The 51,162-nt window shown below is 68.2% G+C and carries 44 protein-coding genes (1 of these 44 only partly in view); 32 read left to right on the plus strand and 12 right to left on the minus strand.

All coding sequences use genetic code 11. The annotated features are described in order from the left end of the window. Positions 1 to 220 carry the start of an LCP family protein gene (locus ABT304_RS11975; RefSeq protein WP_350715388.1) on the minus strand. 1,103 nt of this gene lie to the left of the window's left edge, so the window shows 220 of its 1,323 coding nt (coding positions 1-220); it begins with the start codon at positions 218 to 220; its stop codon lies beyond the left edge, outside the window. Between the two features lie 113 nt (positions 221 to 333). Between ABT304_RS11975 and ABT304_RS11980 the strand changes: the two genes are divergently transcribed. The 8 genes from ABT304_RS11980 to ABT304_RS12015 all read left to right on the plus strand — a co-directional run bounded on the left by ABT304_RS11980 (position 334) and on the right by ABT304_RS12015 (position 10,911). Continuing rightward, complete coding sequence (locus ABT304_RS11980) at positions 334 to 1,836, plus strand: LCP family protein (protein ID WP_350715390.1); 1,503 nt, start codon at positions 334 to 336, stop codon at positions 1,834 to 1,836. A gap of 74 nt (positions 1,837 to 1,910) precedes the next feature. Then, complete coding sequence (locus tag ABT304_RS11985; protein ID WP_350715391.1) at positions 1,911 to 2,846, plus strand: glycosyltransferase family 2 protein; 936 nt, start codon at positions 1,911 to 1,913, stop codon at positions 2,844 to 2,846. Continuing rightward, a complete protein-coding gene (locus ABT304_RS11990; RefSeq protein WP_350715393.1) occupies positions 2,843 to 3,745 on the plus strand; it encodes a glycosyltransferase in 903 nt (300 codons plus the stop codon). The genes ABT304_RS11985 and ABT304_RS11990 overlap by 4 nt, the downstream gene beginning before the upstream one ends. 37 nt (positions 3,746 to 3,782) lie before the next feature. Next, complete coding sequence (glf, locus tag ABT304_RS11995; protein WP_350715395.1) at positions 3,783 to 4,976, plus strand: UDP-galactopyranose mutase; 1,194 nt, start codon at positions 3,783 to 3,785, stop codon at positions 4,974 to 4,976. Further along, positions 4,973 to 6,988, plus strand: coding sequence for a glycosyltransferase (locus tag ABT304_RS12000; protein ID WP_350715397.1), 2,016 nt, complete (start codon positions 4,973 to 4,975; stop codon positions 6,986 to 6,988). The genes glf and ABT304_RS12000 overlap by 4 nt, the downstream gene beginning before the upstream one ends. Continuing rightward, on the plus strand, positions 6,972 to 7,871 hold the full coding sequence (locus ABT304_RS12005; protein ID WP_160027269.1) for an ABC transporter permease: 900 nt from the start codon (positions 6,972 to 6,974) through the stop codon (positions 7,869 to 7,871). The genes ABT304_RS12000 and ABT304_RS12005 overlap by 17 nt, the downstream gene beginning before the upstream one ends. Then, positions 7,868 to 8,665, plus strand: coding sequence for an ABC transporter ATP-binding protein (locus tag ABT304_RS12010; protein WP_160027271.1), 798 nt, complete (start codon positions 7,868 to 7,870; stop codon positions 8,663 to 8,665). The genes ABT304_RS12005 and ABT304_RS12010 overlap by 4 nt, the downstream gene beginning before the upstream one ends. Positions 8,666 to 8,790: 125 nt before the next feature. Beyond that, positions 8,791 to 10,911: an N-acetylmuramoyl-L-alanine amidase gene (locus ABT304_RS12015; protein ID WP_350715399.1), complete on the plus strand. Its 2,121-nt coding sequence runs from the start codon at positions 8,791 to 8,793 to the stop codon at positions 10,909 to 10,911. A 569-nt stretch (positions 10,912 to 11,480) separates the two neighbouring features. Here the strand turns inward: ABT304_RS12015 and ABT304_RS12020 are convergent. After that, the gene (locus ABT304_RS12020; protein ID WP_350715401.1) at positions 11,481 to 12,191 is read right to left on the minus strand and encodes a TIGR03089 family protein; all 711 of its coding nucleotides are present in this window, start codon (positions 12,189 to 12,191) and stop codon (positions 11,481 to 11,483) included. A gap of 106 nt (positions 12,192 to 12,297) precedes the next feature. Here ABT304_RS12020 and ABT304_RS12025 point away from each other — a divergent pair, with 106 nt between their 5' ends. Next, the gene (locus ABT304_RS12025; protein ID WP_350715402.1) at positions 12,298 to 13,374 is read left to right on the plus strand and encodes a mannose-1-phosphate guanylyltransferase; all 1,077 of its coding nucleotides are present in this window, start codon (positions 12,298 to 12,300) and stop codon (positions 13,372 to 13,374) included. An 82-nt stretch (positions 13,375 to 13,456) separates the two neighbouring features. Here the strand turns inward: ABT304_RS12025 and ABT304_RS12030 are convergent, their stop codons facing one another. From ABT304_RS12030 to cofD, 3 genes are read right to left on the minus strand one after another with little or no spacing between them, the layout of a single operon-like run. Continuing rightward, positions 13,457 to 14,239 carry a DUF3105 domain-containing protein gene (locus tag ABT304_RS12030; protein ID WP_350715404.1) on the minus strand — a complete coding sequence of 261 codons (783 nt, stop codon included), beginning with the start codon at positions 14,237 to 14,239 and terminating at the stop codon, positions 13,457 to 13,459. A gap of 41 nt (positions 14,240 to 14,280) precedes the next feature. Next, positions 14,281 to 15,258, minus strand: coding sequence for a coenzyme F420-0:L-glutamate ligase (cofE, locus tag ABT304_RS12035; protein WP_350715405.1), 978 nt, complete (start codon positions 15,256 to 15,258; stop codon positions 14,281 to 14,283). After that, positions 15,255 to 16,265 (minus strand): 2-phospho-L-lactate transferase, encoded by a 1,011-nt coding sequence (cofD, locus tag ABT304_RS12040; RefSeq protein ID WP_350715406.1) that lies wholly within the window; start codon positions 16,263 to 16,265, stop codon positions 15,255 to 15,257. Before cofD ends, cofE begins: the two co-directional genes overlap by 4 nt. A 352-nt stretch (positions 16,266 to 16,617) precedes the next feature. Between cofD and ABT304_RS12045 the strand changes: the two genes are divergently transcribed. From ABT304_RS12045 to ABT304_RS12055, 3 genes are all read left to right on the plus strand, one after another. After that, positions 16,618 to 16,872 (plus strand): WhiB family transcriptional regulator, encoded by a 255-nt coding sequence (locus ABT304_RS12045; RefSeq protein WP_008361238.1) that lies wholly within the window; start codon positions 16,618 to 16,620, stop codon positions 16,870 to 16,872. A gap of 146 nt (positions 16,873 to 17,018) precedes the next feature. Then, entirely contained in the window at positions 17,019 to 19,925 is a 2,907-nt protein-coding gene (locus ABT304_RS12050; protein WP_350715408.1) for a glycosyltransferase, read from the plus strand. Continuing rightward, positions 19,922 to 21,760 (plus strand): DUF5719 family protein, encoded by a 1,839-nt coding sequence (locus tag ABT304_RS12055; RefSeq protein WP_350715410.1) that lies wholly within the window; start codon positions 19,922 to 19,924, stop codon positions 21,758 to 21,760. The genes ABT304_RS12050 and ABT304_RS12055 overlap by 4 nt, the downstream gene beginning before the upstream one ends. A gap of 635 nt (positions 21,761 to 22,395) precedes the next feature. Here the strand turns inward: ABT304_RS12055 and ABT304_RS12060 are convergent. Then, on the minus strand, positions 22,396 to 22,812 hold the full coding sequence (locus tag ABT304_RS12060; RefSeq protein ID WP_350715412.1) for a metallopeptidase family protein: 417 nt from the start codon (positions 22,810 to 22,812) through the stop codon (positions 22,396 to 22,398). Between the two features lie 49 nt (positions 22,813 to 22,861). On the opposite strand from ABT304_RS12060, the gene ABT304_RS12065 reads away from it, so the two are divergent. The 16 genes from ABT304_RS12065 (at position 22,862) to ABT304_RS12140 (ending at position 38,912) form a co-directional block, all read left to right on the plus strand. Beyond that, positions 22,862 to 23,275, plus strand: a complete 414-nt coding sequence (locus ABT304_RS12065; protein WP_502890327.1) for a DUF3499 domain-containing protein — start codon at positions 22,862 to 22,864, stop codon at positions 23,273 to 23,275. A gap of 19 nt (positions 23,276 to 23,294) precedes the next feature. Continuing rightward, positions 23,295 to 24,683: a phosphomannomutase/phosphoglucomutase gene (locus ABT304_RS12070; RefSeq protein ID WP_350715415.1), complete on the plus strand. Its 1,389-nt coding sequence runs from the start codon at positions 23,295 to 23,297 to the stop codon at positions 24,681 to 24,683. Next, positions 24,680 to 24,880, plus strand: coding sequence for a Trm112 family protein (locus tag ABT304_RS12075; protein ID WP_350715417.1), 201 nt, complete (start codon positions 24,680 to 24,682; stop codon positions 24,878 to 24,880). The genes ABT304_RS12070 and ABT304_RS12075 overlap by 4 nt, the downstream gene beginning before the upstream one ends. Before the next feature lie 7 nt (positions 24,881 to 24,887). Further along, entirely contained in the window at positions 24,888 to 25,919 is a 1,032-nt protein-coding gene (locus tag ABT304_RS12080) for an SIS domain-containing protein (protein ID WP_160027295.1), read from the plus strand. A 175-nt stretch (positions 25,920 to 26,094) separates the two neighbouring features. Further along, the gene (locus tag ABT304_RS12085; protein WP_350715419.1) at positions 26,095 to 26,907 is read left to right on the plus strand and encodes a substrate-binding periplasmic protein; all 813 of its coding nucleotides are present in this window, start codon (positions 26,095 to 26,097) and stop codon (positions 26,905 to 26,907) included. A gap of 264 nt (positions 26,908 to 27,171) precedes the next feature. Beyond that, on the plus strand, positions 27,172 to 27,984 hold the full coding sequence (locus ABT304_RS12090) for a substrate-binding periplasmic protein (RefSeq protein WP_350715421.1): 813 nt from the start codon (positions 27,172 to 27,174) through the stop codon (positions 27,982 to 27,984). Between the two features lie 122 nt (positions 27,985 to 28,106). Beyond that, positions 28,107 to 28,925: an amino acid ABC transporter substrate-binding protein gene (locus ABT304_RS12095; RefSeq protein WP_350715423.1), complete on the plus strand. Its 819-nt coding sequence runs from the start codon at positions 28,107 to 28,109 to the stop codon at positions 28,923 to 28,925. A 27-nt stretch (positions 28,926 to 28,952) separates the two neighbouring features. Next, positions 28,953 to 29,912 carry a DUF808 domain-containing protein gene (locus tag ABT304_RS12100; RefSeq protein ID WP_350715425.1) on the plus strand — a complete coding sequence of 320 codons (960 nt, stop codon included), beginning with the start codon at positions 28,953 to 28,955 and terminating at the stop codon, positions 29,910 to 29,912. Positions 29,913 to 30,084: 172 nt separating this feature from the next. Then, positions 30,085 to 31,524, plus strand: a complete 1,440-nt coding sequence (gene ahcY, locus ABT304_RS12105; protein ID WP_201451226.1) for an adenosylhomocysteinase — start codon at positions 30,085 to 30,087, stop codon at positions 31,522 to 31,524. A gap of 161 nt (positions 31,525 to 31,685) precedes the next feature. Continuing rightward, positions 31,686 to 32,393: an MtrAB system response regulator MtrA gene (gene mtrA, locus ABT304_RS12110; RefSeq protein ID WP_160027305.1), complete on the plus strand. Its 708-nt coding sequence runs from the start codon at positions 31,686 to 31,688 to the stop codon at positions 32,391 to 32,393. Then, positions 32,390 to 34,006 carry an MtrAB system histidine kinase MtrB gene (gene mtrB, locus ABT304_RS12115; protein ID WP_350715427.1) on the plus strand — a complete coding sequence of 539 codons (1,617 nt, stop codon included), beginning with the start codon at positions 32,390 to 32,392 and terminating at the stop codon, positions 34,004 to 34,006. Before mtrA ends, mtrB begins: the two co-directional genes overlap by 4 nt. After that, entirely contained in the window at positions 34,003 to 35,721 is a 1,719-nt protein-coding gene (locus ABT304_RS12120; RefSeq protein ID WP_350715429.1) for an LpqB family beta-propeller domain-containing protein, read from the plus strand. Before mtrB ends, ABT304_RS12120 begins: the two co-directional genes overlap by 4 nt. A gap of 73 nt (positions 35,722 to 35,794) precedes the next feature. Further along, the gene (locus tag ABT304_RS12125; protein WP_350715431.1) at positions 35,795 to 36,499 is read left to right on the plus strand and encodes a ComF family protein; all 705 of its coding nucleotides are present in this window, start codon (positions 35,795 to 35,797) and stop codon (positions 36,497 to 36,499) included. A 406-nt stretch (positions 36,500 to 36,905) separates the two neighbouring features. Beyond that, the gene (gene hpf / locus ABT304_RS12130; RefSeq protein ID WP_350715432.1) at positions 36,906 to 37,547 is read left to right on the plus strand and encodes a ribosome hibernation-promoting factor, HPF/YfiA family; all 642 of its coding nucleotides are present in this window, start codon (positions 36,906 to 36,908) and stop codon (positions 37,545 to 37,547) included. Positions 37,548 to 37,661: 114 nt separating this feature from the next. Further along, positions 37,662 to 38,342 carry a response regulator gene (locus ABT304_RS12135; RefSeq protein WP_045547972.1) on the plus strand — a complete coding sequence of 227 codons (681 nt, stop codon included), beginning with the start codon at positions 37,662 to 37,664 and terminating at the stop codon, positions 38,340 to 38,342. 99 nt (positions 38,343 to 38,441) lie between these two features. Further along, the gene (locus tag ABT304_RS12140) at positions 38,442 to 38,912 is read left to right on the plus strand and encodes a hemerythrin domain-containing protein (RefSeq protein WP_350715434.1); all 471 of its coding nucleotides are present in this window, start codon (positions 38,442 to 38,444) and stop codon (positions 38,910 to 38,912) included. 14 nt (positions 38,913 to 38,926) lie between these two features. On the opposite strand, the gene ABT304_RS12145 is transcribed toward ABT304_RS12140, so the two are convergent. After that, complete coding sequence (locus tag ABT304_RS12145) at positions 38,927 to 39,664, minus strand: hypothetical protein (protein WP_350715435.1); 738 nt, start codon at positions 39,662 to 39,664, stop codon at positions 38,927 to 38,929. 82 nt (positions 39,665 to 39,746) lie between these two features. Between ABT304_RS12145 and ABT304_RS12150 the strand changes: the two genes are divergently transcribed. After that, complete coding sequence (locus ABT304_RS12150) at positions 39,747 to 40,958, plus strand: winged helix-turn-helix domain-containing protein (protein WP_350715437.1); 1,212 nt, start codon at positions 39,747 to 39,749, stop codon at positions 40,956 to 40,958. A 66-nt stretch (positions 40,959 to 41,024) separates the two neighbouring features. Then, the gene (gene secA / locus ABT304_RS12155) at positions 41,025 to 43,925 is read left to right on the plus strand and encodes a preprotein translocase subunit SecA (RefSeq protein ID WP_350715439.1); all 2,901 of its coding nucleotides are present in this window, start codon (positions 41,025 to 41,027) and stop codon (positions 43,923 to 43,925) included. 64 nt (positions 43,926 to 43,989) lie between these two features. Here secA and ABT304_RS12160 read toward each other — a convergent pair whose 3' ends face one another. The 5 genes from ABT304_RS12160 to ABT304_RS12180 form a co-directional block, all read right to left on the minus strand. Next, on the minus strand, positions 43,990 to 44,532 hold the full coding sequence (locus ABT304_RS12160) for an Rv3235 family protein (RefSeq protein WP_350715441.1): 543 nt from the start codon (positions 44,530 to 44,532) through the stop codon (positions 43,990 to 43,992). Between the two features lie 110 nt (positions 44,533 to 44,642). Further along, positions 44,643 to 44,972, minus strand: a complete 330-nt coding sequence (locus tag ABT304_RS12165) for a sec-independent translocase (protein WP_008364136.1) — start codon at positions 44,970 to 44,972, stop codon at positions 44,643 to 44,645. Positions 44,973 to 44,990: 18 nt separating this feature from the next. After that, on the minus strand, positions 44,991 to 46,136 hold the full coding sequence (locus ABT304_RS12170; protein ID WP_160027328.1) for an Mrp/NBP35 family ATP-binding protein: 1,146 nt from the start codon (positions 46,134 to 46,136) through the stop codon (positions 44,991 to 44,993). An 11-nt stretch (positions 46,137 to 46,147) separates the two neighbouring features. After that, positions 46,148 to 46,696, minus strand: a complete 549-nt coding sequence (locus ABT304_RS12175; protein WP_160027330.1) for a DUF1003 domain-containing protein — start codon at positions 46,694 to 46,696, stop codon at positions 46,148 to 46,150. Beyond that, positions 46,689 to 48,017, minus strand: coding sequence for a magnesium transporter MgtE N-terminal domain-containing protein (locus ABT304_RS12180; protein ID WP_350715444.1), 1,329 nt, complete (start codon positions 48,015 to 48,017; stop codon positions 46,689 to 46,691). Before ABT304_RS12180 ends, ABT304_RS12175 begins: the two co-directional genes overlap by 8 nt. A 289-nt stretch (positions 48,018 to 48,306) precedes the next feature. On the opposite strand from ABT304_RS12180, the gene ABT304_RS12185 reads away from it, so the two are divergent. Together ABT304_RS12185 and ABT304_RS12190 are read left to right on the plus strand one after the other, a co-directional pair. Beyond that, positions 48,307 to 49,686 carry an endonuclease/exonuclease/phosphatase family protein gene (locus ABT304_RS12185; protein ID WP_350715446.1) on the plus strand — a complete coding sequence of 460 codons (1,380 nt, stop codon included), beginning with the start codon at positions 48,307 to 48,309 and terminating at the stop codon, positions 49,684 to 49,686. A 123-nt stretch (positions 49,687 to 49,809) separates the two neighbouring features. After that, a complete protein-coding gene (locus tag ABT304_RS12190) occupies positions 49,810 to 51,003 on the plus strand; it encodes an acyl-CoA dehydrogenase family protein (RefSeq protein ID WP_350715448.1) in 1,194 nt (397 codons plus the stop codon). Positions 51,004 to 51,162: the final 159 nt, after the last annotated feature.

Here is a 51,162-nt window from a genome sequence, read left to right on the forward strand (position 1 = left end):
CAGGCGTCGGCGCGATCTGCCCAGGCTGGGGCAGCGGCCGGTCATAGCCGCCACGCGGCGGCGCCGGAGGCGGCGCGCCGCCGGCAGGGCGCCGGACGGTGGGCATGACATTGGTGGGCTCGGGCCCCGAGGGCTGAGCAGGCTGGCCACCACCGTACGCCCAGCCGTACTGCTGCGACCGGGGATCGTTGGGGCTGCCAGGGTTGCGGGGGTTTGGCATGCGCTCAAACGTACCGTGCCAGGCCGCTAAAGTTAGTCGGCGCGTCGCACCACCGTGTTACTCGTGTGACTGGTGATACTGGCGGTGCAAACTCTTCACTCGAGGGACCCCAGATGGCTGAGCAGAACTACCGGCCCCAGCGTACGGCCGCCGAGCGCGCCTCCCGCGTGCGGTTCCGTCGCGCCATGGCGCTGCTGCTCATCACGCTGCTCCTGCCGGGGTCCGCCCAGCTTGTCGCCGGCAACCGCCGCGTCGGCCGGATCGCGATCTGGACCGTCATCGGTCTCGCGATCACCGCCGGGCTCGTCTTCGGGATCTCCCTGCTGTGGCACGGCCTGATCTTCCGGCTGGGCACGACGCCGTGGCTGCTGGGCCTGTTCCGGATCGCGCTCATCGCCGGCGCCATCGCCTGGGCTGGTCTCTTCATCGACGCCTGGCGCCTGGGCCGCCCGCTCGAGCTCGATCTCAAGCAGCGCCGCATCGTGGTCGCGATCAACGGCGCGCTGGCCTTCTCCGTGGCCGCGACCCTGATCTTCGGCGCCCACCTGGTCGGCGTGCACAAGGGCATGGTCGAGGCGATCTTCGCCGGTGCCGAGGCGGCCGAGGCCCACAACGGCCGCTTCAACGTGCTGCTCGCCGGCGCCGACTCCGACGGCGGGAAGACCCGCTGGGGCCTGCGCCCCGACTCGCTCACCGTCGCCTCCATCGACGCCGTGACCGGACGTACGGTGCTCATCGGCCTGCCCCGCAACATGCAGAACTTCACCTTCGACGACGGCTCGCCGATGGACGAGGAGTTCCCGCGCGGCTTCGACTGCGACGGCTGCTACCTCAACGGCGTGAGCACCTGGGCCGGTGAGCACAAGGAGCTCTACAAGGGCGAGAAGGACCCCGGGATGGCCGCCACCGTCGACGCCGTCGAGGGCATCACCGACCTGCAGATCAGCTACTACGCGATCGTCGACCTCAACGGCTTCGAGGAGATCGTGGACGCCATCGGGGGAGTCACCCTGAACGTCCGCCAGCCGATCCCGGTCGGGCTCCCCTCCGACAGCTTCTACACCCACATCCAGCCCGGCACGAAGAAGCTCGACGGCTGGGAGACCCTCTGGTACGCCCGGGCCCGCCACGACTCCGACGACTACTCCCGGATGGCCCGCCAGAAGTGCGTCCTCAACGCGATCCTGCAGCAGACCAGCCCCGCTGACGTCGTACGCCACTACCAGGACGTCGCGAAGGCGACCGGCTCCACCATCACCACCTCGGTCCCACCGAGCGAGATCGAGCGGTTCTCGGCGCTGGCGCTGAAGGCGAAGTCGCAGAAGATCTCGACGCTCTCGCTGGTGCCCCCGCTGGTCAACACCGCCGACCCGGACATGTCCGACATCCACGCCGAGGTGCGCAAGGCGGTGAAGAAGGCCACCCCGAAGAAGGAGGAGGTCTTCGCCTCGCCGGGCACCGGCGACGACGGCGAGACGAAGGCACCTGCGCCGAAGAACAAGACGAAGGCCACCGGCGACTCCGACAAGGGCGGCCCGGTCACCGGCGGCTCCCTGGGCTCGCGCAACAAGGGTTACCAGGCCAACGAGACCGACGACCTCGCCTCAGCGTGTTGAACAACGGGTTAAGCGCAGGTCACAGCGACTCGCTGATTCCCGGGATACCCCGCGGTCGCGGCTAGTCTGGATCCGTGCCAGGGAGCAATCGTGTCGCCGCCGTCGTGGTGACCTTCAACCGTCTCGAGCTGCTGCAGCGACTGCTGGAGCGGCTCGACGTGGTCGACGGCCTCGACGAGGTGATCGTCATCGACAACGCCTCCACCGACGGTACGTCGCAGTGGCTCGCCGAGCTCGACGGCGCCGAGGAGCCGGGTCAGCGCCAGGTGCCGGTGATCGCCCGCACCCTGGAGCGCAACAGCGGCGGCGCCGGCGGCTTCCATGACGGCCTCGAGATGGCGATCGAGCGCGGTGCCGACCTGGTCTGGCTGATGGACGACGACGGCCTGCCCGACACCGACTGCCTCGGGCTGCTGCTCAAGCAGACCGACCTCGACTTCTGGGGACCGCTCGTCGTCGACGAGGGTGACCCCGGCCGCCTGGTGTTCCCGATCAGGCTCCCGGGCCGCTCCAAGGTCGTGCACCAGCTCGCCGACGTCGAGGCAGCCGCCACCGACGGCCTGATCAAGGACATCGTGATCCCGTTCAACGGCGTCCTGGTCACCCGGGACCTGGTGGAGCGGATCGGCTACCCCCGAGCCGAGTACTTCATCTGGGGCGACGACCACGAATACCGACTCCGGGCCGAGAAGGCCGGGGCCCGGATCGCGACCGTCGTCGGCGCTCAGGTACGCCACCCGTCCGTCGGCGATCTCGGCACCCCGATGGCGTGGGGGAGGGCGACGTACAACCACACGCCGAGCGACCTGAAGCACTACTGCATGGCGCGCAACAACCTGCTCAACCTGCGCGACTACCGAGGGTGGCCCTTCGCTTTGGCTTTCGTGGCGAAGACTCTATGGTTCTACCTGCTCACCAAGCCGCAGCCGAAGCGGATCCGGCTCTCTGCGCAGGCGTGGTGGGCTGCCATCCGGGGGGACTTCAGTGGACACGAGAGGTTCCTTCGTTGAGCACCACCCGTGAGACGGTCGCGATCGTCGTCGTCACCTACAACCGCGCCGACATGCTGCGCGGGCTGCTCGACGGGCTCACCAAGCTCGACCAGCCCGCCGACGCGGTGATCGTCGTCAACAACGCCTCCACCGACCACACCGCGCAGGTCCTCGCCGAGGCCGTCACGCCCAACCTGCAGGTCATCGACAGCCCGGAGAACCTCGGTGGCGCCGGTGGCTTCCACCTCGGCACCAAGGCCGCGGTCGAGCAGGGCTGGGACCGCCTCTACCTGATCGACGACGACGTCGTCCCGGCCCACGACTGCCTCGAGGTGCTGCTCGCCCAGGACGAGGACTGCCTCTTCTCGGTGCGTGAGGACAAGAACGGCAAGCTGATCGAGCTGGCCGCGCTGAAGTTCGACCTGCGCAACCCGCTCGCGATCAAGCCCAAGACCGCCTCGGTCATGGACACCTACCCGACCCGCGACGCGCTTCCGGAGCGGGTCGCGGTGGAGAACGTCGCCTTCGAGGGCTTCATGATCCGCCGCACCGTCCTGGAGGAGATCGGGCTTCCCGATCCCACCTACTTCATCTTCTACGACGACGTGGATCTCGCGATCCGCGCCCGCCGCGCCGGCCGCACCATCTGGGCCGTACGCGACGCGGTGCTCGTGCGACGGCTCGACTTCAGCCAGCAGCACGACCTGGCCGGCTGGAAGGGCTTCTACATGTACCGCAACCTCTTCGTCGTCCACTTCCGCTACGGCGAGAACGTCCTCGTACGTCTCAAGCCCTGGCTCATCACGGCGGCTGTGGTTCTCCTCAGCCCGCTGCGAGGCGGCAAGCACGAGGCCGTCAACGTGATCAAGGCCCTGCGCGCCGCGCGGGGCATGCGAACCCTGCCCACCTCCTCCTGACCGACCCCTTACCCACAGAGACCTAGACTGAGCGATCGTGTCCTTCCCTGAAACCACTCCTGACCTCGTCGTCGTCGGCTCCGGCCTCTTCGGCCTCACCATCGCCGAGCGCGCCGCCACCGAGCTGGACAAGAAGGTGCTCATCATCGAGCGCCGTCCGCACATCGGTGGAAACGCCTACTCCGAGTTCGACGAGGAGACCGGCATCGAGGTGCACAAGTACGGCACCCACCTCTTCCACACCTCCAACGAGAAGGTGTGGAACTACGTGCGGAAGTTCACCGACTTCACCGACTACAAGCACAAGGTGTTCGGCAAGTACAAGGGGCAGGTCTACTCCCTGCCGATGAACCTCGCGCTGATCAACCAGTTCTTCGGGAAGTCGCACACCCCCGACGAGGCGCGCGCGCTGATCGCGGAGCAGGCCTCCGAGTTCAACACCGAGGACGCCAAGAACCTCGAGGAGAAGGCGATCTCGCTGATCGGCCGTCCGCTCTACGAGGCCTTCATCAAGGGCTACACCGCCAAGCAGTGGGAGAAGGACCCCAAGGAGCTGTCGCCGGACATCATCACGCGCCTCCCGGTCCGCTACACCTTCGACAACCGCTACTTCAACGACAAGTACGAGGGTCTCCCGGTCGACGGCTACACCGCGTGGCTGGAGCGGATGGCCGACCACCCGAACATCACGGTCATGCTCGACACCGACTTCTTCACCGTGGTCGACGACTACAAGGGCAAGGTCCCGATCGTCTACACCGGACCGGTCGACGAGTACTTCGGCTTCTCCGCCGGCAAGCTGTCCTGGCGCACCGTGGACCTCGAGTCCGAGATCCTCGACGTGGACGACTACCAGGGCACCGGCGTGGTCAACGCCAACGACCCCGAGGTCCCGTTCACCCGCGAGCTGGAGTTCAAGCACCTCCACCCCGAGCGTGCCGACCGCTACAAGCCCGGCAAGACGATCGTGGTGAAGGAGTACAGCCGCTTCGCCCAGGAGGGCGACGAGCCGTACTACCCGATCAACACCGCCGACAACCGCGAGAAGATCCTGGTCTACCGCGACCTGGCCAAGAAGGAGCCGATGGTGCTCTTCGGTGGCCGCCTCGGCACCTACAAGTACCTCGACATGCACATGGCGATCGCGTCCGCGCTCACCATGTTCGAGAACAAGCTCCGTCCCCACTTCGAGGACGGCACCCCGCTCACCTCCGGAGGCGTTGACGAATGAGCGTGACCCGACTGCTCCAGCGGCAGATCCTGCCCCTGGACCGTGACTCCGACGTACTCCCGCTCTACGTCGACAACCAGGCTGCCATCCTCGACGCCGACAAGTACGAGGTCGGCTCCGACAAGACGGCCCAGGCGCTGAACAACGCCCAGATCCGCCAGTCGATCAACGACGGGACCCAGATCCACCCCGACCAGATCGAGTCGCGTACGGCCCTGCGGATCCTGAAGAGCGAGCGGCTCTCGCTCGGCACCTACTTCAACGCGTTCCCAGCCAGCTACTGGCGCCGGCACACCGTGGTCGACAGCGTGAAGCTGACCGTCGCCCTCCAGGGTCGCGGCGCGAGCGTCATCGTCTACAAGTCGATGGCCAACGGCCGCTCGCAGCGCGTCGACGCCGCCGACACCGGCACCAACCCCGAGGGCACCTTCACCTTCGACCTGCCGCTGAAGCCGTTCGTCGACGGCGGCTGGTACTGGTACGACGTGGTCGCCTCCGACGAGGACGCCGTCATCACCTCGGCCGAGTGGACCGCGGAGGTCCCCGACGACCGTGCCGAGCACGGCACCGTCGACATCTGCGTCACCACCATGAACAAGCCCGACTTCTGCGCCAAGCTGCTCGCGCAGATGGGTGAGGACGAGGCGCTGCGCCCCTACCTCGACACCGTCTTCGTGATGGAGCAGGGCACCAAGAAGGTCGCCGACGACGTCGAGTTCCCCGCGGCCGAGAAGGCCCTGGGCGACCTGCTGCACATCATCGAGCAGGGCAACCTGGGTGGCTCCGGCGGCTACGCGCGCGGTCAGCTCGAGTCGCTGCGCAAGGGCACCGCGACGTACGCCCTGATGATGGACGACGACGTCGTCTGCGAGCCCGAGGGCATCATCCGCGCGATCACCTTCGGTGACCTCGCCAAGCGGCCGACCATCGTCGGTGGCCACATGTTCTCGCTCTACGCCAAGTCCCGCCTGCACTCCTACGGCGAGATCGTCCAGCCGTGGCGCTTCTGGTGGCAGTCGGCTCCCGGCGTCTACGGCGACTGGGACTTCGGCGCGCGCAACCTGCGCTCGACCCGCTGGCTGCACAAGCGCGTCGACGTGGACTTCAACGGCTGGTTCATGTGCCTGATCCCACGCAAGGTGATCGAGGAGATCGGGCTCTCGCTGCCGGTCTTCATCAAGTGGGACGACTCCGAGTACGGCCTGCGCGCCAAGGCCGCCGGCTTCCCGACGGTGTCGTTCCCGGGTGCGGCCGTGTGGCACGTCCCGTGGACCGACAAGAACGACGCCCTCGACTGGCAGTCCTACTTCCACCAGCGCAACCGTTTCGTGGCCGCGCTGCTGCACTCGATCTACGACGACGGCGGCCGCATGGTCACCGAGTCGTTCTCCCACCAGATCAAGCACCTGGTCTCGATGCAGTACTCGACGGTCATGCTGCGCCACCAGGCGCTGCTCGACGTGCTCGCCGGCCCCGAGAAGCTCCACGAGACCCTCGCGACCCAGCTTCCCGCCGTACGCGAGATGGTCAAGGACTACCCGGACGCGCAGCTCAAGGCCGACCGTGACGAGTTCCCGCCCGTGCGCCGCCACAAGCCGCCGCGCAAGGGCAAGGAGGACACCGAGGTCCCGACCGGCCGCGAGGTCAAGCTGGCCGCGCTCAAGGCGCCGATCCGGCAGATCATGAAGCCGCGCAAGCTCTCCACGGAGTTCCCCGAGGCCGAGCTCGCCGCGATGGACAACCAGTGGTACCGGATCACCAAGTACGACAGCGCCATCGTGTCGATGAACGACCAGCAGGGCGCTGCCTTCTACCGACGTGACAAGAAGCTCTTCAACCAGATGCTGAAGGACACCATCAAGGTGCACCGCCGGCTCAAGCGCCAGTGGCCGAAGCTGGCCGAGGAGTACCGCTCCAAGCTGAGCGAGTTCACCTCGCCGGAGGCCTGGGAGAAGACCTTCGAGCCGTGGCTGGTCGCTGAGGAGAAGGGGTCCGATGGCAACCGGAGTTGATGAACGCCCCGTACGGATCGTCGACGCGCCGCTGGCACCGCCGGCGGAGAACCTCGGTCTGCTCTCGGTCTTCAAGCGCCGCTACCTCCTCAAGCTGCTCGTGCAGCGGGAGATCAGCGGTCGCTACTCCAACTCGATCCTCGGCGTCTTCTGGTCCTACATCAACCCGCTGACGCAGTTCCTCGTCTACTGGATCTTCATGGGCAAGATCATGGGCGCGGACAAGGGGATGGACAACTACCCGGTCCACCTGTTCGCCGGGCTCGTCATCGTCCACTTCTTCACCGAGACCTTCGGGGCAGGGACGCGGTCCCTGCTCGGCAACAAGGGACTGCTGAAGAAGATGGCGATGCCGAAGGAGATGTTCCCGGTCGCCTCGATGCTGGTCTCGCTCTACCACCTGGTCCCGGCGACGCTGATCCTCATCGTCGTCTGTCTGTTCAGCGGGTGGACGCCGAACTGGGAGACGATTCCCTCGCTCCTGCTCGCGCTCGGCATCGTGATGGCACTGGGCACCGCCCTGGCGCTGGTCTTCAGCCTCGCCAACGTCTTCTTCCGGGACTTCGGCAGCGCGGTCAACATCCTGACCAACTACATCCGGTTCGGCGTACCGATGATGTATCCGTTCTCGATGATCCAGGAAGCGCTCGGCGAGAAGTCCTGGATCTACCTGCTCAACCCGATCTCGGACGCCGTGCTGCTCTTCCAGCAGGCCTTCTGGGTCGGGGTGACACCGAACCCGGAGGCGACCGCCGCCGAGCACCTGCCCGAGAATCTGTGGATGTGGGGTCTGGGTGCGTTCGGTGTCTCGCTGGTCCTGCTGGTGATCGCCCAGCTGATCTTCAGCAAGCATGAGAACAAGATTCCGGAGCGTCTGACATGACCGCCGACTCGATCGTGGTGGACGGAGTCACCAAGAACTTCACGCTCCGCTACCACCGCAGCATCAAGGACATCACCGTCGCCAAGATGAAGGGACGGGCCGTCTCCAACACCTTCAAGGCGCTGGACGACGTCACCTTCACGATCAAGCAGGGCGAGTCGGTCGGCCTGATGGGCCTCAACGGCTCGGGCAAGTCGACCCTGCTGAAGCTGATCAGCGGCGTGATGCGACCCGACCAGGGCGTCGTGAAGACGCGTGGCCAGATCGCGGGCCTGATCGCGACCGGTGCGGGCTTCCACCCGCAGCTCTCAGGCCGGGAGAACATCTTCCTCAACGCCGCGATCTACGGGCTCTCCGCCGAGGAGACCGCCGAGATCTACGACGACGTGGTGAACTTCGCCGAGCTCGGCGACCACCTCAACTCCCCGGTCGGCAACTACTCCTCGGGGCAGTACTCGCGTCTGGGGTTCTCGGTCGCCGTCCACATCGACTCCGACATCTTCCTCGCCGACGAGGTCCTCGCCGTCGGTGACAAGCCCTTCAAGAAGAAGTGCATGGAGAAGATGGAGGAGATCCGCGACAGCGGCCGCACCGTGGTCTACGTCAGCCACGCCGCCGGCTCGGTCAAACGGATGTGCGACCGCGTCATCTGCCTGGAGAAGGGCCGCCTGGTCTTCGACGGCGACGTCGACGAGGGCATCGAGTACCTCCACTACGGTGAGGACGACGCCAAGGGATCGGCCAAGCTCAAGCAGCTCGAGGCTGCGGACAGCGCGCTCGGCGCAGAGGTCTGAGTCTGTTCAGCACGGGGAGAGCCCGCGAGGAATTACAGGTTTGTAGTTCTTTGCGGGCTCTTCCCAACCTCTGTGGCTGATGTGAAAGATGTTCCCTGGTGTTACGAAACCAGGGGGATCCATACGTGCATTCGCAGGCCGGAGAAGAGCAGTCGAGCGACGTCGAGCGCGCTCGGTCGCGCTATGTCGCCTCGACCCAGCAGCTGCTCGTGCTCGGGTTCGTCCTGGCGGCGCTGGTCCCGGCGAGCACCGTCGTCGACCTGAAGGTGGTCCGTCCCGGTGAGGTTCCCGTCTCCGGGAGCCAGGTGGCGGTGCCGTCAGCGGCGCAGGTGCCGTCCGATCCGGTCGACGCCCACCTCGAGGAGATCTCGCTGACCGCACCCTCCGGGCACGGCATGTCCGGACGGATCACCGCTGAGGCCAAGAAGGCCACCTCCGCGGGCGATGCGGTGACCGTCACCAGCCTGCCGCAGCCGGTGGACGGCTTCGGGACCGTCGGACTCACCTGGGCGCCCGGCGCGGTCGTCCCGGAGGAGGCGATCGGGGCTGACGTACGCACGCTGGAGGACGGGACGTGGAGCGACTGGCAGGCGTTGGACGTCCACGTCGACGACCATGCTCCTGACCCGGACTCCGCGGAGGCCGACGGATCGAGGCCGGGCACCATGGAGGCGGTGGTCGGCGAGGTCGACCAGGTCCAGACCCGGCTGCGGCTGACCGGTGCCCAGGTGCCGGCCGACCTCAGGCTGGCCGTGATCACGCCCGGCGAGGCGGTCGCGAGCCGCAGCGAGCCACCCGAGATCGAGACCGGAGCAGATGACGCGCCGGAGCCGGCGGCGGGCGCCCAGGGCACCACGAGTGCCGAGCAGGGGGAGACGGCGACGCTGTCGGCGGCGGCGTACACCGCCAAACCCAGCATCTACAGCCGTCGACAGTGGGGTGCCGACGAGAGCGTGCGCGAGGCCGGCCCGCCCGACTACCACGAGGTCCGCGGTGGCTTCGTGCACCACACCGTCAACACCAACTCCTACACCAGGGACCAGGTGCCGGGGATCATCCGGAGCATCTACGCCTACCACGTGCAGAGCCGAGGCTGGCGCGACATCGGCTACAACTTCCTGATCGACAAGTTCGGCCGGATCTGGGAGGGCCGCTACGGCGGCGTCGACCGCCCCGTCGTCGGTGCGCACACCTCGGGCTACAACAGCTACGCCTTCGCCGCCTCCGCGATCGGCAACTTCGACAACGTCGCACCCCCGACCGCGCTGGTGAACGCCTTCGGGACGCTGTTCGCGTGGAAGCTGTCGCTGCACGGTGTCCGCGGCAACAAGGGCTCCACCCGGATCGGCGACCGCACCTTCTCGTACGCGATCATGGGCCATCGCGACGCCGGCTCCACCGCGTGCCCGGGCCGCTACCTCTACGCCAAGCTGAGCACGATCCGCTCGCAGGCGGGCTCGAAGCAGGCGAGCTGGGCGGCGCGCGAGCTGCAGTCACAGATCAGCGGCCGTGGCTACCCGGACCTGGTCGCCCGGCGGGCCGGCGACCGGCGGATCGTCGTGATCCGCACCGACGGCAACGCCCGCTTCGGTACGCCGCGGGCCACCAACCTGATCGGCGGCACCTCGGCCACCTTGATGAACGCCGGTGACTGGGACCGCGACGGCGACGGCGACATCCTGATCCGCCACACCGACGGCACGATCCGGGTCAACCGCGGCAACGGCACCGAGACGTTCGCCACCGGCGTCATCATCGGACGCGGCTTCGAGTCCGTCACGGTCATCGACGTGGTCAGCGACATCACCGGCGACGGCTGGCCCGACCTCGTGGGCAAGCACTCCACCGGTGAGATCCGGGTCTGGCCCGGGCGCGGCACCAGCGCCCTGGGCGCGTCCTACCGGATGCGCAGCGCGGTGAGCGGCTCGACCCAGGTCGTCGGCGCCGGCCGCTTCTACGCCGACGACGGCTCGCCCGAGGTGGTCGTCAGGACCGCGAGCAAGCTGCTGATCTTCCGCACCAACGGCCCCGGCGGCCTGACCACCTACTCCGACCCCGGGATCGACACCAGCGTCTTCGACTTCATCCTCGCGACCAAGGATCTGCGCGGGGCCTCCACCGGCGGCGACCTGCTGCTGCGTCGCAAGTCCGACGGGATGTGGTTCGCCTATGAGCACAACCAGGGCGGCGGCTGGGACCGCAAGTCCCAGATGGGCGTCGTGCGGGGCTACGACCAGTTCGGATAGCACCGGAGTCCGACAGGCATTCTCGCCGAACTCTCTTGTTGCGAATTGTCGCTATCACGGTAGTTCCGAGGATTTCATGGACAGGGCCAGCGATATGTGCTTATTGTGTTTTGTGGCGAGTTCGCGACAGGGAGAACAAAGCGCACTTCTCTGTCGATGACTGTCTCGAATTTCTAGGGTTTCTCGGGAACTTGGAAAGGAGGCTGCTCATGTCTGATCCCGGCATCATTGACGCGATCATCCAAGCGGTGATCGCCCTTCTGAACAGCCTGTAGCCCGCACATGACGCTGCGTCGCACTGCGGCGGCGCCTTCGATCTGCCACGGCTCCCAGACGGTTCAACCGCCCCATGGAGCCGTGGAGCGCCGCTTCGTCGTACCCGTCGGCGCCCAGTCGGCGTCAGTCCCGGATCGCGAATCCTGGACTGGCGCCGATTCGTTTTCTGCACGATAACGGAAAGCCGAACGGATGTTATCCCGCTGAGGAGCGCGGGATTATCGAGCACTTATGCGTGGGGTGCTACGCGTTGACGCGACATATTGCGACGTCGTACCCCTAATATCGAGACATCATGAAAAGTGATCCGGGAAATGCGTCGCGCGCTCGCTCGAGGCGACGGCCTTCACGCGCTCGTCGGTCGCGTTGGTGACCAGCACCAGCGAGCCGCCGCCGGCGAGCAACGAGGCCAGGAGCTCGGCGCCGGCCGGTGAGGCCGAGGGGACGGTGGAGAGGAGCCGTACGGCCTTCCCCTCGCCTCCGAACAGGTCGGCGTGGCTGGTCTCGACGCCGTCCCACGAGGTGGCCGCGTCGTCCGCGGCCGGCGGGTCCCAGGGGGTGAAGGCGTCCGGCTGTCCCCAGACCTCGATGCCGACGTCGTGCACGCCCTGGGGGAGCGGGTCGGCGAAACGTACGCCGAAGGGCAGCAGCGAGCACGCCAGCGTCGGCCGCTTCGCGGCGTCATCCGCCCAGGCGGGCAGCGTCTCGGGGCCGCAGACGACGGCGTCGGGGCTCTCGGAGTCGGTCACCACGAGTCCGGTGTTCCAGGCGGCGCCGAGGAAGACGGTGGCCAGCCAGTGGGTGGGCAGGTCGATCCGGATGCTGTCCCCGCGCTCGAGCCCGTGCTCGTCGAGGAGCAGGCCGGAGGCCTTGGCCACCCAGTTGGCGTACGTCGTGGTGGACAGCTCCTGGCGCTCGCCGCTCGCTTCGTCATAGAAGGTGACGAACGGACCGCCTGGGTCCGTCCGGAGCGCTTGGGCGAGGGTCTCGGGATAGGTCTGCACATCGAAACCCTAAGGTGTGCGGCATGAGCGAGCGCCAGCGAGCGACCGGCGGGTCCATCATGCCGTCACGTCCGTATTCTTCGACGTGCCCTACGGAGGTGGCGGCATGACGTTCTGGGCAGTGATCCCCGCTGGTGGTGCCGGCACCCGGCTGTGGCCGCTCTCGCGGTCCTCGGAGCCGAAGTTCCTGCGCGACCTCACCGGCCACGGACGTACCCTCCTGCAGGAGACCTACGACCGCCTCGAGCCCGTCTCCGACGGCATCATGGTGGTGACCGGCGCGGTCCACGAGCGGGCCGTGTGCGAGCAGCTGCCCGAGGTGCCGCACGACGCCATCCTGGCCGAGCCGAGCGGGCGCGACTCGATGGCCGCGATCGGCCTGGCTGCAGCCTTCCTGGAGCGGCGCGACCCGGAGGCCGTGATGGGCTCCTTCGCGGCCGACCACGTGATCCGCAACGTCGACAACTTCCACGAAACCGTACGCAGTGCCGCGGCGGTCGCCGCCGACGGCTGGCTGGTCACGATCGGGATCTCGCCGACCTTCGCCTCGACCGCGTTCGGATACATCGCCGAGGGCAAGCCGCTGGTCGGCCACCCGGGGGCCTTCCTGGTCGACGAGTTCGTCGAGAAGCCGTCGGCCGAGGTCGCGGCCGGCTACCTCGCGACCGGCCGCTACCGCTGGAACGCCGGGATGTTCGTCGTCCGTCCCACCGTCCTCCTCGAGCTGCTCGCGGAGTCGGACCCCGGCTTCACCGAGCGGCTGCGGGCCATCGCCGCCGAGCCGTCGCGGCTCGAGGAGCTGTGGGAGACGCTGCCGAAGATCGCGGTCGACCACGCGGTCGCCGAGCCCGCTGCCGCCGCCGGCAAGGTCGCCACGGTGCCCGCCGATCTCGGCTGGGACGACATCGGCGACTTCGACTCGCTCGCGACGCTGCTCCAGGCCGCTGCCACCGCCTCGCCCGAGGGCCCCACGATCCTCGGCGACGCCTCGCTCGTCCACGCCCTCGACTCCACCGGCCTGGTCGTGCCCCACTCCGGCCGCATGATCGCCCTCATCGGCCTCGAGGACATCGTCGTCGTCGACACCGACGACGCCGTCCTGGTCACCACCCGCACCCACGCCCAGCAGGTCAAGAAGATCGTCGCCGCCCTCAAGGACTCAGACCGCACCGACCTGACCTGAAATGCCGAGTCGGCGCATCCGCCCCCTCTCGCTCGCTTCGCTTCGCGAGGCACGGGGGCAGATGCGCCGACTCGGCAGGGCCTCACATGGCCTGGGCCTCGGGGCTGTCGGTGTAGGGGTACTTCTCCATGAAGTCCTTGATCGCCTCGCCGGAGACGCCCTCGCAGTACTGGAAGACGCCCTTCTGGGTGGACGCCTCGGTCGGGTTGGCGGCGTCGGCGTACCAGTGCGTCATGGCGATGTGGGTGCCCGAGGGGAACTCGGTCTTCTTGTCGCCGGCGACCGCCGTCTCCTTGGCGTCGGCAGCGGTCCACGGAGCCGCGATGAACTTGTAGCGGAAGTTGGAGGTGCCGGCGAACTTGTCACCGATCGCCCGGAGCACGTTCAGCTCGTCCTCGGAGACGGTCTCGTCGTACCACACGATCGTGTAGCCGTGCTCGAGGTTGTGCACCAGCGCCTCGAGGTCGGGACGGTCCCCGGGGGTGTAGAACTTGCGCGACATGTCGGCCGGCGCGACGTTGGCCTCGTTCCAGTGCGGACCGAAGGCCGGGGGAGCCGTGGTGTAGGTCTGCTCGGTGCCGGTGGCGATGTGGTTCTGGTTGCCGTCGGCGGCCATCTCGGTCACCTTCTGGCAGCCGGCGGCCTTGGCGCTCTTGCCGATGTCCTGCAGTGCGACGTCGTCGTACTTGCTGGTCTTGAAGAAGTCCGTGATCGGACCCCACGCGGCGGCACCCACGATCACAAGGGCGATGGCGATGCAGACACCGACGATTGCCGCACCACGGACGCGCTCTGCGCGGCCCTGCTTCTTGCGGATGTCGTTGATGACCGCTTTGCGGTCTTTGCTGAGCGACTTGTTGGCCACGGTTCGGCGTACCTCGGGTCTTTTGTCGGGACGCGCAGATTCTAGGTGGTCAGTGGTAGCAGAAGGGAAGTTGCCCCGTGATTATTCTCCTCGCGCTCGCATCGCCAGCCGTGGGCGAAGGCCAGCGCGGCGATCACCGCTGGATCGGCTCCGGCCACCCGAAGCCCGTCCCCGTGCGCGACGGGGGCGGTCCCGGTCACCTCCGCGACGGCCGCGGAGAGCTCCTCGACGCCTGCCGGCGCACCGAACGGAGCCTGGTCCTCGGCGGCACCCTTCAGGGCACGTACGACGGCCTCCCTGGCCCCGAAGCCGAAGAAGTCCGATCCCTCGGGGCGGATGAGCGCGCTCGCCCCCGGCCCGTCGTCACCGGGCTCGCGGACGAGGTCCGCCCGGCCGCGCAGGACCGCGAACGGCCGCGCGCCGAGCTTGCCCTGGGAGATCTCGGCCGCCGAGGCGATCTCGTCGACGACGGCGGGGGCGGTGACGATGAGGTCGTTGCCGTAGGCGTCGACCTGGCCGGCGAAGCTCTCCAGCACCTCGAGGCCGGCGGCACCGATGGCGATGTCGGTCTGCCCGTCGCGCCAGGCGCGTCCGGCGGTGTCGGTGATGATCACCCCGACGTTCGCGCCGGTGCGGTCGCGGAACGTGGCGCGCAGGGCACGCGCGGAGGCGTCGGGGTCCAAGGGGAGCAGCACGATGTAGCCGGCCTCGACGTTGGAGGCGTCGATCCCGGCGGCAGCCATCGTCAGCCCGAGCCGGCTGCGCACGATCTGGGTCGGCCCGCGTCGGGCAACCACCCGTGTCGTCTCGCCGGGGAGCGCATCGTCCCGGTTGCCCTCGCGCACCTGTCCCTCGGCCTTGGAGACGACCTTCGAGGTGACCACGACGATGTCGCCGTCGACGAGCGGGGACTCCAGGGCGTCCAGGAGCAGGGCGGCGAGGTCGTCGCCCTTACGCACCTCGGGTACGCCGTCGGGGGCGGTGACGGTGATGCCCTGCCCGCTCATGGGCGCCGTCATCGGACCAGCTCGACCGCGGCGGCGGCGATGTCGGCGGTCGCGTCCTCCGAGGACATCCACAGCGGTACGGCGGCCGCCTTCAGCCCCGACGCGGTGAGCGAGGGGACCGCGTCGGCGTCGGCGGTGTCGACGAGCCAGCCGTCGAGGACCCCGCCCGAGCCCCGCGTCCCATAATGCAGACCGACTCCGCCGGCGGTGGCGTCGACGCCGATGGCGGCGAGCATCTGCTCCGCCATGCCGCGTACGTGATGTCCGCTGATGATCGGCGAGATCCCCACCACGGGGGCCGAGGTGGCGACCAGGCCCTCCCGGATCCCGGGTACGCCGAGGATCGTCCCGATCGAGACGACCGGGTTGGACGGGGGCACGATCACCAGATCGGACTTCAGCAGCGAGTCCATCACCCCGGGGCCCGGCTTCGACTCGTCCTGCCCCACGAAGATCAGCTTCTCGACGGGAACGCCGGCCCGGAGGCGTACCCAGTATTCCTGGAAGTGAACGACTGAGAGTCCACTGGGTGAATTCTCGTCCTTGATCGCCACGTGGGTCTCGACGCGGTCGTCGGTCATCGGCAGCAGCCGCACGCGGTCGTCCCATACAGGCTTCAGCCAGCGTTCGCACAACGCGGCGGTGACCTGCGACAACGGGAACCCGGCCTCGAGCATCTGGGTGCGTACGAGATGCGTAGCGATATCGCGGTCGCCGAGCCCGAACCAGGTGCCGGGGACCTCGTAGGCCTCGAGCTCCTCCTTGATCGACCACGTCTCGGCCTTGCGGCCCCAGCCGCGCTCATGGTCGAATCCGTTGCCGAGGGTGTACATCACCGTGTCGAGGTCGGGGCAGACCTTGACGCCGTGCATCCACAGATCGTCGGCGGTATTGGCGATCACGGTGACCCGGGCATCTTCCTCAATGCCCGGGACACGGCCGGCAGAGATGCCGTGGAGGAGCCCGGAGATGAACTTCGAACCACCATGGCCGCCGGAGAGAACGGTGATGTCACGCATGGCCCTAGCCTCTCAGACGGGGGCCAGCAACCCTGCTCCAGCCGGTGCGGAAAGCCTGTGTTAGAGCGGCCCTAGCAGATTTGAGGGTTGACTTGTGGCACCGACAGGCATGTAATTTCATCAGTGTGATTCGAAATTGAAACGGGGACCGATAGCGGTGGCGACAGCGCTTGAAAATCTCGGGAAGATTTCAGCGGGCAACTGCATCAAAGTGACGGCCTAGGCCGTAACAAGAGGCAGTACCCGCAAAAACGGGGGGATCGGTTACCTGCCGATGGCGTGAGGTGACTGGCCCAAGATGGGGTCACGGTCCCGAAAACAAGCTGAATAGGGTCGAAAGGTCGGAAAGACGATGAGAGAGCTGTTTCTCCTCGAGCCGGACACCGACGAAGGGGGCTGGCAGGAGCGCGCCCTGTGCGCGCAGACGGATCCGGAGGCGTTCTTCCCTGAAAAGGGTGGATCGACTCGGGAAGCCAAGAAGGTCTGCCAGACCTGCGAGGTGCGCCAGGACTGCCTTGAGTCTGCTCTGGGCAACGACGAGCGCTTCGGAATCTGGGGTGGACTCTCCGAGAGAGAGCGCCGCAAGCTGAAGAAGCGCGCAGTCTGAGGCAATACCCAAGCACGAGCCAGCAAGGCCCGGACCTCACGGTCCGGGCCTGCTGATCTTTTCCGGACAAATACCTGCGGGGGCGTGGCCGATCGCTCGACAGGTCCATTCGGTCTATCACCAGTTGGGCACTAGGGTTGCCGATCGTGCATGCGTCGGTCGCCCTCGTCCTCGTCTCTCATAACGGCGCCGGCTGGCTTCCGACCGTCATCGACGGGATCAGGAACCAGCAGGCTCCGGTGAGCTTTGCCGTCACGATCGACACCGGCTCGACCGACAGGTCCGTCGAGATCCTGGAGGAGACCTTCGCCCAGGTGGTCAAGCTCCCGGCGTCGACGACGTTCGCGGACGCGGCCAACGAGGCGCTCGCCATCCTCCACCAGGCGGCCCAGCCGCCGGAGTGGATCTGGTTCCTCCACGACGACTCCACCCCCGACCCGCACGCGCTCTCGACCCTGCTCGACGCCGCCGCGGAATACCCGGAGGCCGACATCCTCGGCCCCAAGATCCGGGAGTGGCCCTCGCTGCGCCGGATGCTCGAGCTCGGTGTCTCGATCTCGGTCACCGGAGCCCGGGAGACCGGCCTGGAGCGGGGCGAGTACGACCAGGGCCAGCACGACGAGGTACGCCGCGTCCTGGCCGTCAACACCGCCGGCATGCTGATCCGCCGCGAGGTCCTCGAATACCTGGGCGGCTTCGACAAGCACCTCCCGGTCCTCGGCACCGACATGGACCTCGGCTGGCGGGCAGCCAACGCCGGCTTCACGACCATCGCCGTCCCGGACGCGGTCGTCTTCCACGTGGAGGCGGCCCACCGCGGCGTACGCAAGACCCAGCTGACCGGTCGCCGGATCCACTATCAGGAGCGGCGGGCCGCGCTCTACACCCTGCTGGTCAACGGCCGGCCGGGGACGCTGGCGCTGTGGATGATCAGGTTCTTCTTCCAGACCCTGTGGCGGATGCTCGGCTTCATCCTGGTGCGCGACCCCGGGACCGCGCTCGACGACCTGGCCGCGCTGGGCTGGATCTACGGCCACACCGGCCAAATCATGCTCGCCAAGCGGCGTCGCCGGAAGCAGGCGCACGCCGACAAGGACGTGGTCAAGGCGCTGCTGCCTCCGCCGTGGCTGCCCTACCGCCACGGACTCGACTTCGTCTCCGACGTCGCCACCGCGGTCACCCTGCAGGCCTCCGACATCGCCGAGCGGCGCCAGATGGCGCAGGCCGAGGCCGATCCGGCCTCCTTCGCCGCCAAGCGTCAGGCCGAGCGGGCCCAGCTGGAGGAGGACGAGATCCCCGCCGAGACCGGCTGGCTGGTGCGTCTGTTCACCAATCCGGTCGCGGTGCTCCTGGTCGTCGTCGGCATCCTCGGGGTCATCGGGGCGCGTGCCGCGCTCGGGGGCGTGGCCGGCAGCGGCCTCGGGCCGACGCCCCAGAGCGCGGGTGACTGGTGGCAGCTGCAGTTCGAGTCGTGGCACGCGATCTCGCAGGGCACCGGGGTGCCCGCGCCGCCGCACGTCTTCCCGCTGGCGGTGCTCGCGACGTTCCTCGGCGGCAACCCGAGCCTGGCGGTCACCGCCGTCATGCTGCTCAGCTTCCCGATCGCGCTCGGCGGTGCGTGGCGGCTGCTGCGGGTCGCGGGCCGGCTGATCAGCCACCTCGGCGCCCCGCGCTGGCTGCTGCTGTGGGGTGCGACGGCGTACGCCCTGGTTCCCTATGTCAGCGGTGCCTTCGGTGACGGCCGGATCGGTGCGGTCGTGGTCGGCGCGCTGCTGCCCTGGCTCGCTCACGCCGCGCTCGGCTTCAGCGACCCCGTCGCCGACCGCCGCTGGCGCGCCGGCTGGCGCACCGGCCTGCTGCTCACCGTCATCACCGCCTTCGCGCCGATGGCCTTCCTGGTGGCGGCCGTCTTCGCGGCGGTCATCTTCATCGTCGCCCGCCGGCTGATGCCCGCCGTGCTCAGCGACCGCGACCAGTGGGGTCCGCCCACCGCGGCGATCGCGACGCCGGTCGGGCTGCTGCTTCCGTGGTGGCTGCCGGCGCTCTTCTCCGGCGGCTGGGCCGCTCTGCTGCTCGACCCGGGCCGGTTGCCGGCCCCGGCCGCCGGCGGCTTCGACCTGCTCGTGGGCCGCCTGACCGGCCTCGACGGTGCCGATCTCGGCGCCCCGTGGTGGCTCGGCCTGGCGCTGCCGCTGCTGGCCGTGCTCGCGCTGATCCCGAGCCGCACCCGGATCCCGGTCATGGTCTGCTGGATCGGCGCGGTCGCGACGGCGGTCGTCACGATGCTGCTGTCCTGGATCCCGATCCCGCTCGACGCCGGCATCGCCCGCGTCGGCTGGGGCTTCCCGCTGGTCGCCATCCAGGGGTTCGCGGTGGTCGCAGCGGTGCTGGGCGCCCAGGGCGCCATCCTCGACGGTCTCAGTGGGCTGCGGAAGGTCATGGTCGGCGCGGCCGCTGCGGTCGCGGCGGTCGGCGTCGTCGGCAGCCTCGGCTGGTTCGTCTACGCCGGCACCGGCGACCTCACCGACAACACCCGGGCCCTCGGCCACACCGGGGTGCCCTCCTACATGCTCGACCCGACCTCGACCACGCTCGGCCCGGAGGACGGCGTCCTCGTGCTTCGCGGTTCGGTCGACGACGGCCTCCGCTACGCCGTCCTGCGCAACGACGGGATCACCCTCGGTGAGGACGAGATCGCGCAGGTCGCCGGTGGCTCCGAGGAGCTCACCGGAGTCGTACGCCGCCTGGCCGCCGACCCCGACGATGCGGTGATCGGTGATCTGGCCGCCCAGGGCGTGGCCTACATCGTGATGCCCGGACCGGCCGACTCCTCGGTCGCCGAGGGGATCGACGCCTCCGGGTCGGTGACCCAGGCGAGCACCGTCGAGCGCTCGACGCGTGCCTGGCTGCTCGACTCCGAGCCGAGCGACCCGGGCGTGACCGAGTCGCAGTCCATCATCCGTACGATCCTGTTGGTCCTGGCCGGGATCGGGCTGTTCGTGGTCCTGGTCCTGTGCCTGCCGACGCTGATCCAGAGGAGGGAGTCGGCATGAGTCACTCACGAGACCCCTACGACCGCTCGCACGAGCCGCAGGCCGACGATGTCTACGGCCAGGAGCCGTGGATGCTGGACCCGTTCGCCGACCCGTACACGGGGCAGACGGCCCAGACGCCCCCCGAGGGCTACACCCCGGAGCAGCTCTACGCCCAGGAGCCCTACGTGCCGGGCCCGGAGACGGGACAGATGCTCGCCCAGACGGGCTACCCGCCGGCGTACGAGGGCGACTATCAGACCGGCGAGTTCCGCGGTGGCTTCGAGCCGGAGTTCGAGGCCTGGCCGACCGCCGACGAGATGCGGGTGGAGGAGCCGGAGGCCCGACTGGAGTCTCAGCAGGAGTCACAGCAGGAGCGTGCCAAGGGCGGACGGATGGCCGCTGCCGCCGCGGCGGCGGCCGCTGCGCGACCCCGGCTGCGCCGCGTACGCAGGCAGCGTGGCCGCCGCGACAACACCGTGCTGGTGGCACTGGGTCTGGTCGGGGCGATGGCTGTCGCGCTGGTGCTCAACCGGCCCCACCAGTGGGAGCAGCCGAAGCTGGCCGCCGAAAGCAGCGCGCCGACGGCGGCCACCTTGGTGTGCCCCGGCAAACCGAAGTCCGGCGCCGACCAGGTCACCGTCACCAACGCTGCCGAGGGGTCCGGCAAGGTCACGCTGAGCGGCCCAGGCGCGGGCAAGGGCGCGGAGACCACCGTGGCGTCCGGCAAGGTCACCAGCGCGTCGGTCAAGCCCGGATCGGTCGTGGTCAAGGCGGGCAAGGAGGTCGCGCCCGGGCTGGTCGCCGGACGTTCGACGACCAAGCCGCTCGCGGCGACGGGCTGCCTGCCTCCGCAGGCGGAGGCCTGGTTCCCGGGCGTCGGTGCGGGCGCCACCCACAACTCCGTCCTCGAGCTCACCAACCCGAACAGCGGTGCGGCCACGGTCGACATCTCGCTCTACGACGAGAAGGGCGTGGTGGCGGTCCCCGAGGACCTCCGCGGCGTCGCGATCCCCGGCAACACCACTCGCACCTTCGACCTGCTGCACGTGATCCCGCGCAAGGGCGAGCTCTCCCTGAAGACCACGGTCATACGCGGCCAGGCCGGGGTGATGGTCCGCGACCGTGCCGTCGCGCTCGAGACGCAGCGTGGCACCGAGGACTACTTCCCTGGCCAGTCGACACCGGCCGAGACCAACCTGCTGGTCGGCTACCCCAACAAGTCCGCGAGCCGCACGCTCACCGTCATCAACCCGGGCGACGCCCAGGTGAGCGCCGAGCTGCGCCTGCTCACCCCGAAGAACGTACTCACCCCGGAGGGCGCTCCGGAGATCAGCGTGCCGCCCAACGGGCAGACGCAGGTCGACCTGACCAAGCTGCTCGGCAAGGACAGCGCCGGTGACGCGTACGGCGTCGAGATCGTCGCCACCGGCCCGGTCGCCACCGCGATGCGCTCGGTCGACGGCGGCGACGTCGCGATCACCACGGCCACCGAGACGATCTCGGAGCCGACCGCGGTGGTCGTCCCGGCCGGCGGCGGCGTCGGCAAGAAGCGGGTCCTGATCTCCGGTCCGGTCGCCAAGACCGGCACCAGCGGCACCGTCAAGGTGGTCCCGATGACCGCGAAGGGCAAGGCGCTCAAGTCGAAGTCCGTCGAGGTCGGCCCTGGGCTGGGTGCCGAGGTCGAGGTGCCCGCGGAGACAGCGCTGATCCAGCTCGTGCCCGCGGGCGTCGAGATCAATGCGGCTGTGGTGATGAGCGGTGACGGCGACGCGGTCGTTCCGTTCCGGCCGTTGCGCTCGGAGGTACGGACTGCTGGGGTTGCTCCGGGGTTGCCGCTGCCTTTGGAGCCCTGAGCGTTCCTCTTTCGGCGCTCGTTTTGTCGGGGTTTATTTGTGGTTGGGGTTTGCCGCCGACCCGTTCTTGGAGGGTGTTCTCGTCGAACCCCGGAGTCAAGGACGGCCTTCGGCCGCCGGCTTCGCCGGTCGCCTTCGGCGATCCTTGACACCGGGCTTCGTCGAGAATTTTGGCTGGCTATCGGGTCGGCGGCAGGGGTGTGGCGCAGCTGTTTGGGTTGGGCGGGGGCTTGGGTGCCGGGGTGGGCCGATCGCCGGAAGGAATTTTCCTTCCGGCGAGGCGAACGAATTTTCGTTCGCCTCAGCGGGGGCCTGGCCCCGGGGTGGGGTTGGCGGGTGGAAGAAAATTTTCTTTCACGCGGAGACCCCATGTCTGAGGTAGGCGTGGAGCGGTCACCTGCCGTAGGTGCGTGTGCCATGGCCACACCCGGGCCGCCGCCCCGATAGCCAGCCAAATCTTTTCTCGACATGGCCCGGTGTCAAGGACCGCGAAGCGGCCGGCGAAGCCGGCGGCCGCAGGCCGTCCTTGACTCCGGGCCATGTCGAGAAGACCCTCAAAGAACGGGTCGGCGGCCCAAGACCAGCCCCGAAATCTCGGTACCTATGAGCGCTGACGAAGCCGACTCGCCCACGCCTCAAGGCTGGTAGCGCGGATCGACATCCTCGGCCGAGATCCCGAGCAGGTCAGCGACCTGCTCCACCACGACCATGAGCACCATCGCCTCGACCTCGGAGCGGGTGTGGCAGCGGTGCTCGATCGGCCGCCGATAGATCACCAGCCGCGCGGGTTTTGCGCCCACGCCGCGCTCGAGCGACCCGAGCGGGATGTGGTCCTCGACGGTCCACTCCTTCGGGATGTCCGGAGACTCCTCGACGGCGTACTCGATCAGGCCCAGCCGTGACTGCCAGCGAGCGTCGATCTCGGTGACGATGGCGAGCGCGATGTCGTCGAAGCGCTCGCGGCGGGTGCGCAGGACCGGCACCTTCGGGTCGGTCGGGACGGCCATCGGGCCGCGTCGCCCACGGCCGTGTCGATCCCTGTGCCTGGTCATGTACGCGAGCCTAACTGCGCGGCTGGCCTCAGGGGAGTACGGTTCACCCGTGACTGCTCGTCGTTGTTCGCGTACCGCCTGCCAGCGTCAAGCCGTCTGCACGCTCACCTATGTGTACGCCGACCAGACGGCCGTTCTCGGCCCGCTGGCGACCTATGCCGAGCCGCATGCCTATGACCTGTGCGAGGAGCATGCCGAGCGGCTGTCCGCGCCTCGGGGCTGGGAGGTCGTCAGGCTGGCCCGTGAGCCCGTCGATCCGCAGCCCAAGGGCGATGACCTGCTGGCTCTGGCCGATGCCGTCCGTGAGGCCGCTAGGCCGCCGGCCCCGTCTCCGCGAGGACCCGTCGGGGCCCCTGGGCAGGACGACGCCGACGAGCCGGGGGCGAACACTGGGTTCGACAAGGGCCAGCCCCGCCCCGGCGGCACCCGCCGCGGGCACCTCCGGGTGCTGACGTCGGAGTAGGACGACTAGAGTTCCGGACATGCCGGAGAGAGTCGACCCCGACATCGCCAACGCCGTCTTCAAGGCGTACGACGTCCGTGGCACCGTCCCTGACCAGATCGACGAGAACCTCGCCCGACTCGCGGGACGGGCCTTCGTGCACGTCGTCGACGCGCGTGGCGGTGAGATCGTAGTCGGCCACGACATGCGCCCGAGCTCCCCGGTGCTCTCGGGGGCCTTCGCCGAAGGTGCGACCGAGGCCGGTGCCGACGTGACGATGATCGGGCTGGCCTCGACCGACGAGCTCTACTTCGCCTCCGGTCACCTCGGCCTTCCGGGCGCGATGTTCACCGCCAGCCACAACCCGGCGCAGTACAACGGCATCAAGCTGTGCCGGGCCAACGCGGTCCCGGTCGGCGCCGAGACCGGGCTCGATGAGATCCGCGATCTGGTCATCTCAGGTGGGGCCCCGATCGCCGACGTCGCCGGCAGCATCAGCGAGACCGATGTGCTGGAGGCGTACGCCGCGCACCTGCTCGGTCTGGCCCCGGTCAAGGGCCGCCGGCTCACCATCGTCGCCGACGCCGGCAACGGCATGGCCGGCCACACCGCGCCCGCGGTCTTCGGCCGCCTGGGCGCCGAGGCCGTCGAGCTGATCCCGATGTACTTCGAGCTCGACGGCACCTTCCCCAACCACGAGGCCAACCCGCTCGACTCGACCACGCTGGTCGACCTCCAGGCCAAGGTGCGCGAGACCGGCGCCGACGCCGGCCTGGCATTCGACGGCGACGCCGACCGCTGCTTCCTGGTCGACGAGAAGGGCGAGGTGGTCAGCCCGAGCGCGATCACCGCACTGATCGCCGAGCGTGCCCTGGCGCAGGAGCCGGGCGCGACGATCATCCACAACCTGATCACCTCCCGTGCGGTTCCGGAGATCGTGAGCGAGCTCGGCGGCACCCCGGTACGCACCCGCGTCGGCCACTCCTACATCAAGGCCGTGATGGCCGAGTCCGAGGCGGCCTTCGGTGGGGAGCACAGTGGCCACTTCTACTTCCGTGACTTCTGGCGCGCCGACTCCGGCATGCTCGCCGCGCTGCACGTCCTCGCCGCCCTCGCCGAGACCGACAAGCCGCTGAGCGAGCTGCTGGCCGACTACGCTCGCTATCCGATGAGCGGCGAGATCAACTCCACCGTCCCCGACCAGGCCGCCACGGTGGCCGAGATCGAGAAGGCGTACGCCGGGCGCGACGGTGTGACCGTCGACAAGCTCGACGGCCTGACCCTCTCCCACGCCGACTGGTCGTTCAACGTACGGGCCTCCAACACCGAGCCGCTGCTGCGGCTCAACGCGGAGGGCAAGGACACACCCACCATGGAGCGCGTGCGCGACGAGGCGCTCGCGATCATTCGAAAGGAAACCGTCTCATGAGCGCCCTGGGCCTGAGCGAGAAGCTGCTCGAGATCATCGTCTGTCCGCAGTGCCACGGCGACCTCCTGCCTGTGGAGGCCGACAGCGAGCTGGTCTGCCAGGGGGAGTGCGGCCTTGCCTACCCGGTCCGTGACGGCATCCCCGTCCTCCTCATCGACGAGGCCCGTCCCACCAAGGCTCAGCCAACGGAGGGGTGAGGCCGCGATGACCTGGTTCGACGAGTCCAGGCTGGACGACGAGCGGGCGCTGGCCGGTATCGACCTGCTGCTGCGTTCGCTGGCCGAGTCCGGAGCCCGGGTCCGCCGGGAGGCTGCGGGTGCCGCAGAGCCCCTGCAGGAGGCCGTACGCCGCGCCGCAGAGACCGGCCGGCCCCGGGCTGTCGTCGCGGCGGGTCCCGACTCGCGCCTGCTGCGCGCCGTCCTCGAGCCGTTCTGCCCGGTGCCGTTCGTCGCTTGGCCCGCCCCTGGCCTGCCGGGCTGGGCCGGGAGCCTCGACCTCGTGGTCGTGCTGGCCCCGACCGGCTCCGACCCGGGTGAGGCCTCGGCTGCCGCCGAGGCCGTGCGCCGTGGCGCCCAGCTGGTCGTGGCCGCACCGGAGAAGTCGCTGGTCGCCCAGCACGCCGAGGGGCGTGACAGCACGCTGCTCCCGGTCGAGGGCGGCGACACCCTCGCGATGGCGATCCTGATGCTCACCTACCTCAACTCGGTCGGACTCGGCCCGGAGGCCGACGCGGACAAGGTGGCCGACGCGCTCGACGACGTCGCCACCGCCTGCTCGCCGCATCGCGACATCTCGGTCAACCCGGGCAAGATCCTGGCGATCTCGCTGGCCGACTCGCTCCCGGTGGTGTGGGGTGGCTCCGTCCTCGCCGCCCGCGCTGCCCGACGCGTCGCCGAGAACCTGCGCAGGGCCAGCGGCCGCGGTGCGATCGCCGGTGACGCCGACGACCTGCTCCCGGTCCTCGAGGCGGCGCGGCCGCGCAACGTCTTCGACGACCCCTTCGCCGAGGAGGAGGCGTCCGTACGTCCTGTTCTGGTCATCCTCGACGACGGCGCAACCGATCCGATCATGGTCGAGCAGCGACGCCTGCTCACCGAGGCCGCGGACACGCGCGGCGTACGGGTGGAGGTCGTCGAGGCGAACGCGACCACGGAGGTCGCCCGCTACGCGTCGCTGCTGCTCCAGGGCACATACTCCGCGGAGTATCTTCGTTTGGGTCTCGTTAGCGACGGTTGATTCCGAATCACGGACAGAACCGTGTGATCTGGCTCATATCGCACGGTCAGCGACGTTGGCGACGTCTCGTTATGGGTTGAGGACCCTGGACGTCGCGGAGTGGACCGCTGTTCGATTTGGCAACAATTCAGCCACATCGAAGGCTGGCCCCTCCCTGGAACAGGATCCCCCTCCCATGAGCCAGACCAAGTTCGTCGTCGTCGGTGCCCTTGCCCTCCTGGGCGCGATCGTCTTCAGCGGACGACTCTCCGACCCCGCACCGCCCGCGACCGACGAGGCGAGCGCCGCGGCCGGCGGCACCCTCCGGATCGGCGTCGACAGCGCGGAGCCGTCGTACTACAAGGTCGACGGCGTCACCAAGGGCTTCGACTACCAGATGGCGCGCAGCGTCGCCGAGGGCATGGGTGCGCAGCCGGAGTTCGTGGAGATGGACTTCAACGAGCTCTTCCCGGCTCTGGAGGCGGGGAAGATCGACATGATCGGCGCCCAGGTCACCAAGACCGACGAGGCGGAGCGGAAGTACGACTTCAGCGCTCCGTACTTCGTGACGTACGTGTCCTTCCTCGCTCCGAAGGGCTCGGCCATCAAGAGCCGCGACGACATCCACGGCAAGAAGGTCGCCGTGGTCGAGGGCACCGTCCAGGAGCGCTACCTCGACGAGCAGTACGAGGACGTCACGGTCATCAAGACTCCGAACGCCGACGCCGCGGTCAGGTCGATGGGGCGGGGCGAGGCCGACGCGTTCTTCTACGGCGCTCCCTACTCGCAGTCGGTCATCAAGGGCGCGCCGATCCCGCTGATCGAGCCGATCGTCTACCAGGCCGAGGACGCCCCGATCGGGTTCGTGGTTCGGGAGGGCGATCAGCGCAAGGAGCAGATCGACGAGGTCATCGAGGACATGGTCCTCAACGGGGAGTGGGTGAAGATCAAGACGGACTACTTCGAGGCGGTCCCGCTCTCCGAAGTCTTCAGGGAGAAGGGCGCCTGAGGTGCGGGTGTCTGTGTTTGGTTCCGTTCGCCTGAGGCGGACTCTCGAAGGTGAACGATGCGCGTGATCTGTGTCACGCACGGCGGTGAAGGTTCGGTCACGGATCGTGACAGATCGTGACATCGATCGTCGAAAACCTGGACGCGAGGGAGCAGACAGGTGTTTGATGCAACATCGTCCGGCCACTCTTGGCCAGCACGTCTCGGATTCTCGGCGCCGACGTGACGGGCATGCCCCACCATCCCGAAAACACAGGACTTCCGCATGAATCACATCAAGTTTGTCGTCGCCGGCGCCCTGGCCCTTCTGGGGGTCTTGGTGATCGGCGGCTACTTCGCCGATCCCGCACCGAAAGCGACCGACGAGAAGAGTGCCTCCGCAGGAGGCACGCTGCGGATCGGTGTCGACGGCACCGAGCCCGCCTACTACAAGGTCGACGGCGTGACCAAGGGCTTCGACTACGAGATGGCGCTCGGCGTCGCCGAGGGTCTGGGTGCCAAGCCGGAGTTCGTGGTGATGGACTTCAGCGACCTCTTCACCGCGCTCGAGGCCGGTGAGATCGACATGATCGGCGCCCAGGTCACCGAGACCGCGGAGCGCAAGCAGGACTTCGACTTCACCGCGCCCTACTTCGTCACGTACCTCTCCTTCCTCACCCCGGAGGACTCGCCGATCAAGAAGCGCGAGGACGTCAACGGCAAGAACATCGCGGTCGTCGAGGGCACGATCCACGAGCGCTACCTCGCCGAGCAGTACGAGAACGTCAACATCATCAAGGCCAAGGACGAGGATTCCGCGGTCAAGGCGATCCAGACCGGCCAGGCCGACGCGTTCTTCTACGACGCGCCCTACACCGCGCCGATCATCAACCGGGCGCCGATCACCTTGAAGGAGGCGATCGTCTACCCGGCGGACGACGCTCCGATCGGGTTCGTCATGCAGAAGGGTGACGCGCGCAAGGCGACGATCGACGGGGTCCTCGAGGAGATGATCCTCGATGGGCAGTGGTTGAAGATCAAGAAGGAGTACTTCAAGGAGTACCCGCTCTCCGAGGTCTTCAAGGACAAGGGCGCCTGAGCCTGACCCGGCTCGCCCCACTTTGGGGCGCCTGAAGTCCAGTAGCCTACGATGCCCGCTGGCCCGACTCCGGTCGGGTCGGCAGTGTCTCGGCGCACCCCTCCCCCCACCCAGGACGTCGTATGAAATCCCTGAAGTTCATCCTTGCGGGCGCGGTCACCCTTCTGGTGATCCTGATCGTGGTCTCCAACACGGTCGAGACGACCGGCCCCTCCTCCGCCAGGCGCAGCAGCGCCGCCGATGACGGCCAGCTCAAGATCGGTGTGCTGGACAGCCCGCCGGTCTACTACACCGATGGTTCCACCGTGAAGGGTTTCGACTACGAGGTCGCCCTCGGCGTCACCGAGTCGCTCGGCATCAAGCCGTCGTTCATCCCGATGGACTTCGCCGACCTGTTCACCGCGCTCGACGAAGGCGAGATCGACATGATCGCCTCGCAGGTGAGCGTCACCGAGGAGCGCCAGAAGGCCTACGACTTCTCGCACCCCTACTTCGTGACGTACCTGTCCTTCACGACTCCGAAGGACTCCCCGATCAAGAAGCTCAAGGACGTCAACGGCACCAGGGTCGCCATCGTGGACGGCACCGCGCAGGAGAGCATCCTCAAGGCTCGCTTCCCCAAGGCCGAGATCGTGAAGCGGAAGAACGAGGCGGCTGCGCTCGAGGCGGTCGCGGCCGGCAAGGCGGACTCGTTCTTCTACGACGCGCCGTTCACCGAGGGCCTGATCAAGGACGCCCCGATCCCGATGGAGGAGCGGATCGTCTTTCCGTCCGACAAGGCCCCCATCGCCTTCGTCTTCCGCAAGGGCGACGGGCTCAGGGACCAGGCCGACGAGGCGATCGACGAGATGATCGTCAACGGCGACTGGCTGCGGATCAAGACCGACTACTTCAAGGAATACCCGCTCTCGGAGCGGTTCCGGGAGCAGGGCGTCGAGTAGCCGACCGCACCCGATAAGGTTCCGACCATGAGCGCCGGACTCTTCGCACTCCTCGACGACGTAGCCGCCATCGCCAAGCTGGCGGCTGCGTCCGTCGACGACGTCGGCGCTGCGGCCGGCAAGGCCTCGGCCAAGGCCGCCGGTGTCGTCATCGACGACACCGCGGTGACGCCGCAGTACGTCCACGGCATCGCCGCCGAGCGCGAGGTGCCGATCATCAAGAAGATCGCGCTCGGCTCGCTGCGCAACAAGCTGCTGATCATCCTTCCGGTGGCGCTGATCCTGGCGCAGTGGGCGCCCTGGGCGATCACCCCGATCCTGATGGTTGGTGGCGCCTTCCTCGCCTACGAGGGCGTCGAGAAGGTCCTGGAGTGGGTCCGGCCGCACGAGGAGGCCCACGAGACGCCGGTCGCCCTGGAAGGGCCCGAGGCCGAGAAGACGATGATCTCGGGTGCCGTACGCACAGACCTGATCCTCTCCACCGAGATCATGGTGATCGCGCTCAACGAGGTCATCGACCAGGGCTTCTGGATGCGCCTCGGTGCCCTGGTGGCGGTCGCGTTCCTGATCACGATCGTGGTCTACGGCGTGGTCGCCCTGATCGTGAAGATGGACGACGCCGGCCTGTCGCTCTCCCAGCGCCCCGGTGCCTTCGCCCAGCGGCTCGGCCTGGGCATGGTCTCGGCGATGCCGAAGGTGCTCACCGTGATCTCGATCGTCGGCACCGTCGCGATGCTCTGGGTCGGTGGCCACCTGATCCTGGTCGGTGTCCACGACGTCAACGGCCTCGCCGCCGGCCACCCCGGCTGGGCGTGGCCGTACGACACCGTGCACCACCTCGAGGAGGAGGTCCACCATGCCCTCGGTGCCGTCGGCGCGGCTGCCGCCTGGCTGGTCAACACCTTCTTCTCCGCGCTCGTCGGACTCATCGTCGGAGCGATCGTGGTCGGCGTACTGCACCTGCTGCCGTTCAAGAAGAGCCACTGATCCGAGGCGGGTTCGGTGGGCGCTCGTCCGTTGATGTTGGCCTGGCGTTTGCCGTCCAGGATTACCGCAGGGGCCGAGGGCCGCTTGTAGTCTGAGAGGAACCTGCGTGGGAGATCCCGCTGATGCGCAGATGCGCGACGCAGGCCCGCATTAACTTCGGTAAGGAATAACCATGGACTACAAGGTTGCCGACCTGAGCCTGGCCGAGTTCGGCCGCAAGGAGCTCTCCCTCGCCGAGCACGAGATGCCGGGCCTGATGGCCATGCGCGAGCGCTATGGCAAGGACCAGCCGCTCAAGGGCGCCCGCATCGCCGGCTCGCTGCACATGACGATCCAGACCGGCGTACTGATCGAGACGCTGACCGCACTCGGCGCCGACGTGCGCTGGGCCACCTGCAACATCTTCTCCACCCAGGACCACGCCGCCGCTGCCGTCGTCGTCGGCAACGGCACCGCCGAGGACCCCCAGGGCACCCCGGTCTTCGCCTGGAAGGGCGAGACCCTGGCGGAGTACTGGGACGAGGCCGAGAAGGTCTTCGACTTCACCGACGCCGACGGCAACAAGGTCGGCCCCAACATGCTCCTCGACGACGGCGGCGACATCACGCTGCTCGTCCACAAGGGTGTCGAGTTCGAGAAGGCGGGCGCCGTGCCGGGCCAGGACTCCACCGACAACGAGGAGTTCAAGGAGGTCCTCCGGGTCCTCGACCGCTCGCTGAAGAACGACCCGCAGCGCTGGACCAACATCGCCAACGGCATCAAGGGCGTCACCGAGGAGACCACCACCGGTGTCCTGCGCCTCTACGACCGGTTCAAGGAGGGCTCGCTCCTCTTCCCGGCGATCAACGTCAACGACTCGGTCACCAAGTCCAAGTTCGACAACAAGTACGGCTGCCGCCACTCGCTCATCGACGGCATCAACCGCGCCACCGACGTGATGATCGGCGGCAAGGTCGCGGTCGTGTGCGGCTACGGCGACGTCGGCAAGGGCTCCGCGGAGTCGCTGCGCGGCCAGGGTGCTCGCGTCATCGTCACCGAGATCGACCCGATCTGCGCGCTGCAGGCGGCGATGGACGGCTACGAGGTCCGCCGCCTGGAGTCGGTCGTCGAGACCGCCGACATCTTCATCACCACGACCGGCAACTTCGACATCATCCGGGTCGAGCACTTCGAGAAGATGAAGAACCAGGCCATCGTCGGCAACATCGGCCACTTCGACAACGAGATCGACATGGCCGGCCTCGCGAAGATCCCGGGCATCGTCAAGGACGAGATCAAGCCGCAGGTCCACCAGTGGATCTTCCCCGACGGCAAGAAGATCATCGTGCTCTCCGAGGGCCGCCTGCTCAACCTGGGCAACGCCACCGGTCACCCGAGCTTCGTGATGTCGAACTCGTTCACCAACCAGACGCTGGCCCAGATCGAGCTCTTCACCAAGACTGACGAGTACCCGATCGGCGTCTACGTCCTGCCCAAGGCGCTCGACGAGGAGGTCGCCCGCCTCCACCTCGACGCCCTCGGTGTCGAGCTCACCGAGCTCAACAAGGCCCAGGCCGACTACCTCGGTGTCCCGGTCGAGGGTCCCTACAAGTCGGACCACTACCGCTACTGATCCACCCTCGCCGAGTCGGCTCGTCCTGACCGAGAACCTCGCCGAGTCGGCTCGTCATGACGAGCCGACTCGGCAGGGAATCGGGTCAGGACGGGCCGACTCGCGCGTTGTGGGGTGGCTCATGTGACGCGTCGCACGCACTGGGTGACAGAATCGGACACATGGCCGATCGCAGTGCTCCCGACCAGCCCGCCAAGGGAAAGGTCCTCGTCGTCGATGATGATGCCTCGCTGAGCGAGATGCTTGCGATCGTGCTGAGACAAGAGGGGTTCGACTCACAGCTCGTCGCTCGTGGTGACATGGCGCTGCCGGCGTTCCACGACTACAAGCCCGACGTGGTGCTGCTCGACCTGATGCTTCCCGGGATGGACGGCATCGAGGTCTGCAAGCAGATCCGCAAGGAGTCGGGTGTGCCGATCGTCATGCTCACCGCGAAGGGCGACACGGTGGACGTGGTGGTCGGGCTCGAGTCGGGTGCCGACGACTACGTGGTCAAGCCGTTCAAGCCCAAGGAGCTGATCGCGAGGATCCGGGCGCGGGTCCGCAGGCACGGCGACGCCGTGCCCGAGGTGCTGGAGATCGGCGACCTCACCATCGACGTGGCCGGCCACCAGGTGACCCGAGGTGAGGAGCAGATCCAGCTCACGCCGCTGGAGTTCGACCTGCTGGAGTGCCTCGCCCGCAAGCCTCACCAGGTCTTCTCCCGCGAGGTGCTGCTGGAGCAGGTGTGGGGCTACCGTCACGCCGCCGACACCCGGCTGGTCAACGTGCACGTCCAGCGGCTGCGCTCCAAGGTCGAGCACGACCCGGAGAACCCCGAGATCGTCGTCACCGTCCGCGGCGTCGGCTACAAGGCAGGGCCCGTGTGACACTCCAGCAGGTCGTCCGCACCACTGCCCGGACGCCCAAGAAGCTCCTGACCACCTGGCGCCGGTCGATCCAGACCCGCGTCGTGGTCTACACCGTCCTCCTCACCGCGGCCGCCGTCAGCCTGGTCGGGCTGATCCTGCTCGAGCAGATCGGCGACGAGCTGGTCCAGGACCGGGTCGCCGCGGCGAAGGCGGAGGCCTCCGAGGAGCTTTCCGCGGCCCGCTCGAGCATCGCGGAGACCTCGGGCGCCAACGGCGGCACCCCGCTGCAGCGCAACGACCTGGGCGACCCGATCATCCAGCGCAGCGTCTCGCGCGGCTACGGCGTCGTCATGGCCGGTCCGGTGACCTCGACCTCCGGCCGGATCAGCGACGACGGTGTCGAGTGGACACCCGGTGTGGACGTACGCAGCGTCCCGCGCACCCTCGAGGACCGCTTCCAGACGATCCGCGCCGAGCCGGCCTGGACCTACACCCGGATCTCCTACGACGACGGCGAGCGGTCCTCGACGCCCGGCATCGTGATCGGGTCGCAGGTGGAGCTGCACGACGACACGTACAACATCTACTTCCTCTTCCCGATGGACCAGGAGCAGGAGACGCTCGGCGTCATCACCCGCGGGCTGCTGGCCGCCGGTGCGATCCTGATCCTGCTGATCGGTGTCGGCAGCTGGATCGTGACCCGCCACGTCGTCACGCCGATCCGGATCGCCCGCAGGACCGCCGAGCGGCTCGCCGCCGGCCGCCTGGAAGAGCGGATGGTCGTCCACGGCGAGGACGACCTCACCGGCCTGGCGCTCTCGTTCAACCAGATGGCCAGCGGGCTGCAGAACCAGATCCGACAGCTCGAGCACCTCTCCCGCGTGCAGCGACGGTTCAGCTCGGACGTCTCCCACGAGCTGCGTACGCCGCTCACCACCGTACGCATGGCCAGCGACGTCCTCTACGAGGCCCGAGACACCTTCGACGCCCCGACGGCCCGGGCGGCCGAGTTGCTGCAGACCGAGCTGGACCGGTTCGAGACGCTCCTGAGCGACCTGCTCGAGATCAGTCGCTTCGATGCCGGGGCGGCCGTACTCGACCTCTACGACACCGACCTGACCGCGCTGGCCCACGCCGTCGTCGAGGCCTACACGCCGCTCGCCGACAAGCGCGACATCGAGCTGAAGGTCGTCGCTCCGAGCCATCCGTGCATCGCCCAGGTCGACCATCGCCGGGTCGAGCGGATCGTACGCAACCTGGTGGCCAACGCCACCGACCATGCTCTGGTGGGGCAGACCGTCACCATCCGGATCGACAGCGACGAGCACGCGGCGGCGCTGACCGTGCGCGACCACGGTGTCGGGCTGGCCCCCGGGGAGACCGCCCTGGTCTTCAACCGGTTCTGGCGTGCCGACCCCGCCCGGGACCGTTCCAGCGGCGGCACCGGCCTGGGCCTGTCGATCTCCCTCGAGGACGCCCATCTCCACGGAGGCTGGCTGCAGGCCTGGGGGCGCCCGGACCAGGGTGCGCAGTTCCGGCTCACGCTTCCGCGCTATGCCGGCGCGGTGCTGCGGCACAGCCCGCTCCCGCTCGTCCCGGCGGACGCCCGTGACACCCTGGAGGCATCGTGAGACCCGTCTTCGCCGTCTTCCTGGCCGCGCTCGCGCTCCTCATCTCGGCATGCTCGGGCGTGCCCGACTCCGGGCCCGTCCAGAGCGTCGACCTGGCCGCGCCGGACGCGCAAGAGGAGGTCATTCCCTACAATCCCGGCGCCCCGCGCGCGGGAGCGTCCCCGGGCGAGATCGTGGACGGGTTCCTCGACGCGATGAAGGCCACCCCGATGAGCACCGCCTACGCCCGCCGCTACCTCACCAAGGACGCGGCGATGAACTGGGCGCCGGCCGGCCGCACCCTGGTCTACGGCGAGCTCGGCAGCCACGTCAGCTCCTCGCCGCGGGTGTCGGTGGAGCTGGAGGACGCCGGCTGGCTCGACGAGCGAGGAGTGTGGCGCGGCAAGCTTGCCGCCTCGCAGGCGATCCTCGACTTCGAGCTGACCCGTGCCGAGGGCGAGTGGCGGATCAGTGCGGCACCCAACGCCCTGGTCGTCGAGGAGGACTGGTTCCTGACCCACTTCGCCCGCAGCAACCTCTACTACGTCGAACCGACCGGCCACACCCTGGTGCCCGAGCCGATCTTCGCCCCCAAGGGCAACTCCTACGCCACCACCCTGGTCGCCAGCCTGCTGAGCGGCCCGGGGGAGGAGGCGCAGGGCGTGATCCGCAGCGCGCTCCCGCCCGGGGCGGACGAGCCCCGCTCGGTGGACGTACGCGACGGGGTGGCCGAGGTCGACCTCGCCGGTGATCTGAAGGACCACAGCTCCGAGGAGCTCCAGCTCATGGGCGCCCAGCTGGCCTGGACCCTGCGGCAGGACGCCAGCGTGGAGCGCATCCGGCTCACGATCGACGGCGAGCCGGTGGTGCTGCCGGGCTATGGGGAGACGTTCAACGTCGACAGCGGCGGCGGCTACGACCCCAACGGCAATACCGCCAGGGTCGACCTCTACGCGCTCCGCGGTGGAGCGCTGGTGACCAGCACCGGCGAGAACGGCGACCCGTGGGTTCCGGTGCTCGGCGGCTGGGCGAAGTCTCACGGCGTCACCGATGTCGCCGTCGACGCCGACGGCTCTACGGCCGCGGCGATCACCGCCGACCGCACCGGCGTCGTCGTCGGCCAGCTGACCAGCGACGGCGAGCTCACCAGGGCTCCGGTGAAGGGCACTCGGCTGCTGAGGCCCTCCTGGGACCTCGCCGGCCGGCTGTGGCTCGTCGACAAGGACTCGACCGGCGCCCGGGTGATGTACGTCGACGGCGACCGTCGCGTCCGCGTCGCCATACCCGGGGTGACCGGGGAGAACGTGACTCGCTTCCTGGTCTCCCGCGACGGCACCCGGTTCGTGGCGGTGATCGACGGGGAGTCCTCGGACCGGATCGTGGTCAGCCGCCTGCAGGCCAGCTCGAAGGGCGAGATCACCACCTCGACGTCTGCCGTCCTGCTGCCGCACCCGGACTCCGCGACGATGCGGGTCACCGACATCGCCTGGACCTCGCCGACCACCATCGTCGCGGTCCAGCAGATCAGCTCGACCGCGCTCTTCCAGTCGGTCTCGCTGGACGGTGCCCCCAGCGGCGAGCGCTACACCCTCAGTGACCGGGTCACCGGCGTCGTCGGCTCCCCGGTGGCCTCGGCCCGCCTCTACGCGATCTCGGGCTGGACCCTCCTGGACCCCCTCGACAGGTTCGACCTGGGGCTGCCCTCCGATCTCTCCGACGTCACCTACCAGGGCTGACTCTCCACAGCGTTATCCACAGGTACGCAGCCACTGGTTGCCCCGGAGAGCGCACCCTGGTCGACTCGGCCACATGGACCTTGCCGACGCCTGGCACGACCTGGTCGTCGGCGGCCGCTGCGTCGGCTGCCGACGACCGGGCAGGCTGCTCTGCCACGACTGCCGGGCCGACCTCCCGGACACGGCCCGGCAGAGCCCGCCGAGCCCGGCGCCGCCGGGCATCGCCCCGGTCTTCGCGGCGGGGCCCTACGACGACACGTTGAAGCAACTCGTCATCGGTCTCAAGGAACGCCAGCTCCTCGGCCTCCGCAGGCCGCTGGCCGGCCTGCTCGCGCTCTCCGTCCTCGAGGCGATGGCGACGACCGGTGCCGGCCCGACCGTCCTCGTCCCGGTCCCGTCACGTCCCGCCTCCGTGCGTGAGCGCGGCCTCGACAGCACCGCGGCGATCACGCGCGTGGCCGCCGCGCTGCTGAGGCGCCACGGGCTCGGCGTACGCCATCACCAGCTGCTCCGCACCAGACCCGGCGTCGCGGACCAGGCCGGTCTCGACTTCCGGCAGCGACAGGCCAACCTCGACGGCTCGATCACCTGTCCCGCGTCCGGCATCCGGACACTTGCCCGGAAGATCCCACGAGCGACCGTCATCGTCTGCGACGACGTGATCACGACCGGCGCGACCGCTCGGGAGGCTCAACGAGCGCTGGAATCGGTCGGTCTCGGGGTGAAAGCGATTGCGACCGTAGCGGCCACCCAGCGTCGGTCTCGCGTTCAAATGTAGGAAACCGTCATGTAATTCTGTTGAAGGCCTTTCGTGGGGCAGATCGGCGAACTACCGTCACTACATGGAGTCCGCCTGGGTCCGTGGTTGCGTCGCAGAGAGGTCCGCATTGCGGGCATCCGAGCGGCAAGCCGATGCCAGTCGCAGGCGAAACGGTCCACGTAACCCTACGCACCCAGATCTTGGGGCAAGGGGATCACGGTGCGGCTTAGAGATAAGTCCTGCCCTTGCTCTCCCGTCAGATACGGGAACCAGCAGGGAGAAGGTGGAGTGGCACCAAGCCGCTAAGCCTCAGCAGGCGATTGTGGGGTCGAAGACCAGGTCGGCCGGGCGGACTCCGTACCCCGGAGGTCACATGCGCTGACCGTCCGGGATCCCGCCAACCCCGAAACACCGGGAGGTACCGATGGAAGTTGTCGTCACGGCTCGCAACGCCGAGGTCTCAGACCGCTATCGCGCTCACGTAGCAGAGAAGCTCGCGAAGCTCGAGAAGCACGACCACCGCATCATCAGGATCAACGTGGAGGTCGACAACGAGCCCAACCCGCGCCAGCACAAGGGCGCCGTACACGTCGAGCTCACCGCATACTCGAAGGGTCCGGTCATCCGGGCCGAGGCGTGTGCCGAGGACAAGATGGGGGCGCTGGACCTGGCTGTCGACAAGATGGCATCCCAGATGCGCCGGGCCGCCGACCGCCGCAGAGTCCACCGTGGCCGTCGTACGCCGGTATCCGTCGGACAGGCACTCGCGGGCATCGAGCCCGACGGCCTGGCCACGACGTCCGAGTCCGAGCAGTTCGAGGAGGAGACGGTACGCGAGCACCAGGTCGGTCCGATCACGGTGACGGGGGAGGGGCCCTTGGTGGTCCGGGAGAAGACGCACACCGCGGAGCCGATGACGCTCGACCAGGCGCTCTACGAGATGGAGTTGGTCGGACACGACTTCTACCTCTACATCGACAAGGACTCGATGAGGCCGGCGGTCGTCTACCGCCGGCGGGGATACGACTACGGGGTGATCGCGCTCAACCGCGCAGACCTCGTCTGACGGCTGTGACGGGCAACCGCTCGTAAGCACGTCGGCCGGGACTTATCCATCCCTCAGATGGATGAGTCCCGGCCATTCTCTTTGTCATCATCAGTTACGTGCCATGATGCATTCGTGTCATCTACATCTGGTGCCGATCGTGAGCCGGTCCGCGTCTTGGTTGTCGACGACCAGGAGCTCTTCCGAAGGGGCCTGGTCGCGCTGCTCGCGAGCGAACCCGGCATCGAGGTCATCGGAGAGGCGACCAACGGCATCGAAGGCACCGAGCGGGCCGCGGCTTCCGCTCCGGACGTCGTGCTGCTCGACGTACGCATGCCGAAGCAGACCGGGCTGGAGGCCTGCGTCGCCATCAAGGAGGCCGTCCCCTCGGCCAACATCATCATGCTGACCGTCTCCGACGAGGAGGCCGACCTCTACGACGCGGTCAAGGCCGGCGCGATGGGCTACCTCCTCAAGGACTCCTCGATCGACCAGGTCGCCCAGGCGATCCGGGTCGTCGCCGACGGCCAGTCCCTGATCAGTCCCTCCATGGCGGTCAAGCTGATGGAGGAGTTCAAGCAGATGTCCCGGCCGGACCGCTCCCCGGTCCCCGGCCCAAAGCTCACCGACCGCGAGCTCGAGGTCCTCGGCCTGGTCGCCAAGGGTCTCAACAACCGCGAGATCGCCAAGCGGCTGTTCATCTCGGAGAACACCGTCAAGAACCACGTACGCAACATCCTGGAGAAGCTCCAGGCCCACTCGCGCATGGAGGCGGTCATGTACGCCGTGCGCCAGAAGCTCCTCAACGTCGACTAGGCTGACGCCAGCGTCGCGTGCCGGTGGCAGACCGTGTCAGGCATGGAGGCGCCGGATTCGAAGGAGCACGACTGATGTTGTCGTCCCCTTCGCCCTCACGTGACTGAGGGCGAGAAGACCAGGCTGATCGCCTGGAGCAACGAGATGCGCGACGTGCACGAGCGTCTGCGCAAGGCCCTGCGGGTGACGCAGGAGGCCATCGCCGCGGGAGATCCCGCCGAGCCCGCGGCTCGCGACCTGCTGCTGTTCTGTCATGGGTTCTGCGCGGCCCTGACCGGACATCACGAGGGGGAGGACCGGGAGCTCTTCCCGGCGATCGCCCGGTCACACCCGGAGCTGCGCGAGACGATCCGCTATCTCGAGCAGGACCACTCCATGATCGGCCACCTCCTCGGTGGCCTCCAGGCCGCCGTCGATCGGGCCGCAACCCCCGAAGACCTCGGGAAGCACCTCGAAGGCATCGCCGCGATCATGGAGTCCCACTTCCGCTTCGAGGAGCGCAAGCTGCTGAGCGTGCTCGACACCGTGAGGCTCGATGCGGATGTCGGCGATGTCTTCGGCCCGCTGTGAAAGGAATTTTTCTTTCATCGGCCGAGCGCTGCAACGGTCCGGCGGGCATCGTTCCAGGCGATCCACGCCGTACGCAGGCGGGGCAGCGGCACCGGGTCGCCCCGGCGCCGCGCCCGGATCCGGTCACGGAGCCACGCCGGCGCGTCGGCCTCCTCGATCGCCGCCGTCTTGGTGAGCAGCCGGCCCTGGTCGGCCGCATGACGACCTCGGGCCATCGCGGTCAGGCTCAGCTCGGCGATCTCGGGCTCGAGGACCCACCAAGCAGGGTGTCTGACGGCCCGCGCCCAGTAGCCGCACACCTCGCTGCGCGCGGCTTCGCGGACGTCCTCCTCGCTGACCGGTGGGAACGCCGTCCGCACATCGTCACCGAACACCGTCAGGCCGTGCACGGCCAGCTCGACGCGGGGGATGGTGGTCAGCGGTCGGTGCACCAGCCGGCCGTGGGTCCACGTGGGGTGTGGCGCCTCGGGCTCGCTCAGCCGATCGGTGGCGATGTAGGCGCAGCCGAGATCGGCGCCCGCCGCGACCCCGGCATCGAGCTCGCTGTGGATGGACGAGATCTGGTCCGCGTCCGGCGGCCCGTCGGTGAGCGCGACCAGATCCAGGTCGCTCACGCCCGGAACGTAGTCGCGGGTGGCGAGCGACCCTGCGACGTACAGGCCGATCACCCATCGCAGCGTCCCGAGGCGGTCGGCAAGCGCTGCCACGACCTCGTGCGCGTCGGAGGTGTTCCCGCCCGCGGATGTCGCCATGAGGCCAGGATCCCGCATCGGGGTGCGGGCGGGAGTCGGTTCCGGACGAGACTTGTCCGGAACCGGCTCTAGAGTCGGTCTCGTGCCCCGCTCTCAGTCACTCAGCCGCTCCCAGGCCCGCCGGATCGCCCTGGCGGCGCAGGGGTTCGCCGACAAGCCCCACACGATGCCGACCATGCGTACGTTCCAGCGCACGCTGGAGCGCACCGGAGTCCTCCAGGTGGACTCGGTCAACGTCCTGCAGCGCGCGCACTACATGCCGCTCTACAGCCGGATGGGTGCGTACGACACCGGGCTCCTGCACCGCGCCAGCAAGGGCCTCAAGGATCGCCGGATGGTCGAGTACTGGGCTCACGTGCAGGCGTTCATGCCGGTCGAGCTGTGGCCGCACATGCAGTGGCGGATGGACCACTACCGCGCCCAGAAGGGTTCGAAGTGGTGGGGGAGCGTGCCGGACGGGATGAAGGAGAAGGTGCTCGCGCTGGTGGCCGAGCAGGGGGCGCTCACCGCGCGTGAGGCGGCCAAGGCGCTCGACGACGCCGGCCCGCAGACCAAGGACCACTGGGGCTGGAACTGGTCCGACTCGCGCAAGACCCTCGACATCCTCTACATGTTCGGCGAGCTGGCGATCTCGCATCGCAACGACCAGTTCGAGGTCGCCTACGACCTGCCCGAGCGCGTCATCCCGCAGATCCACCTCGACGCGCCGACGCCGTCGCAGGAGGAGGCCCACCTCGAGCTCGTACGCCGCGCTGCCCGGTCCCACGGGGTCGGCACCGCCAAGGACATCGCCGACTACTTCCGGATGCGCGTCGACGACACGACACGCGCACTCAACCAGCTCATCGACGCCGGCGAGGTGGAGCCGGTCGCGGTCGAGGGCATCCGCAAGCAGGCGTACCTCTTCTCCGGGACCCGCCTCCCGAGGCGCGTCGAGGCTCGTGCGCTGCTGAGCCCGTTCGACCCGCTGGTCTGGGAGCGGGAGCGCACCGAGGCGCTCTTCGACTTCTTCTACCGGATCGAGATCTACACGCCGGCGCCCAAGCGGATCCACGGCTACTACGTGCTGCCGTTCCTCCTCGGCGAGCAGATCGTCGGCCGGGTCGACCTGAAGGCCGACCGCAAGAGCGGAACGCTCCAGGTCAAGGGCGCGTTCGCGGAAGCCGGCGCGCCGGTGGAGACGGCCATCGAGCTCGCGGCCGAACTCGAACGGCTCGCCGGATGGCTCGGTCTGAGCGCGATCGCGGTCGATCCCAAGGGCGACCTGGCACCCCTGCTTGCGCCGTTGGTGTGAGTGGGCGACCGGGAGGTGGGTAGAGTGAGCGTGCTATCTGTCTGCCGCTAGTAGGAGCCCGCCACCGTGGCAATTCTCGACAAGATCCTTCGCCTCGGCGAAGGCAAGATCCTTCGCGAGCTCGAGGCCATCTCGAAGGCCGTCAACGCGATCGAGGACGAGTTCGTCGCGATGAGCGATGACGAGCTGCGCGGGATGACCGACGAGTTCAAGCAACGCCTGGAGAACGGCGAGGATCTCGACGACATCATGGCCGAGGCGTTCGCCACGGTCCGCGAGGTCACCAAGCGCGTCCTGGGCCAGCGTCACTACGACGTGCAGATCCAGGGCGGTGCGGCGCTCCACCTCGGCAACATCGCCGAGATGAAGACCGGTGAGGGCAAGACCCAGACCGCGGTGCTCCCGGCCTACCTGAACGCGCTGGCCGGCAAGGGCGTCCACGTCGTCACGGTCAACGACTACCTGGCCAAGTTCCAGGCCGAGATGATGGGCCGCATCTACGGCTTCCTCGGCCTCACCGTCGGCGTGATCCTGCCGCAGATGACCCCGGCGCAGCGCCGCGAGGCCTACAACTGCGACATCACCTACGGCACCAACAACGAGCTCGGCTTCGACTACCTGCGCGACAACATGGCCTCCTCCATGGCCGACCTGGTTCAGCGCGGCCACTTCTTCGCGATCGTCGACGAGGTCGACTCGATCCTCATCGACGAGGCCCGCACCCCGCTGATCATCTCGGGTCCGACCGAGGACGACGTGAAGTGGTACGACGAGTTCGCCACGATCGCCAAGACGCTGACCAAGGACGTCGACTACGAGGTCGACGAGAAGAAGCGCACCATCGCCGTTCTCGAGCGGGGCATCACCCGGGTCGAGGACCACCTCGGCATCGAGAACCTCTACGAGGCGGTCAACACCCCGCTGATCTCGTTCATGAACAACTCGATCAAGGCCAAGGAGCTCTTCCGCCGCGACAAGGAGTACGTCGTCGCCAACGACGAGGTCCTGATCGTCGACGAGCACACCGGCCGCATGCTCGCCGGCCGCCGCTACAACGACGGCCTGCACCAGGCGATCGAGGCCAAGGAGGGTGTGAAGGTCCGCGAGGAGTACCAGACCCTGGCGAGCATCACCCTGCAGAACTACTTCCGCCTCTACGAGAAGCTCTCCGGCATGACCGGTACGGCGATGACCGAGGAGTCGGAGTTCGACAAGATCTACAAGCTCGGCGTGGTCCCGATCCCGACCAACAAGCCGATGATCCGCAAGGACCAGCCCGACCTCGTCTACCGCACCGAGGAGGCGAAGTACGAGGCCGTCGCCGACGACATCGTCGAGCGCCACAAGAAGGGCCAGCCGGTGCTGGTCGGCACCGTCTCGGTGGAGAAGTCCGAGTACCTCGGCAACATCCTCAAGAAGCGCGGCGTCCCGCACACCGTCCTCAACGCGAAGTACCACGCCGACGAGGCCAAGATCGTCGCGCTGGCCGGCCACAAGGGCGCGGTCACGGTCGCCACCAACATGGCCGGTCGAGGCACCGACATCATGCTCGGTGGCTCCGTCGACTTCCTGGCCGACCAGGAGCTCCGCAAGCAGGGCCTGGAGCCCGCAGGCGAGACGGCCGAGGCGTACGAGCAGAACTGGGCGCCGACGGTCGAGCGGATCAAGGAGCAGGTCGCCGCGGAGCACGAGGAGGTCACCAAGCTGGGTGGTCTCTACGTCCTCGGCACCGAGCGCCACGAGTCCCGCCGCATCGACAACCAGCTGCGTGGTCGTTCCGGCCGTCAGGGCGACCCGGGCGAGTCCCGCTTCTACCTGTCGCTGGAGGATGACCTGATGCGCCTGTTCAAGGGCGAGTGGGTCGACCGCATCCTGACCACGCTGAAGATCCCCGACGACGTGCCGATCGAGGCCAAGTCGGTGACCAAGTCGATCGCCAACGCGCAGACCCAGGTCGAGGGTCAGAACTTCGAGTCCCGCAAGAACGTCCTCAAGTACGACGACGTCATGGACCGCCAGCGCAAGGTGATCTACGCCGAGCGCCGCGAGGTGCTCGAGGGCGCCGACCTCGAGGACCAGATCCGCACCTTCATCGACGACGTCGTCACCGGCGTCGTCACCGGCGCGACCCAGGACTACGCCGAGGAGTGGGACCTCGACCAGCTGTGGACCGACCTCAAGCAGATGTGGCCGGTATCGGTCGAGCCCGAGAAGCTGATCGCGGACGCCGGCGGCAGCAAGGACGACCTCGACCGCAACGAGCTGATCGAGATCCTCAAGAAGGATGCCCAGGAGGCGTACGACCGCCGCGAGGAGGAGATCGGCTCCGAGGGCATGCGCGAGGTCGAGCGCCAGGTCGTCCTCTCGGTGCTGGACCGCAAGTGGCGCGAGCACCTCTACGAGATGGACTACCTGCGTGAGGGCATCGGTCTGCGGGCCTACTCGCAGCGCGACCCGCTGGTGGAGTACCAGCGCGAGGGCTTCGACATGTTCACCGCGATGATGGACGGCATCAAGGAGGCCGCGGTCGGCTACCTGTTCAACCTGGAGGTCCAGGTCGAGCAGGCGGAGCCGGAGTTCCACTACCACCCCGACGGCACCCGTCACGCCGGTCCGATGCACGAGGGCGCGCTCGCCGAGCCGCCGGTCGGTGTCGGTCAGGCCGGTGGTCTCCAGGACATCTCCGCCGCCCTGAAGGCACAGCCCGCCGGCCAGGCGCCGAGTGGGTCGCCCCACATCGTCGCGCCGGGTCTGCAGAAGCCTGCCGCTCCCAAGCACATGGCCTTCTCCGGTCCGGACGAGCAGGGTCAGGCCGAGGCGCAGGGCAACACCGTCAGCAACGCCGACGACCCCTACGCCAAGATCGGCCGCAACGAGCAGTGCCCCTGTGGCTCGGGCAAGAAGTTCAAGCAGTGCCACGGTCGCCCCGGCGGCCCGACCGGCCTCACCACCCGCGTCAACGGCTGAGGACACCTCAGCTCACCACCCGTGGAGCGCTGTACGTAGCAGGTACGTACAGCGCTCCACGGGTTCATTCGTACGGACCGAAGTTGAGGACCGTGCAGATCCAGTTCTCCCCGCTCTGCTCGAAGCGGAGGGCCATCGCGCGGTAGCCGTGGCCGTACTTGATCGTGGCGGTGGCCTCGACGATGGTGTCGGTGACCACGTGAAGGTGCCAACGATAGACGCGGGGACGGACCGGCTGGTGGCGGCCCAGGCCGGGCTCGTACGCCCCGCTACGGGCGGTGAGGGCGGCGCGGTAGCGAAGATCGGAGACGACCTCCTTGGTCGTCCAGCGGACCAGCTGGCTCGCCGGACGGTCCCCGCCGACGACCTCGGCGATCTTCTGGGCGAACTGTGGGATCCACGCGTTCAGATGGCCGCGGGCGGGGACGATGGGGATCGGCTCGGCCAGCAGTGCGTCATCCTGCCCGCTCCGGTCCGGCTGCGGCGGGTCCAGGCGTGGCTGTAGGTCGAAGGCGAGCGTGCCCTGGACATCGGCCAGGGGCACCTCGGCGGGGCGTTGCGGATCCGGCTCCGCAGGATCAGGGTCCCGAGATGGTAGAGCGCTCATGGGCGCAAACTCTTTTCTACGCAGGCAACCTTCTCTTACCCGTTATTCGTGGTTCTAAACCGGCGAGTAACAGAAGGTTCTCCTGTGACGAAGGAGACTGGAGGGACGGGCTATGTGGCCTGGTCGTCGTAGGGCGGCTTCTCGCCGGCCAGAAGAGGCTTGGGCGCCTTGGCGCGCGCCTCTTCCTCCTCGATGTCGGCGAGAGCTTCCTGGATCTGTCTGCTGACGATGCGACGCGGGTCGAGGTCGCGCAGCTCGAGGTCCTGGTAGGCGGGCCCGAGCTCTCCGCGCAGATCGTCGCGCGCGTTGTTGGCCAGGTTGCGCACCTGGTGGAGGAGGCGGGCGATCTGCCGTGCCATGTCGGGGATCTTGTCCGGGCCGAAGACCAGGATGGCGATCACGACGATGACGGCAAGCTCCGCGAAGCCGATGCCGAACACGGAGGTGAACCTACAGGCTCAGAGCTTGGAGGTGGGAGTGAGGCCCAGTTGCATGCCCGCGAGCCCGCGGCCGCGGCCCGAGATCGTACGCGCCACCTCGGCCAGCACCTTGGCCGACTCGGCGGTCGGGTCGGACTCGACGATCGGCTTCCCGGCGTCGCCGGCCTCGCGCAGAGTCTGCTCCAGCGGGATCTGGCCGAGCAACGGGACCTTCGAGCCGAAGCGCTGGGAGAGGGTGTCGGCGACCCGCTGGCCACCGCCGGAGCCGAAGACCTCCATCTTGGAGCCGTCGGGCAGGACGAGCCAGGACATGTTCTCCACGACGCCGACGACGCGCTGGTGCATCATCTCGGCCATCGTGCCGGCCCGCTCGGCCACCTCGGCGGCGGCCTCCTGCGGGGTGGTGACCACGACAATCTCGGCGTTGGGCAGGTGCTGGCCCAGCGAGATCGCCACGTCGCCGGTGCCCGGGGGCAGGTCGAGCAGCAGCGCGTCGAGGTCTCCCCAGTAGACGTCGGAGAGCATCTGGACCAGGGCCCGGTCGAGCATCGGTCCGCGCCAGGCGACGACCTGGTCGCGGCGGGGCTTGAGCATCCCGATCGAGATCACCGAGACGCCCGAGGCGGTCGGGACCGGCATGATCAGGTCATCGACCTGGGTCGGCCGGGAGTCGGCCACGCCCAGCATCGCGGGCACCGAGTGTCCGTAGATGTCGGCGTCGACGATGCCGACCTTGAGACCCTGCTGGGCGAGCGCGACGGCGAGGTTGACCGTGACCGACGACTTGCCGACACCGCCCTTGCCCGACGCGATCGCGAAGACCTTGGTCAGCGAGCCCGGCTGGGCGAAGGGGATCTCCCGCTGCGCCTGACCGCCGGTGAGGCCGTTGCGCATCTCGGTGCGCTGCTCGTTGGTCATCACACCCAGCTCGAGGTCGACGCCGGTGACGCCGTCGACCTTCTCGAGCGCCGCGGTGGTGTCGCGGTTGATGGTGTCCTTGAGCGGGCAGCCGGCGACGGTCAGCAGCACCTTGACGCTGACGACACCTGCGTCGTCGATCGAGACGGAGTCGACCATCCCCAACTCGGTGATGGGACGTTTGATCTCCGGGTCCTGAACGGTCGCCAGGGCTGCGTTGACACGGTCGAGAAGCGGGCTACTCACGGTATGCAAGCCTACGTCGTGCGTGGGGAGTCTCCAGCATCGCCCGAGGGCTGGTCGATCGGACCGCGGTGACGGTCGCGCTCGTCGAGCTCCTCGAGGAGCAGCCGGAGCTCGGAGCGGAGGTAGTCGCGGGTGGCGACCTCGCCGAGGGCCATCCGCAGCGACGCGGTCTCGCGGGCGAGGAACTCCATGTCGGCCTTGGACTGCGAGGCGATGCGACGATCCTGCTCGGCGATGGCCCGGTCGCGGTCCTCCTGGCGGTTCTGCGCGAGCAGGATCAGCGGCGCGGCGTACGAGGCCTGCAGACTCAGCGCCAGGGTCAGGAAGATGAACGGGAACTCGTCGAAGCGCCACTCGCGGGGAGCCAGGGCGTTCCAGGCGACCCAGATGAACACGACCATCGTCATCCAGGCGAGGAACCGGGCGGTGCCCATGTAGCGGGCGAAGGCCTCGGCGAAGGAGCCGAAGGCATCGGCGCGGAAGGTGGGCCGCCGGACGAGCGGACGGCGCAGCTCGCGCGGGGTGTCGAGGCGGCCGCGGGCGGCTCGGGTGTCAGCCACGGCGCACCATCTCCGGAGTGATCACCTTGTTGGGGCGGGTGTCGGGCCTGGTGTCGGGACGCGGCTCGGTGGCCGACTCCTGGCGGGCGAGGTTCTCGCGCCAGTTCTCCGGGAGCAGGTGGTCGAGCAGGTCGTCGACGGTGACCGCACCGGCCAGATGGCCGTTCTCGTCGACGACGGGAGCGGCGACCAGGTTGTACGTCGCCAGGTGGGCCGCGACCTGCTCGGTGCTGTCCTCGGGGCGCAGCGGCTCCAGGGACTCGTCGAGCGCGCCCGCGACCAGCGTGGACGGTGGCTCGCGCAGCAGTCGCTGGATATGGGCGATGCCGAGGAACTTGCCGGTCGGCGTCTCCAGCGGAGGACGGCAGACGTAGACGAGGGCCGCCTGGGCCGGGGTGAGGTCGGGGTTGCGTACGAGAGCGAGCGCGTCGGCGATGGTCGCGTCGGGGCCGACGATGACCGGCTCGGGCGTCATCATCGAGCCGGCGGTGTCCTCCTCGTAGGACATCAGCCGGAGTACGTCCTTGGCGTCCTCGGGCTGCATCAGGTCGAGCAGCAGGGTGGCGGTCTCCTCGGGCAGCTCCGCGATGAGGTCGGCGGCGTCATCGGGCGACATCTCCTCGAGCACGTCGGCGGCACGCTCGGAGTCCAGGGCCCGCACGATGGCGACCTGGTCGTCCTCGGGCAGCTCCTCGAGCACCTCGGCCAGGCGCTCGTCGTCGAGGGCGGCGACGACCTGACGCTGACGCTCGGGCGGGAGCTCGTGGATCATCGTCGCGGCATCGGCCGGGCGCATGTCGTGGATCGCCTGGACCAGGTGGGTCGCGGCCTGGGTGGGGGAGCGGCTGGCCAGCCCCTCGGCGTCGTTCCACTCGACCACGTGCGTCTGGCCGCGACGGCGCAGGCCCTTGGCGAGCTCCTGCACGGCGACCCGCGAGAGCAGCCAGTCGCGGTTGCGGGCCTGCTCCATGCCGACGTCGTAGACGGTGCCGACGACGCCTGTGGGGCGGATGGTGACCTGGCGGTCGAACATCTGGCCGATCACCAAAGTCTCGGTCGAACGCTGCTGGAAGCGGCGCATGTTGAGCAGGCCGGTGGTGTAGATCTGGCCGGCGTCGATGCTGGTCACCCGGGTCATCGGCACGAAGATGCGCCGGCGCCCGAAGACCTCGACCACCAGGCCCAGCACGCGGGGCTGCCGGGCGTCGGATCTGACCGTGACCACGAGATCTCGCACCTTGCCGACCTGCTCACCGAGCGGGTCGAAGATCGGAAGGCCGACCAGGCGTGCCGCGTAGACGCGGTTGGGCGAGGTGCTCACGCCGCCACCTCCGTAGCGCAGGCGCCAGAATACGGAGGTGGCGGCGTGATGATCGTTTGGTTCACTCGCTGACGCTCGCTCACAGGCCAACGTTATGACATAGCCCCCAGCGGGGCGCTTCGACGCTCACGCGGTGGCACGGACCACATATTCGATGAGCTATCCGACCGCGCCGGAACGGGGTCCGGGATCTTGCTGAGGCTTGTGTTACAAATGGTTTCAATGTGACCAGAGTGACCGGTCACGAATGCTGCGAGAGGGGCCCGGACGGATGCGTACACAACCTCAGGTGCCATCTCGCGGGGGTCGGGTGGCCAAGGCCCTGCTCTCCGCGGGGCTTGTCATCGGCCTCTTCGGCGGCGCGCTCGTCGCCGTGCGCGACTCGTCCGCTCCGGCGACGACGGATCTGGAGACCGTCGCCTACTCGCCACCGCGTTATCGGATGGTGCAGGCCAACATCAGGGCCAGCATGGGTACGGCGAGGTTCAAGAAGGACGTGCGCGAGGTCGTCGACACGGCGCCCGACTTCATCACCTACAACGAGGTGAACGGCCGCCGGACCGCGGACCTCGAGCCGGGGCGCTACCGCGTGTGGCGCAAGGGCGGCGACCCGTACCGGTCGGCCACGGCGGTGGCCTGGGACAACGACGAGTGGGCGGCGACCTCGAAGGGCATCCACCAGATCAGCGACAAGCGTGGCAAGCCGGCCGACCAGCGGCTGCACTGGGGCATCAGGTTCGCCAACTGGGTCACCCTCGAGAACCGGGCGACCGGCCGGAACGTCTCGGTGGTGGCGGTGCACTTCGCGCCCAAGTCCAAGTACTACGGCGACCTGGTCCGTCCCTCGGCCCGCGCGCTCAACGTGCTCGTCAAGGCGCTGGCCAGACGCGGCCCGGTGATGGTGGGCGGCGACCTGAACGTGCAGTACGAGGGCTCTCGCTACCCGAGCGACATCTTCGCCGCGCAGCACCTGGCCCCGAGCTACGACGTCACTCAGCAGGTACCGGTGACGCACGGCCGGGCCTCGACCATCGACTACGTGCTGGCCCGTGGGATCGCGCGGTTCGCCACCGGCAACCAGCGCGCCTTCGGGCTCGAGTCCGACCACCACGCGGTACGCGTCGACTTCTCGCCGCTGCCGGTCACCTCCACCGAGGGCTCCTCGCGGGTCAGGTTCGGGCCGGGTGTCGTGGTCACCGACCCGGGACTGAGCACCGCCGAGGAGCAGAGCGTGCTGCGTACGGTCCTGAAGTCGATCAACAGCACCAAGCGGGGTCAGGTCGTCCACCTGGCCACCCGTGCGCTGAGCAACGCCAAGGTGCTCCGGGCGCTGAAGCGGGCCAAGTCCCGTGGTGCGCAGGTCCAGGTCGTCACCGCGGAAGGGACCACGACCGCCGAGATGCGCTCGCTGCAGCGGGTCCTCGGCAAGGACGTGAACAAGGAGAGCTGGGCCGTACGGCGCCCGAGCGGCTATGACCGCGCCGGCCTGCGGGCGACCGTGCTGCTGATCAGCAGGACCGGTGCCACCCCGGCGTTCGCCTTCAGCTCCAGCACCCAGATGTCCACCTCGGCCGGCTCCGGGAAACGGTCGGGCTACGTGAGCGTCACCAGGGCGTCGTACGACAAGCTCTTCAAGCCGTTCTTCTCGGCAGTCGGACGGCGGGTCTGAGCGTCGTAGGATCGCGATGTGGTGGGAGTCACCCTGTCACTGATGGTTACTGATTGGTAACCTGCCGCAGTGACACGTCGTGGTGGTCTCGACAGGCTCGACCACCGAGAGTAGGAGTGAAGCATGGGTCGCCTTGCCGAGACCGAAGGTCTCACCGATATTCAGGAAGAGATCCTGAAGACCGTCCGTCAGTTCGTGGACGAGAAGGTCATTCCGGTGGCCCAGGAGCTGGAGCACGCCGACGAGTATCCGACCGAGATCGTCGAAGGTCTCAAGGAGCTCGGCATCTTCGGTCTGATGATCCCGGAGGAGTACGGCGGGCTGGGTGAGTCGCTGCTGACCTACGCGCTGTGTGTCGAGGAGATCGCGCGCGGTTGGATGTCGGTCTCCGGCGTCATCAACACCCACTTCATCGTGGCCTACATGCTGATGCAGCACGGCACCGAGGAGCAGAAGCAGAAGTACCTGCCGAAGATGGCCACAGGTGAGGTACGTGGCGCGTTCTCGATGTCCGAGCCCGGTCTCGGCTCGGATGTGAGCGCGGTGTCGACCAAGGCGACCAAGCTCGAGGACGGGTCCTACAGCATCACCGGCCAGAAGATGTGGCTGACCAACGGTGGCTCCTCCACCCTGGTCGCGGTGCTGACCAAGACCGACGAGGGTGCCGAGTCGGTCTACAAGAACATGACCACCTTCCTGGTCGAGAAGACCCCGGGCTTCGGCGAGACCGCGCAGGGCGTGACCGTGCCCGGCAAGATCGACAAGATGGGCTACAAGGGCATCGACACGACCGAGATGATCTTCGAGGGTCACAAGATCTCGGCCGACCAGATCCTCGGTGGGGCTCCGGGCAAGGGCTTCTTCCAGATGATGGACGGTGTCGAGGTCGGCCGGGTCAACGTCGCCGCCCGCGCCTGCGGCCTGGCGATCCGTGGCTTCGAGCTCGGCATCGCCTACTCCCAGCAGCGTCAGACCTTCGGCAAGAAGATCGCCGAGCACCAGGCCATCCTGTTCCGCCTGGCGGAGATGGGCACCAAGGTCGAGGTCTCCCACAACATGATGGTCCGCGCCGCGCGTCTCAAGGACACCGGCAAGCGGATGGACGTCGAGGCCGGCATGGCCAAGATGGTCGCCTCCGAGTACGCCAACGAGGTCGTGGAGGACTCCTTCCGCATCCACGGCGGCTACGGCTACTCCAAGGAGTACGAGATCGAGCGGCTCATGCGCGAGGTCAAGTTCATGCTCATCGGTGAGGGCACCAGCGACATCCAGAAGATGATCATCGGCCGCTCGCTGCTCAAGGACTACAAGTCCTGAGCCTCCGGGCGAACCCTTCCGCCGAATCTGTAGAAGTGGGCGACGAAACTGTGGTTTCGTCGCCCCACACAACACTCACCCACGGGAGGGACCGGGGCGCCGACGGGCACGCAGCAGAGGGCCAGGCAGCGGTGGAGGGCGGCCAAGCATAGCACTAGC

The sequence above is a fragment of the Nocardioides sp. NPDC000445 genome, from assembly GCF_040300245.1.
Lineage (GTDB): Bacteria > Actinomycetota > Actinomycetes > Propionibacteriales > Nocardioidaceae > Nocardioides.

Excerpts from the sequence above, each read along its gene's own strand:
- ABT304_RS11980 (WP_350715390.1), top strand. The coding sequence starts at position 334 with ATGGCTGAGCAGAACTACCGGCCCCAGCGTACGGCCGCCGAGCGCGCC.
- ABT304_RS12000 (WP_350715397.1), top strand. The coding sequence starts at position 4,973 with ATGAGCGTGACCCGACTGCTCCAGCGGCAGATCCTGCCCCTGGACCGT.
- ABT304_RS12005 (WP_160027269.1), top strand. The coding sequence starts at position 6,972 with ATGGCAACCGGAGTTGATGAACGCCCCGTACGGATCGTCGACGCGCCG.
- ABT304_RS12010 (WP_160027271.1), top strand. The coding sequence starts at position 7,868 with ATGACCGCCGACTCGATCGTGGTGGACGGAGTCACCAAGAACTTCACG.
- ABT304_RS12025 (WP_350715402.1), top strand. The coding sequence starts at position 12,298 with ATGACGTTCTGGGCAGTGATCCCCGCTGGTGGTGCCGGCACCCGGCTG.
- cofE (WP_350715405.1), bottom strand. The coding sequence starts at position 15,258 with ATGACGGCGCCCATGAGCGGGCAGGGCATCACCGTCACCGCCCCCGAC.
- cofD (WP_350715406.1), bottom strand. The coding sequence starts at position 16,265 with ATGCGTGACATCACCGTTCTCTCCGGCGGCCATGGTGGTTCGAAGTTC.
- ABT304_RS12045 (WP_008361238.1), top strand. The coding sequence starts at position 16,618 with ATGAGAGAGCTGTTTCTCCTCGAGCCGGACACCGACGAAGGGGGCTGG.
- ABT304_RS12055 (WP_350715410.1), top strand. The coding sequence starts at position 19,922 with ATGAGTCACTCACGAGACCCCTACGACCGCTCGCACGAGCCGCAGGCC.
- ABT304_RS12060 (WP_350715412.1), bottom strand. The coding sequence starts at position 22,812 with ATGACCAGGCACAGGGATCGACACGGCCGTGGGCGACGCGGCCCGATG.
- ABT304_RS12070 (WP_350715415.1), top strand. The coding sequence starts at position 23,295 with ATGCCGGAGAGAGTCGACCCCGACATCGCCAACGCCGTCTTCAAGGCG.
- ABT304_RS12075 (WP_350715417.1), top strand. The coding sequence starts at position 24,680 with ATGAGCGCCCTGGGCCTGAGCGAGAAGCTGCTCGAGATCATCGTCTGT.
- ABT304_RS12080 (WP_160027295.1), top strand. The coding sequence starts at position 24,888 with ATGACCTGGTTCGACGAGTCCAGGCTGGACGACGAGCGGGCGCTGGCC.
- ABT304_RS12085 (WP_350715419.1), top strand. The coding sequence starts at position 26,095 with ATGAGCCAGACCAAGTTCGTCGTCGTCGGTGCCCTTGCCCTCCTGGGC.
- ABT304_RS12090 (WP_350715421.1), top strand. The coding sequence starts at position 27,172 with ATGAATCACATCAAGTTTGTCGTCGCCGGCGCCCTGGCCCTTCTGGGG.
- ABT304_RS12095 (WP_350715423.1), top strand. The coding sequence starts at position 28,107 with ATGAAATCCCTGAAGTTCATCCTTGCGGGCGCGGTCACCCTTCTGGTG.
- ABT304_RS12100 (WP_350715425.1), top strand. The coding sequence starts at position 28,953 with ATGAGCGCCGGACTCTTCGCACTCCTCGACGACGTAGCCGCCATCGCC.
- ahcY (WP_201451226.1), top strand. The coding sequence starts at position 30,085 with ATGGACTACAAGGTTGCCGACCTGAGCCTGGCCGAGTTCGGCCGCAAG.
- mtrA (WP_160027305.1), top strand. The coding sequence starts at position 31,686 with ATGGCCGATCGCAGTGCTCCCGACCAGCCCGCCAAGGGAAAGGTCCTC.
- ABT304_RS12125 (WP_350715431.1), top strand. The coding sequence starts at position 35,795 with ATGGACCTTGCCGACGCCTGGCACGACCTGGTCGTCGGCGGCCGCTGC.
- hpf (WP_350715432.1), top strand. The coding sequence starts at position 36,906 with ATGGAAGTTGTCGTCACGGCTCGCAACGCCGAGGTCTCAGACCGCTAT.
- ABT304_RS12145 (WP_350715435.1), bottom strand. The coding sequence starts at position 39,664 with ATGGCGACATCCGCGGGCGGGAACACCTCCGACGCGCACGAGGTCGTG.
- ABT304_RS12160 (WP_350715441.1), bottom strand. The coding sequence starts at position 44,532 with ATGAGCGCTCTACCATCTCGGGACCCTGATCCTGCGGAGCCGGATCCG.
- ABT304_RS12190 (WP_350715448.1), top strand. The coding sequence starts at position 49,810 with ATGGGTCGCCTTGCCGAGACCGAAGGTCTCACCGATATTCAGGAAGAG.